The sequence below is a fragment of the bacterium genome, from assembly GCA_037143175.1.
GTDB lineage: Bacteria > Verrucomicrobiota > Kiritimatiellia > CAIKKV01 > CAITUY01 > JAABPW01.
Genome location: JBAWZF010000002.1, coordinates 1 through 57671, shown reverse-complemented (window position 1 = coordinate 57671; position 57671 = coordinate 1). Strand labels below are relative to the sequence as shown.

Here is a 57671-nt window from a genome sequence, read left to right as displayed (position 1 = left end):
CCGCCTCGTCTGATTACCGACACCTGACTTTCCGGAAACTCATTAATGACACGACCTTTGTCACCACCATGCGGGAGATTCTCAGCAAGCTTCAAGAAGCCTATGCGTATCCCGTGGATATCGAATTCACAACGAACTTTATGCTCAACGGGGACTACCGGATCAATTTGGTTCAGTGCCGGCCGTTTCAGGTTCGTATGACGGGCGAGTCTGCCAGAATGAAGGCGCCCTCCTCCGTGCGAAAGCAGGATCTGCTCATGGAAAGCGCTGGGCCGGTTATTGGTCACAGCTCATCCATTTTCGTGGATCGACTGATATATGTGGTACCTGCGGTCTACGGAAAAATGAGTGAAAGCGCGAGATATACTGTGGCGCGCACGATCGGGAAGTTGAACCGACTGAAACTTGCCGGCGCCGCGCCGGTGGTGATGATGGCCGGGCCGGGCCGCTGGGCCACCTCTACGCCGTCCCTGGGAATTCCGGTTTCCTTTGCGGAGATCAATTCCGCCTCCGTTATTTGCGAGATTGCCGTCATGCACGAGGGACTGGTGCCTGATGTTTCTCTCGGGACCCACTTCTTTAATGATCTGGTGGAGTTAAACATGCTTTATTTCGCGGTCTCCCCCGACAAAAAAGGGCATGCGTTGAATCAGGAGATTCTATTGACGCTTCCCAACCGGCTTTCGACGCTTCTTCCAGAAGCCGCCGCATTGGAGTCAGCTCTGCGAGTCGTGGATGGCACGGATCTTCCCGGGGGCTTTCGATTGAATCTTCATGCCGACACCGTCAAACAGAAGGTGATCTGCTATCTTGGGAAATGATTGTGGAGCCAACTAAACCAACCTATTCGTTAAGCGAAGAAATTGCCAGTAGTGTCACCCATGGGATCGGGCTTTTGCTGGCCGTGGCGGCCTTGGTGGTGATGGTGGTTTTTGCCGCATTGCGGGGGACGGCCTGGCATGTGGTGTCGTGTTCCTTGTACGGGACAACGATGGTTCTTATGTTTGCGGCTTCGACGCTCTATCATAGTTTTCCCTGGCCGCGGGCCAAGGCTGTCCTGAAAGTCATTGACCACTCCGCTATTTATTTGCTGATTGCCGGAACCTATACCCCTTTCCTTCTTATCTCCCTGAGAGGGCCCTGGGGGTGGTCTTTGTTTGGGGTCGTTTGGGGATTGGCGCTGGTGGGGGTGGTGTTTAAGATCTTTTTCGCCGGTCGCTTCAAGTTGCTTTCGACCCTCGTGTATGTCGGCATGGGTTGGATGGTCGTGGTGGCAATCAGGCCCCTCTATCAGAATCTGCCGATGGGGGGCCTGGTGTGGTTGGTTGCCGGCGGATTATTCTACACGGCCGGTACGGCTTTTTATCTGGGCCGTCGTATTCCGTTCAACCACGCCATCTGGCATGCCTTCGTCTTTGCCGGAAGCCTCTGCCACTTCTTCAGCGTTATGTGGTATGTGATTCCGTAACAGACCATTCATCGACGCGGCTCAGGCAAGCTTCGCCCTCCAATGTGCTCCGCTCGCATTTTTCTGCTGGAGGGCGAAGCTTGCTGAGCCGTGTCGTTGTGGGGCGCAAAAGTCGTTCTTAAATCGTGATCCGGCTATTAGGCGCGGATTGGATATTGCTTTCTCTATTGACATTAATAATCAATGGAATAGTTTCTCTATCGTATTAATTGACATAGTGGCTGTAGGGAGACGGGCATGACTCAAACGATATCGACATTATTAGCGCAGGCGGGGAACAGGTATGACTCCAGAACGGGGGCCATCTCGGTGCCGATTTATCAGACGGCTTCCTTTGGGCATCCTGCTCTCGGCCAATCGACGGGCTTTGACTACTCGCGAACCTCAAATCCGACCCGTTTAGTTCTTGAAGAGACCCTGGCGAAAGCAGATGGGGGCCATAAAGGGTTTGCTTTTGCCTCAGGGATGGCCGCGATTGATACGGTCTTGCACCTGTTCAAACAAGGGGATCGTATCGTTGTCACCGAGGATCTTTATGGCGGCACATTCCGTCTATTCGAGAAGGTGTTCCGCCCCTATGGGATCGAGGCGATTTATGTGGATACTTCAAACCTGGCGGCTGTGCAGGGCGCCTTGAACTATGCAGGCGTAAAAGCCGTATTTGTCGAGAGTCCAACCAATCCCCTGCTTAAAATCGCGGACCTTCGAGCCATCGCGAAGGCGGCGCGGGCTTTGGGTGCATTGACCATCGTGGACAACACCTTTCTCACGCCGGTATTCCAGCGCCCACTAGAGCAGGGGGCGGATATGGTTGTCTATAGTGCCACCAAGTATCTGGCCGGGCATAACGATGTGGTGGCAGGGATTGTGGTTTCAGGGAATCCCGAGATCTCAGAGCGCCTGGGATTCTTTCAGAACGCGATTGGGGGCGTGTTGGGACCGCAGGATTGCTGGCTGACCCTGCGCGGGCTGAAGACACTGCCCCTGCGGGTGCGCCAACAGCAGGATAACGCCTGCGCCATCGCCGAATGGTTGGCGGCGCATCCCCGTGTGCGGCATGTGTATTACCCGGGCCTGCCCAATCATCCAGGACGCGATATTCTGGATCGTGAACACAGCGGGTATGGTGGCATGATTTCCTTTGAGGTGACCGAGGCGGCCTGTATTCCGCCCATTTTGGCCGGTGTAAAAGTGTTCACTTTTGCGGAGAGTCTGGGCGGTGTGGAATCTCTGATCACTTACCCTGCCGTGCAAACCCATGCGGATATGGATACTTCAGTTCGTGAAAGATTGGGAATTAATGACCGGCTTCTGCGGTTGTCAATTGGTATTGAGGATGCGGGCGAATTGATTGATGATCTGAAAGTGCTGCTATGAACTATGCGACTCGTTTGATTCATTCTGGCAAGGATCGCGACCCTTATACCGGGGCCTCCAGTATCCCTATTTATCAGGCCTCTACTTTTCATCAGGCGGACCCCGAGCACCTAGGGCATTATGACTATGCCCGCAGTGGGAATCCGACACGGGAAGCGCTTGAGCAGGCCATTGCCTCCCTGGAGGGCGGAGCGCGCGGGCTGGCCTTTGCTTCCGGTATGGCGGCGACTTCATCGGTGCTGATGCTGTTTTCCCCCGGTGATCATCTGGTGGTTGGTCAGGATATTTATGGGGGCACCTTTCGTGCTTTGACCACCCTGTTCCGGCAATGGAAACTTGAGGTGACGTTTGTTGACAGCACCGATCCCGCCAGTGTCAGGAAGGCGATAACCCCGGCCACCCGTGCGTTGTTTGTTGAAACGCCAGCCAACCCTTTATTGTCCATTACCGATCTACGCGCCATGGTTGAAATTGCGCGTGAGCATAAGCTGCTGGCGATTACGGATAACACGTTCATGACGCCTTATTTTCAACGGCCGATTGAGCTCGGGTTTGACGTCGTGGTGCACAGTGCAACTAAGTTTCTGGGGGGACACAGTGACCTGATTGCCGGGTTGGCGGTAACTCGTGAGGCCGAGTTGGGACATCGGTTGAAGGTGATCCAGAATACGTTTGGTGCCATTCTGGGGCCGCAGGATTCCTGGCTGGTCATGCGTGGCATCAAGACTTTGGGGGTGCGGATGGATGCTCAACAACGCACTGCCGGGATGATGGCGGAATGGTTGCTCAAGCGTCCGGAGGTCAAGCGGGTGTACTACCCTGGCTTGCCGCAGCATACCGGACATGGCGTGCACAAAGCTCAAGCCTCAGGTGCGGGTGCGGTTCTTTCATTTGAGCTCCATGACGTGGCAACGACCCTGAATCTTCTTAAACGGGTGAAGTTGCCCTTGATGGCTGTGAGTCTTGGCGGAGTGGAGAGCATTTTGTCCTATCCGGCAACCATGTCTCATGCCGCCATGCCAAAGCCGGAACGTCTGGCACGGGGAATTTCGGATAGTCTAGTCCGACTATCCGCCGGTCTGGAAGCACCAGAAGATTTAATGGCAGACATCGATGCGGCGTTAGTCACCTAGTGGGGCAAATATAGAGTCTGTTCTTTATCATAATCGTAATCATAATCGTAATCGTAATCCCTCTTCAGTAACGACGGGAATAGATTACGATTACGATTAGGATTACGATTATGAAGAGTTAATGTGGGGCGGATGTCCCCATCCGCCTGTCTATGGACCCATCTGGCAACAAGGCGGATGAGACATCCGCCCCACAACGAGAGCAAATAGCCCAGAAATGTGCCCGGATAAGTGGTTGACAAAAAAAAGACAATACATTACCTTGTCTATAGATTGAGTAGAGTAAGCGGGTTTGAGATTTTATTTCAGTGACAATAAATAGCAGTGTTAAGGAGAATTATGAGCAAAATATATAGCGATAATGCACAGTCAATTGGGAACACGCCTCTGGTCAAACTCAACCGAGTTACCCAGGGTGCAAAAGCTACAGTATTGGCCAAAATTGAGGGGCGCAATCCGGCCTATTCGGTGAAGTGCCGTATTGGTGCGGCCATGATCTGGGATGCAGAGAAACGGGGCGTGCTGAAGCCCGGTGTTGAGATCATTGAGCCGACCAGTGGGAACACGGGAATTGCCTTGGCGTATGTCGCCGCTGCCCGGGGCTACAAATTAACCCTGACCATGCCAGAGACCATGAGCGTTGAGCGGCGGCGTGTGCTCGCGGCCTTTGGGGCCACGCTGGTGTTGACGCCCGGTAGCGAGGGGATGAAGGGGGCCATCAAGCGCGCTGAGGAAATCGCAGCGTCTGATCCCGCCAAGTACTTCCTGCCGCAGCAGTTCAAAAACCCGGCGAATCCCGCCATCCATGAGGCTACCACGGGTCCGGAAATCTGGAATGACACCAATGGTGAAATTGATGTGCTGGTATCAGGCGTCGGCACGGGTGGCACGATTAGTGGCGTCTCGCGCTACATTAAAAATGTCAGGGGCAAAAAGATCATCTCTGTGGCTGTAGAGCCGAAAGAAAGCCCGGTCATCACCCAGAAACTGGCGGGTCAGGAATTGAAGCCCGGGCCTCATAAAATTCAGGGAATCGGTGCCGGCTTCATTCCCGATACACTGGATCTCTCCGTGGTGGATCGTGTGGAGCAGGTGGATAGCGCTGAGGCCGTTGCATTTGCGCGTCGTCTGGCCAAAGAGGAGGGGATGCTGGTGGGTATCTCCTGCGGCGCCGCCGCTGCAGTGGCGGTACGGTTAGCCCAGCTTGATGAGTTTGCTGGAAAGACAATCGTGGTCATCCTGCCGGATGCCGGCGAACGCTATCTGTCGACAGTGCTCTTTGAGGGCATTGGATGATCAGGGCAGACGCATCTATATGCTCTCTAATTATGCCGATTTTGGCTCAAATCATTGAGAAACGGCATGGTTTTGGAGTGCGGCGGCTTGACGCCGCTATTCATAGGCGCGGCTTGACGCGCCGTACGGGCGGCCTGTCAAGCCAGGCCTTGAAAAAGCGGCGTCAAGCCGCCGCACTCCAAATTGGCGTTGCCAAATTGAGTCAAAAATGGACAGAAATCCTGAATTTAGATGCGTTTGCCCTGGGTTGATAGAGCCGGTGCGGGGAAGAGTGTTATCGGTTATGTGTTAATGGGTGTTGGGGATTTTCTGATAACCAATAACTCAATAACCGATAACATTGACTGAAAAGAAAGAGCCTGTGTAAGTTTATGGACCGATCCTCTGATCGACAACGCCTCACCCAGACGCTGGAGCATGCCTTGGACAACGTCCCGTTCTATGAACGGTGGCTTCAATTCGACCTCGGCCCTGACCATCCTGTCGAAGTGCGCTATGCTGCTATGCCGCATCTGACCAAGCGGGACATTCGTGCCCACATGCCCAGGGGGTTTGTCCCGCGCGATCGGGATTTCAAGGCAGGCGTAGCCGCCGGTGAGGTTGAGCTGGTGTCAACCAGTGGCACCACGGAAGACCGCTCCTCCATTGTCTGGTACCAACGGTGGTGGGATGAATCAGAGCAAGCGGCGGCGAAACTTCACACCGGACTCGACCAGGTCATCAATGGCCATCAGCGTGAGGCGGTCCTTACCACACCGCTATGTGCCGGAACGGTTTGCCATATTGGTGATCTTTCCATGGAGGAACGTACACTGGGTCGTTTACTCTTTCTGAACCAGCAGGCGGACCCCGCTCGCTGGACGTCCCGTGATATGGATCGAATGATTCATGAACTTGAGGAATTTAAACCCCAGCTGCTGGAGGCGGACCCCGCCTATCTGGCAATCCTGTGCCGGTATGCGACGGAGAGCGGGCGCTCGTTGTTCATGCCTGCCTATATTTCGCTCACCTATGAATTTCCGTCCCGTCTGCATTATCGCCAGATCCGGCGGGCTTTCCCAAATACCCCGGTGTTAAGTTCCTATGGTTCGACTGAAGCCAGCCATGTACTTACCGAATGCGAGCATGGGCGTTTCCATCAAAACACAGAGACCTGCCATCTTGATGTCGATTTTCTGCAGTCCGAAGTCGGTGATTCTCGTGTTGGGCGACTGTTGGTTACCACACTCGGCAACCCCTGGGTCAGTCTGCTTCGTTTTGACATTGGCGACCTGGTTCAACTTGAAACGGGGGACTGTCCCTGCGGACGCGTTTCAGGGCTTACGGTGGCACACGTGCTTGGGCGGGTGCGCGACCTGACTTTCACTGAAACCGGCCGGGCTGTGACGGTGGATGAATTGGATCGCATCGTGGGGCAAACGGACACTTTAGTCACTTATCAATTAGAACAGACCGCCCCCAAAGACTACATGTTTCGATATGTCGCAGCAGCCGGTCAAGCAGCGCCAGTGTCGGAGCTTCGTGCCGGGTTGACAAAGCTTTACGGCACAGGAGCAAGAATTACGATGCGCCCTGAATCCGCGATTTCTACCGAGCCATCAGGCAAATTTCGTCTTGCCCGAACCACATTTCCATGGAACCCTGATGACATGTTTTAACTCTTAATCATAATCATAATCTTAATCGTAATCTTAATCCTTCTTTCTTCTGGGCCTCCGAGAAGACCAGAGGAGATTATGATTACGATTAAGATTATGATTTTCTCAATCGGCTTTGTGGTGTATCGAATAGGCTATGAAGCGTGAATTTATAGATCCTTTGGCTTGGACTCGTGCGGATTTCCCCCTGCTAAATAGGCAGGTGGATGGACTGCCGATTACTCATTTGGATAGTGGCTCGACAGCCCCGAAACCGCAATGTGTGATTGATGCCGTCACGCGTTTTTATACCGACTATACCGCCAATGTGCACCGGGGGGTGCATGGCTTGTCGGAAGAGGCGACGGAGCATTTTGAACGCGCACGTCATGAGGTTGCCTCATTCCTGAACGCCTCACCGTCCGAAATCATTTTTACCCGCAACACGACAGAAGCCATCAATCTGGTGGCACATGGACTCAAACTTCAGCCCGATGATGAGATTGTCTTCCCGGCGTCCGAGCACCACTCCAATTATATCCCATGGCGTGTCAATGCCCGGGAGAATCCGGTGGGCCTCGATGCCTGCGGAGTGCCCCTCTATGACGAACTCGAATCACACATGGGCCCTAAAACGCGGTTGGTATCGCTCGCCCAGGTGTCCAATACGCTTGGCGTAGTGGCGCCAGTGGCGCAGTGGATCGCTGCCGCACACGCATGGAATGTACCTGCCCTTGTGGACGCTTCGCAGAGCGCCAGTCATCTCCCTATTGACGTCAAGGCACTGGACTGCGATTTTCTTGTCACTTCAGGCCATAAATTGCTGGGCCCGTCCGGAGTTGGTATTCTGTATGGGAAGCGTGAGCTGCTCGAATCCTTTGCCCTCTACCAGACGGGAGGCGGCATGGTAAAGCTTCTTGCTGATGACCGCTTTATACCCAATGAGCTCCCATCCCGGTTTGAGGCAGGAACCCCGAATATTGAGGGGGTGATAGGGCTTGGTGCCGCGGTAGCGTACCTTCGGGCCATCGGGATGGATGCGGTCTATGAACACTCACGCGCTCTTGGGCAGCATCTCGTTGATGAGCTCAGCGCGTTCACCGGCGTGGAGGTGCTTGCCCGCGACATCCCGCTTTCAAAACGCATAGGGCTCGCGTCCTTCAGTCTTGGGAAAGGAGCTCTCAGTGCCGATACTGTCGCACGGCAACTTTATGATCGGCACCAGATTCTGGTAAGTGGTGGCTACCACTGCGCCCACATCCTTCATCATCGGCTAAATGTGGAGGGAACCATCCGCGCCTCGACTCACGTATTCAATACCCACGCCGACATTGACCGCTTGCTCGAAGGACTCAAGGACATTCTGGAAACGTGATACTCAATCCAGCATCTTGATGTGGGGCGGATGTCCCCATCCGCCTGTTTGCGGACCCGGCTGGTGACAAGGCGGATGGGGACATCCGCCCCACAACAAGAGGCAAAACACCGATCATTTCTTGTTATTCGCGTGTTTCGTAGTCAAAATGCTCTTTAGCCTAGAAATTACAGCCGATGGCGAGGCCGCCCTGGAGTGAAGTCAGGGTGAAATCCTCATCGATTTCAGCATAATATCCGACGAGATCGCCGCCGTATCCCTTGTCTTTTGAGGTGCCGGTGGCCACGATGGAAAGGGCCTCCATGCGGGCGAGGGCAAACAGGTGCTGGGTCAGATCATAACGGAGTTCCGCGGCCCCTTTCGCCCCTGCCCCGAACATATCGGCTGTGGACCGTTTTTGACGGAGAATATGGTCATCTTCATCCTGCACAACTGCCGGACCGATCCCAAATTCAACGCGACCGGTAAGCCGCTTGAATTTAACCTTGGCGCAGGCGTTGAGATACGCCATCACAATGTCGGAGGTGTAAGTGGCGACTACCCCGCTCTGGGTGTCATGCGGCATTTGCGGACGGGAGGGATATCTCTGGTCCACGTTGCTCATTGTCCAGTCCAGATGCTGAACCAGCAGGCTGGGACCAAATCCAATGAACATATCGAAACGATTCGATGAGGTGGTTACGTGGAACCAATAGCGAGCGCCCATATCGGCGGCCATGGCCGAGAGTGTGGCATCGGATTCAGAATAGATATCCAGCGACCCTGAATCATCGAAAATGCCCCAGTCAGAGTCCTCCATTTTGGATGAAGGATCCGTCAGATTTCCCATGATGGTGCCGAAGAACTCAATGTTACCCTTATAAAACAGATTTCCGCCTAGAGAGCCGTAGGCGACATTCAGGGGGAATTTCAATTCACTGATTTTTTCGGGCAGTTGTATGGACCCCTCATCCGGCGTCCAAGCCTGGCCGCCGATGGAATACGTAGCATCCCCGAGCCAGTAGCCTGCACCCGCCTGTACGCTTCCCGACCAGGGATTAGAACGGGGTGAGGTTTTGGCCGCACCCGGCAATTGCGCCATGACTGAACCAGAAATAAGGCAGACGGACAGCAGTGCGATTTGATTGATATATTTCATTATGTTTCACCTGACTTGGCGTAGTTTAAGAATCAATAATCAAGATTACAGACATGGATATACAGGATACGCAGGATAAGGTGAATACAAAATTGTGACGGGAAAGTGCGGCGCAACATACACCCCCCTCACCCTAGCCCTCTCCCTCAAGGGGCGAGGGAATGGAATAGCTGCCTTTTTAATGTCTGGTTTAAGAGGGGTGCATGAATCTGCTCCCTCGCCCCTTGAGGGAGAGGGTTGGGGTGAGGGGTTGCTATTAGTGAGGATTATGGAGGGTGCTTGTGGCTTGAATTCTTCTTTGATTTAGACTAAACATTAAGCCGAAGTAGCATTTAATCATACGACACTGATTTGATTGGCAACATGTCGCTTTCAAAACGAGAATACAAAACAGGAACCGAAGCGGTAAGTTTTGACCCGCTGGCCCTCGGTGTGGCGCTTCGTGAGGAGTGTCCTGAGGTGGATTTTGCCCTGCTCATGGGATCGAGTCGGGACGGCCGGATCCCGCCAGGAGGGGATCTCGATCTGGCCCTGAGCCTGCAGAAGCGTCTGACTTTTGAACTGCATGAGCGTGTTGCAAAAGTGGTCGGTCGGTTTGCACCGGGGGTAGATATTGATGTCGGGCATTTTGACAAAACTGAACCTGTTTATCGCTTTGAAGCCCTGAAGGGGCGTTTACTTTTCGCGCGCGATCAGGAGCGGTATCTTAGCTCCTTTTCTTTTGCCTGCCGGGAATACGAAAGCCAAATGCGTGATTATGAGCGGCAAGCCTCATATCGTCTTCAGCGAAAATCGGTGGCCGCATGAGCTTGAGATGGAATGGCGTCATTCAGCTCGATCCATTGTCCGCATGCGTAACCTGATTGTGCATGGTTATGACGTTGTTGATCCTGAGATTCTTTTTGACGCTGCTACGGGGCGTTTGGGTGACTTCCGTCGTTTCCGGGATGAAATTGACCTCGCTAATGCAAAGCAAGAGCCTGCCGAATCGATCCCGCCTAGCGGTGCGTGAGCATTGGGGGGTGTAATCCTGGATCGAAGTCCATTGGACGTGACCAGTTGGATGCGTTTCCCCCTTTTTTGTTGATCAAACGGCCTGAATCATGTATCGTTCAAAACATACTGAATGATCCATTTGCGCCCTCCAGTGCATAATGGATGGGGGCAGAGCGTGCCTAGAGCAAGGAGATTGGAGCTCCGAGCGCCGGGGAAAAGCGCCGAGAAAGTAGTGCCGAGCGCCGAGTGCCGGGAAGAAGCGCCGAGAAAGTAGCGCCGAGTGCAGAGTTCAAGTAAAGAGCGTAGAGATTGGTGAGCTGAGTAGTGACAGATGAATGAGATGGCGTTCAGATTTGAGGGACTTGATGTTTGGAAGCGTTCGGTAGAATTGGCCGGGAAGATCTATCAGATCACCAAATTATTGCCTCGTACTGAGCAATTTGGACTCATCGATCAAATGAGACGAGCTGCAGTATCCATTTCAGCTAATATTGCTGAAGGCTCTGCACGGGATACCGAAAAAGATTTCGCTCATTTTCTTAATATCTCCAGAGGTTCATTGTTTGAGCTTGTATCCCATCTCGAAGTTGCGTTGCGCCTTGAATATCTGAAGGCTGAGGATGTTTCAAAAGTTAAATCGGAAGCAACCGAAATCGCTAAGATGCTTAGCGGACTCCGAAAGCATATCCTTTCGCGGGAGCGAGCTCCGAGCTCCGAGCGCTGAGTGCCGAGAAATAGCGCCAAGCAAGTAGCGCAGAGTTCCGAGTAAAGAGCGCCGAGAAATAAGTTCCAAAAAGATGAAAACGTTCTTCCATCTATATCCCCTGTCTCGGCGCTCGGTGCTCCTAGCTCCGCGCTCTTCCCCCGCTCCCTGCTTTCCCTCTTTCTATCCTCGGCGCTCGGCGCTCCGCGCTCCGCGCTCTTCCCCTCACCCCTCTCGGCTCTCGGCGCTAAACGCTCCGCGCTCTTCCCCCGCTCCGCGCTCTTCCCCCGCTCCCTGCTATCCCCCTTTCTATCCTCGGCCCTCGGCGCTCCACGCTCCACGCTATTCCCCGCTATGAGTCCCTTAGATCAGCCAATAATTCGCAAGTTCATCGAAGATGCGGGGAATACCACCCAGGCGCTTGGGGTGGGCCGTGTCATTGGGCAAATATTCGGGTACCTCTATTTTAGTGAGGAGCCGCGGGGGTTAGACGACATGAAGGAGGCCCTTGGTATCAGCAAAGGCTCTGCCAGCATGGGCGTACGCCAGCTTGAACAATGGGGAGCAGTTCAGCGCGTTTGGGTCAAAGGTGACCGCAAGGACTACTATACTGCCAACGACTACTTCGGGAAGATCATCCGCAACATCGCCTCCGATCTTATGGGAAAGCGTCTTGCGGCCTTATCGCAGTCTTTAGATGCGGCCGAGCGGGAATTAAAAGGCGATCCCTCACTTAGCAACTCGGCCCTTCGACTGGGCTCAGGGCAGGCAACCCAACAACCCAACAACTCACCCTTCCTTCATGGAAGGGTGGCTCGCTTGCGTGAATTTCAGGAAAAGGTAAACAAGACTTGGAACAACCCCATTGTGAAGTTGATGCTGAAGTAGCAGTTGGTGGCGGCTACTTCGGTCATTTGTTATGGGTTATTAACTGTAAGGTGATTATATATAATTAATTTGCTAAATTATTACTAAATATATAAAATTTAGCGCATGAGCCAAGTCATTAAATTTGAGAATCTGCAAGACCGGATTATTGAGCTTAGAGGACAACGCGTTCTGCTTGATTGCGATGTTGCCGAGCTTTACGGTGTTGCGACCCGAGATGTCAATAAGGCGGTTGCCAACAATCAGGGAAAGTTTCCAGAAGGGTACGTTGTTGAGCTAACACGACATGAAAAAGAGGGACTGGTGGAAAATTTCCACCGGTTTGGTAGGCTCAAACACTCGACTGTCAATCCCAAGGCGTTTCCCGAGAAAGGCCTATATATGCTGGCCACCATTCTCAAGAGCTCGAAAGCGTTTCAGGCGACGCTGGCCATCATTGAGACGTTTACGCAAATTCGCGAACTGTCCAAAAACATCCGGGATCTGCCGATGGTCCAGGACAAGACGGCGCAGAAGGCGCTAATGCAGAAAAGCGGAGAATTGATTGCCGGAATTTTAGATGACGACCTTCGAACAAGCGATACCGAGACCTCTATTGAGTTGAATTTTGCTGTGTTAAAATTCAAGCACACGATCAAGAAGAAGAAAGACCCGTAAGTCTCCGCCACAGGCGGATGTGGGACCATATAGGGGCCTAACTCCGGCCGACATGCTGGCGGCTGCGGGACTATATGGGTTACACGTTTTCGGAATTCAATAACGAATAACCAATATCTGGGCTCTGGATTTGCATATGCTTGCAGATTGAGCGTTCGGCGTTATTGACCGAGCGTGAACTGAAAAATACGGTAAATTCGCAGAGATAAGGCATGTGCGTCTACTAATGTCCTTTCCTAACCAATGCGTGACTATACCAAAATTGTAGCCTGGCAGAAAGCGGATGACCTAACTGTTGCGGTTTACGAAGGTACGCGGTCTTTCCCCAAAGATGAGTTGTATGCATTGACCAGCCAACTTCGCCGCGCGGCATACTCTGTACCTGCCAATATTGTGGAAGGTTCGTCTCGTGAGTCCAAGAAAGACTACTTGCATTTCCTTTACATTGCACGTGGGTCACTATCGGAAACCCGCTACTTTATTCATCTCTCTCGCAGGCTGAAATACGCTGATGACGCAGCATGCAAGCTGCTGCTTGATCAGGCCAACGAAACCATGCGTGTCTTAGCTGGTCTGATCAACGCCGTGGAGCAAGAAGCAGGCAGCGTTACGCGGGTAATTGCGAAGGTGACGAGTGCGGTCGTGATCAGTCTGGGATGGGTGATCCGGCCATAGACCATGAGGATTTGTGCCCTAACAGCCTGTTGAAAAACACTTGCTGGTATTCTTTTTTCAATGTGGGAGGGGCGCGACAGGCTCATATGAGCGCCTAAAATGAACTATCGCCGCACGGAGTGCGCCTCCCACATTGAAGACATCTGTTTTTCGACAGGCTCCTAAGTCACTAAGTCATTCATTTCTTCCGATAGGAATAATCCCCAAAATCGACATGAATCGCATCTTGCATTCTCCTAAAGGTCTAAGGTCTAAGGTCTATGGTCTATGGTCTCATTTCCGCACCCCCAAGGTGCGAAAATGACCTTCCCCCTCACCCTCATTTTCATCTGGCTTGTTTTCTGGCGTCCGCAGGAGTGGCTGCTTCCTTGGATGTATGGCGTGCCGGTGCTGAGCGGGGTGGTGTATGCGGCTTTGCTAGGGCTGATTATGGAGGCTAGCCAGAAAAGCATCACCATGCCGAAAACCCCTGCAGTGAAGCTGGCCGTGGGGCTCTGGTTTGCAGCCATAATGTCTCATGTGGCGCACACCTATTTCCAAGGGGCTATAAACACCATTGTACCAACATTTAAAATATCTCTTCTTTTGGTGTTACTGCTGGTGGTGATCAATCAAATAAATCGTGCGCGGCTGGTCGTGTTGATCTTTGTGATGGCGGCAGTTGTGATGTCGGTTCACGCTATTCTTCAATACAACACGGGGGTTGGTTTCGCGGGATCGGGGCCGATAGTTTGGTGGAATTCAGATAAGCATAAATTAATCATACAAACCCTGTTCTTCGGCATCTTCTCGGATCCGAATGATATGGGGCAATTTCTCGGGTTGGCGATCCCTTTCGTATTTGCCTTTCCCAGGCGCATGAATCCCATTACGTTCCTGATGGCGGCGGGAGTGGTGTGGTTTGTTGCCGAGGCACTCCTGACAACGCATTCGCGCGGGACCTTAGTGGGAGTGTTTGCGATGTTGGCCTGCATGTTGCTTTTACGCTTCCCTGTAAAGTGGATGCCCTATCTAGCGGCGATAGGTTTGGTGGCAGGGTTAGGGTTTTGTGCAGTATTTGGTTCTTCCCTATTAGATATGTCGGCACGGGATCGGATTGTTTTTTGGGGTTATGCTAACAGGTATTTTAAGAGCAGTCCGATTAACATGCTCTTTGGAGGGGGGTATGGTATGTTTGCTGAAATTACCGGTACAGACCGGGCGGCGCATAATGCCTTTGTATGCTGTTATGCGGAACTCGGGTTGATTGGGTATTGGTTCTGGTTCAATCTTTTGTCACTTGGGGTGATTGGGTGTTGGCGGACGCGGGCTGTGTTTAAGCGACCCAGGAATGGGGCGCAATCTTATTTGAAGCGTCTATCAGGACTGAGTATTGTAGCCATGGCTGGATTTGCCGCGTCTTCATATTTTCTGAGCCGTGCCTATGTTTATCCCTTTTTCTTCCTGTTTGGTTTAATGAATGCCATTCCGGTAATTGCTCAGCGATATCTTCCGGAGGATTATCCTCCACTTATAAATTTCCGGAAGGATGTGATGGTGACGGGTACTCTGGCAACACTGGGGAGCATTGCCTATATCTATGCATCCGTATTGGTGCTAAATAGGGCCTATGGCGGGTAGGGGTTGCGGGGGAGACCGTAGACTCCAGACTTTAGGCCATAAACTTTGAAGATGAAGAATAGAATCCGTTTGATTCCAAATGTAGTAACCGCTGTCCTCAGCGGTGATGACAATACAAAAGCGCCGGTGAGGACACCGGCTACTACAATAAAGACAAGTAATTGACTATGAGCACTTCTCACACTTCGGGTTTCACATCTAACGACTCTCCAAAGATCACCGTTTATCGCCCTAATATGCGGCATGAGCTTGGGTTCTTTCAAACTTGGGCGGTCATGTCCCGCAATGTCTGGGGGGCGCGCGAGCTGATCTGGCAGTTATTTAAGCGCGACTTTCTGGCGGGCTACAAGAAGTCTTTTGTCGGCTTTTCCTGGGTTTTTGTTTCTCCGATTTTGGGGATTGTATCTTGGATATTCCTCCAGAAGACTGGGTTGTTGAAGCCGGGTGATGTTGGTATTCCCTATCCGGCGTATGTGCTGATCGGTACCTCAATGTGGGCGCTTTTTATTGGCTTTTTCGGATCTGCATCATCCACGCTATCGGCGGGTGGTGGGTTATTGATGCAGGTGAATTACCCCCATGAAGCCCTTTTATTCAAACAACTTGCCACCCAATTGGCCAATTATCTGATCGGTTTCGTGATGAATATCTGTGTTTTGCTGGCCTTTCATGTTGTCCCCAGTTGGGGGATACTGTTACTTCCCCTGGTAGCGCTGCCGTTGTTCTTTTTGGCGACAGCGGTGGGGCTTATGGTGTCGATGATCTCGGTAGTGGCATATGACCTCAGTCGAATGGTAGATATTGGCATGAGTATTTTGATGTACACCACGCCGATCATCTATTCTGCCAGCAATAGCAGTGAGGGGCTTCAACTCATCAATCGATGGAATCCATTGACCTACTTGGTGTGTTCCTGCCGGGATATGATCATTTATGGTCATTTATATCACCCCAAAGGCTACTTTATAGCGGCGACGATCTCTCTGGTGCTATTCATGATTTCATGGCGCCTGTTCTATGTGAGTGAGGACAAGCTGATAGAGAGAATGGTGTGAGGGTGTGAAGAGAGCCCCTCGACTGAAGGGATTCTTAGACATAATATACACAATGCAGCAAAATGGTTATTGACCAGGAGCGAAGCTAACAAGGTGGCAGCCGACGTCCCCGGCGGCTGCGGGACCCTGCAAGGGCTTTAAAAGGGACCATGCGTTCGCCGAGGACGTCGAACGCCACCAGTTTGAAAGACAAATGAGAGGCGAGGGAGTTGCGAAATAGCACGAAGCACATGTAGTAACCTGTACCTTGGTTTTTCATTCAATCTAGGGTATATTAGCGACGTTAGAGTATTTGAATGAGATGCGCCGTGCGGCGGCGGTCAAGTGGTATGAAATGCGCAGGATATCTCAAGGGAAAGCCGCTGAGTTGTGTGGGGTATCACGTTCCGAGTTCATCGGGATCCTGAGCGACTACCGGGTTTCCGTTTTGCAGGATGATTCTGCATCACTTGCCGTCGAGGTCAGTACGTAATAGATAACGCCTAAATAACAGAGTATAAGTAAAAAAATGCGAGGTAAAAGATGAAAGAATGGATCACAGTCGATTTCGCGATATGCGGAGGGAAGCCTGTTATTACCGGAACCCGCATTCTGGTTAAGAATATTCTTGGGATGGTAGCGGGCGGATACACGCTGAGCCGGATAATTGAAGCCTATCCGGAACTCACAATTGAAATGGTTGAGGCGGCGCTGGAGTATGCGGCCTCTGTTATCGATGAAGAACAAGTCCTGGCCCATGCGTAAACTGGTAATGAATGTTCTGATAGACCAGAATGTGCCAGTTGCCGCTGCCGATTGGTTACGGGGACAACATCCGGACTGGAATATTAGGCATGTAAATGAACTTGGGTTTGAGGGGAAAAGTGATACGTTTCTATATCAATGGGCGCAGCACAAACAAGCCATTGTTATCACGTATGATGAGGATTTTGCAGATGCAAGGTGTTATCCGCTCGGGTGCCATCATGGTGTGATTCGTCTCCGAGTGTGGCCGACAACGATTGAACACACAATTGAGGCGTTGAAGCGGCTGCTTGAACAGTTACCTTCGCCCGAGTGGTGCCGCAGTCTCATCATCATAGATAATCGTAAAATCCGCGTGAGAAAGCTCACTCACCTTCCTTAACTCTTCACTCGTAACCCATCACTCTTCACTCTCTGTGAACTCCTCGCTCATCACTGATCACACTTCACTTCCTCCGGACGTCGTCCTCAGCGTGCGCAACGTCTCCAAAAAATTCTGTCGCAACCTCAAGCGCTCCATGGCGTATGGGATGAGCGACCTCAGGAAACGCTTTATGCGTATGCGGCCATATAACGCATATCAAACCGATGATGGTTGATGAATATATCAAAGATATTGTTGCCGTCCGAACCCGGTATGAGCAAAATCTGAACCTAAAAAATCGACAATATCGTGTCTGCTGGTAACATTTATTGTAAGTTGAAAGATCTAATGTCCGATTGGTCAAAAAATACAGTCATTCAAAAAAGATAACTCTATGGATAAGTTTCCCGCAATTTCAGCCCATTCCCGCAGTTTGTCAGTTGTCGTGCCGGTTTATAATGAAAGTGAATGTTTCCAGCCGCTTTTAACCAGGCTTCTTTCCCTGCGCGACCGCCTGCGGGATGTGGAATTGGAGTACATCTTTGTCGATGATGGATCCAATGACGGAACCACGGTTCTGCTAGCCACTGCAGCGAATGAATATAGTTGTGTCAAGATGATTCTCCTCAGTCGGAACTTTGGACATCAAGCTGCTCTTACCGCTGGTGTTGACCGCGCCGACGGCGATTGGGTGTGCATCATTGATGGCGATTTGCAGGATCCGCCCGAGCTTATCCCTGAAATGCTTGCTAAGGCGAGTGAAGGTTACGACATTGTTTATGCCCAACGCCGTTCGCGTGACGGCGAAACTCGATTTAAAAAAGCGACAGCATCCCTGTTCTATCGACTCATCACCGTTCTCTGTAAAATTGAAATCCCTCCCGACACCGGTGATTTTCGCCTTGTGTCGAGGCGTGCAATTCTGGCCTTTCGCCAGATGCGAGAGACGCATCGGTTTATTCGTGGTATGGTCCCATGGTTGGGATTTCGAAGTGCACCATTTCTCTATGATCGCCAAGCCCGCTATGCGGGCAGCACCAAGTGGCCCATTCGCAAGATGCTTCATTTCGCCATGGATGCACTGTTTTCGTTCTCGAATTTCCCGTTGCGTCTAGCCGTTTTTCTTGGTTGTGGAATGACGGTGTTTAGTTTTATTGGTCTCCTCGTGATATTGTATTTCCGCTTCATGACAACGTTTTATGTGCCGGGCATTTCGGCTGTCATATTCCTCATCCTGTTAACCAGCGGAATGCATTTTGTAGTTCTGGGTATCTTCGGGGAATACATTGGCAGAATTTTCGAGCAATCCAAACAGCGGCCTTTATATATAATTGCAGCGACAGCCAATTTGCCAAATCCTTAAAGCCAATATCATATGTTTTCAAAATTATCTAAGTTGACATTGGCTCGCGCTGCGCTGTTGCATGATGTGCCCATCTACATCCAGTTTTATATCACTGCTCGATGTAATCTTACGTGCAAACAATGCAATATTATTTACGCTAACTCGGACGTTCGCGAATGCACGCTGGATGAGATCCAGCGCATCGCAGATAACTTCGTCAAATTGCGCGTTGCCATGGTCTTGCTCACAGGAGGCGAACCTTTTGCCCGCCAGGATCTGCCCGCCATCATTCGCGCGTTCGAGTCGCGCGGCATCCATGTTCGCATGCAAACCAATGGCCTTGCGAGCGAGGAGCGCATCCAGGAGGTTGTTGCAGCTGGTGGTCTCGACGTTTCCATCTCCCTCGACTCGCTTTGGCCGCCCAGACAGGATGATATAAATGGGGGCTTTGTCAAATCCTGGCATGATGCGCTACGAGCCATGGCCAATTTTAGCCGGTACCTTCCGCGCGAGGGGTCATTTGGGTCTATAGGGTGTGTTTTGCAGCGCGATAACCTCGGCGATATAGAGGATGTGATACGGTTTGGGAGTGAGGTTAGTTGGTATACGTCTCTTGTCCCGATTCATGTTACAACGCTCGACCTTCCAATGAACTTCCGGACATTTGATCAGAGCCTTCGCTGGAAGCCTGAGGAGTTACCCGTTGTGAATTCCTGTATTGAGCGGATTCGTCGCATGCGCCGTGAAGGATACCTGCTTTATGACAGCGATCAGTATCTGGATGACATAAAGCGATTCATAGCAGGCGATTCCACAACTTGGCGAAGTAAGAACGATGGTGTCTGTGATAGTCCCAATCTTTACTTTTCCGTTCTGCCCAATGGGAATTTTTCTCCGTGTTGCGATCACCGGATTGGGGGATCAATCCCAGTATATGCACCTGAGTTTCCGGCCATCTATCGAAGTCGTAAGTTTCGCGATGAGGTTCTTGCCGTAACCCGGACTTGCCCGGGGTGTATGTATGGAAGTTACCCCGAGATGAGCATTGCAATGCGTTTTTTTGCGGCCAAACTAGAGCGGATGAAACTTTTTCTCACATCACCTCCAACAAAGCGTTGGCCCATTACTTATGATCAGTTGGTCTCAATCGCAGAGCGGATTCGTAGTGAATCACGCGAGCGTCTTCAGTTGCCCATTCCTTCAGATTCTCAATCTTGAGTCTCCAGAGTCGAATCTCATGCCAAAAAAAATACTTTTTGAGAGTGCGATTCACCAACTCGCCGCCGCGGGGCGTCGCCGCCTTGAAACTTTAGGAGCATATCAAGCCGATATCACCACACTTCGAAAATTTCTGCAATCTTTGCGCTTTGAGGTTGAAGGAGCAAGAACATTAAAGGCCAATTGGTCGTTTCCTGCTTCTGGCTCAGCCACAGTGGATTTCACAGATGCTAAATTGTATCAACGGGGTGATGCTTGCCTCGCGGCACAACAAAAATGCGAAGGCGGTCATAACTTCAGTGGGGATGCAGTTGAGCGGCACAACCGCAAATGTTTCGATCGCTGTTTCGACGAACTGGTTGCGGCAGCCGCCATCACTTTGCATAAATGAAAACTTCAAACCAAAATCTCCATGATGAAGCCCAATTCCATGATGAGTGGGCCGACAGTGTGGACATCACCAAGATTGATGTGCGGCAGATGTGCGAAGCCTGTACGGCGCCTGAGCTAAGGTATATCCGTGCGACTTTGGGTGACCTGCACGGCAAGCGATTGCTCGATGTCGGTTGCGGCCTGGGCGAAGCGGGTGTCTATTTCGCTACGCTTGGGGCGCAAGTCACCTTGACTGATCTCTCTGCCGGGATGCTCCGCGCCGCAGAGCGGTTGGCTGTACACCATGGTGTGAGCGTCCGAATTCACCAAGGTGCGGCCGAGACGCTAAAGCCTCAGAATGATGAGTTATTTGATATTATCTATGTCGGGAACGCTTTTCACCACATTGATATTACCAAAACCCTTGACCAGCTCTTGCCGTTGTTGCGCCCTGACGGCGTTTTGGTTAGTTGGGATCCCATGCTATATAATCCGCTCATTCAGCTCTATCGCCGCTTGGCCAAAAAGGTGCGTACCGAGGAGGAACACCCGCTCAAAGCAGCGGATGTAAGACTTATCACCTGTCGTTTCGAACAGGCTGACACGAAATTCTTTTGGCTTTTTACTCAAGCGGTGTTTATCGCGATGTTTGCTCTACAATGGCGGCACCCCGGAAAAGAGCGATATTGGAAGAAAGTCATTGAAGAGGCGAACCGTTGGGCACCGATTTATCAGCCTCTTGAATTTTTAGACCGAATTGTACTCTGCGTTTTTCCTTTTCTGGGTTGGTTGTGTTGGAATGTCGTAATTGTTGCGCGCCGACCGCGCTATATTACCAGATTGAGAAAGTGAGCCTATGGCGGCATTAAATAAACATCAAATCAAACCATTTTATTGCGAAGCTCACGCAGCAAGGGATTCAGCGGATGAGCGAAACCGATATTATGGAGACAAACCAATCAATTTAATGTTTTTATTGGAAAACAGATATTCTTGGATGAATCGGTTTCTAAGTGCTTCTTCAAGTGGCTTGGAAGTGGGAAGCGGGTCAGGGCTTAGCAGAGAATATGTAAAATCCGGGCCTTTTCTGCTAAGCGACTTTACAAATGCAGAGTATTTGGATGTAAAGAAAGTGGATGCCTTAAATACTCCGTTTAGAGCTAAGGATTTTGACTTTGTTGTTGCTAGTCATGTTATACACCATGTCCCTAATCCGATGATGTTTTTCAGTGAAATGGCGCGCATCCTAAAGCCTGGCGGCCTTTTGTTGATAAACGAAGTGAAATGTTCAATTTTAATGAGGGCGATCTTACGCCTGATGAACCACGAATCCTACGACTATGGAGTATCTGTATATGACCGGACAGCGATGATGAAATTGAATGCAGACGATCGCTGGGAAGCGAATTGCGCCGTTCCAGATTTGTTATTCGATGATTTACGTGAATTCGACAAAAATGTCTCGAGTTTCAAGGCGATTCATCATGAATACTCTGAGTGCATAATCTTATTGAACTCTGGAGGAGTAGATCGTGCGACCTTACATATCCCACTGTTTAGATTCTTTAAAAGAATGGTTCTCGCCTTAGATCGTGGCTTAATTTCCTTGTCTCCAGACATATTTGCTATGTCTCGCCGAGTTGTTCTGCAGAAGCGTGCTGAAGACTAACCGAGTTTGGAAGCATTTTCGTCTGTTCAAGCGGGCTTCATCGAAAGCTCTTCCGTAACTCTAAATAGGTATATTTAAGGATCGAGCGGCGGGGGATATTAACATTCGTTTTGCGGAAGGTTGGCCGATCCATTATCAGGCTAAGTCTGTAATGGCGACATAGATATGATCAGTGTTGTTATTCATTTAGTCGCCCAAAGCATTGTGCTAGGCGCAGAGACAATGGGGGTCTTGGGACTGCTTGCCGTTCTTGGAGCCGGCCCAGTTTGGCTGGTATTCCCGTCCTTCGCGAAGTTACGTTGGCCGATTTTTGCTCCGCTAGCCGGGTTGGCAATCGTTACAATCATTGGCGTGCCTTTGGCATTGATTGGAGGGGCGGTGGCATATGTCGCCCCGGTAATATTTGCGGGAGGGATCCTCGGTTCGCTAATCGTTACGCTACGCATGTCTAAGAACCAGCGAGGGAGACGTATCCTGTTGACATGGGTAAGGCGCCGTTTTTTGGCAGGCGCAGGGGTGCTGATAGTAGTCGCTGTCGCATCGACGGCGCTGATAACTCAGGGAGGCCGAGGTAGTGTGCGCGATGTCTGGGGTTCGGGCGACTTCGGGGCGTATTGGATAGTCTCGGATTATATGCAGCAGCACGGTGCAAATCTTGATGCCTATCAGAATCAAACAGCTTTTCATGCAGTAGACATTCAGGCTCACCTTAGTAAGCATGCAAGACTTGGCTGTATGGTCTTTCTGGCATATATGGGGTCGATATTGTCGCCATTAGCCATTCATCAAGTCATCGTGCCTTCAATCGTGGCGTTAATACTGTTAATGCTTGGCTTGGCCCAATGTTGGCTGGATTCTGAGATTCCTCACCCACAGTACGTTCTGGTGATATTGCTTCTCCACCCGTTTCTTTATTTTCTTCTCTACTTCACTTATGTAAGTCAAGCATCTGGCGTGGTGCTTGGCATGGCTGGCTTATTGATCGGTGGACGTAAAAAGGCAGGGAAGATTGAAGCGATACTCTCTGGATGTCTAATAGGAACCGCCATTCTTCACTATCCATCTATGCTGCTGGTAGCAGGGGTTTTCTGGGTCATGCAATTTGCCGTGCGATTTCGCCTCGGCCAAGAGTGGTGGGCTTATCTTGGTCCGCTCACCATTCTGGTAGTGGGCGGTATATATCTGCCCAACACGCTTAACGAGTTGATTTGGGTCGCGCGCACCGCAATCCCTCCGGGGTGGGATTGGCGTGGCCTCATTGGATCGTTCGAATTTGTGGGTCTCCGCTCTGTCCTCGGCTATGAAATGCCGGAAGCACGGAACATGGTCGTGAGGGTCGCGGATTATGCCCTTATCATCGCTCTGGGTGTATTTCTCTATGCAGGTTTTAAATATAGCCGCATGCGGATAGTAGCTTTGACGATTGCAGTCACGACCGCTCTTTTATCAATGGTTGCCGTCTTGAAATACCTGCAGCATGTTCCACATGCAAGTCATGCTATAGTGAAAAACCTTTCACTATTCCCGATTTTCTTTTGTTTGATTGCTGCCGTTCCGGTGGCGCATAAGTGTGCGCATTTGTCAGTGATGAGACGTTTAATTGTTAGTGGCTTTCTTTTATCGGTCATCGTTTTGGGACAAGGTCTTGCTCTTATGCGCAGTGAGAGACAAGAGGCTTGGTGTAATGCGGACCTGATTCAGTTGACGCGTCGTCTTCTCGCCAGATCGCCTGAAGTTAAAGTTAAACTTGCGATCTCTAATCCCCATAATCGGAAATACTTCAGAGAGAAGGGAATAACCGCTGGATCGCTCTTGGAGCGTTTGCCGACTATGGAATGGGAAATAGCGGCTCCGATCGTTCGTGATGAGCGTCGATTGGCGCAAAAGGATTCAATGATGCAGTCGAACTGTTTCGCAATACTCTCAGCTCGTGAGATGTTGCCCCCTGTTGATGCCAGCTTGATTGCCGATCATGAAGGTGAATACTATGCCCTGCCGACGACACTTTTGGTTCGACAGGATTTAAGGAATGAGCGACTGTAAGGAACATGAAACATATCGAGCCGAGGTCATATCATGACTCTGTGTGAATACTTACCAAAGCACTTTAGCTCGCATCAGCGGGGATCTCAGCTCTACGTCAAATTAGTTTGTTTTCTCCAAATCATAACCAAGATGCGATTGATTCAAGTCGTAAGGTATTAATGAAACGAATGAAACTGATCCCCTTCCCAAATAATGCAACCAATCAACAAATGACCCCAATCCCAAATAACCCGTCACTCTCCCTCCCTGATGACGTTGTTCTCAGCGTCCGCGGCGTTTCCAAGAAATTCTGTCGCAACCTCAAGCGCTCCATGATCTATGGAATCAAGGATCTGACAAGGAATATGCTGGGCGTGAGATCCTCAACAGCGCAGCAACCTGACAACTTAGCAACTGGTGAAGGTCTCCGCCGCGATGAATTCTGGGCTGTTCAAGACATCCACTTCGAGTTAAAACGCGGGGAATGTCTTGGTCTGATTGGGCGCAATGGTTCGGGTAAGTCCACTTTATTACGTCTGTTGGCTGGCATATATCCTCCTGATGCGGGAGAAATTGCGGTGAGAGGAAGAGTGGGCGCCCTGATTGCATTGGGTGCAGGATTTCACCCTCACATGACAGGTCGGGAAAACATTTATCTCAATGGTGCGATTCTTGGTCTTAGGCGCAAAGAAATTGATGACCAGTTTGATGAAATAGTTGATTTTGCGGATATTGGCGACTTCATTGACGCACCTGTATCCACTTATTCGTCAGGCATGTCAGTTCGACTTGGCTTTGCCGTGGCAACGGCCAGTATTCCCGATCTTATTTTGATAGATGAGATTCTCGCGGTGGGTGACATGAATTTTCACGCCAAATGTTACCATCGAATCGGAAAAATCCTGAAACATGCAGCGGTGGTGTTTGTTAGCCACGATATGGTGCAGGTGTCACGAATTTGTGATACCGTAATGCTTCTCGAAAAAGGACGAATTCTTCATTGCGGTGCGACTCAGAGCGGAGTTGACTTGTATTCATCCCTGGCGATAGGGTCAAAAGGTGTCCCAAAGATAACAATTTTGGATCCTAGGATTATAAACTTCACTCCGAGTTTAGACAAATCGGTTCTACAATATGGCGACATGCTTGACGTCACATTAACTTTCGATTCCAGGGAGAATCTAGAGACTGGATTATGCCTATTTACGCTGGGGGCTGCAGAAATATTTTACTCCCAGACTAATTTTACAGACATGTTGAAGCGAATACCACGAGGTCAGTCCACTTTGATATTTCGTTTGGGCCCGATTCACCTTCGGAAAGACGACTATGATTTGAGCGTAACGATTACAGATTCCACCAAAAAGAATACTCTAATCCATGCTATGAACTGTGTGAAGACACGTATGGTTGGCGATCGAGGCTGGGGTGGTGCCTATCAAATTCCAGTTTCACCGGTTTCTCCTTGCTAAAGTCATAATCCTAATCAATGCGTAACAAAAATTCCAAAACATGATTAATTCTTAAACCCTGAATTTTGCACCTGAATACGTGATTTGAGATTGAAAAACCATCTGGGAACCCCGATATGATTGACTGAAGTTCAAATCGGTTAACCCTAAACGGAGGTCACCCAGATGGTTATGCGGAAAGATGCGGCAAAAAGGAGTCGTGGACAAGTCAAAAAAGGGCAGGACGCGGACGCGCGAAAGACGGTGATTACGTCGGACACACCCTACGCCGAATGTTCCGAGCGGCTGACGGCGTTCGGCGGCTTGCTGGCGCTGGTGAAGTTTCTGGACTTGCTCGACTTTAAGAAGACGTTGGAAGGGCATTACGTTCGCCCGAAGCGGGAAGCTGAATTGGGTGATTATCGGATGGTTCTGGGGATGCTGACGATGTTGTTTATTGGATTTCAACGGCTGGGACATCTCGCCTATGTGCGCAGGGACGCAATGATCTGCGGCGTCTTTCACGTTAAGGCGTTGCCCGTGGTCAGCACGTTCTGGCGCTATCTGACCTCGCTGGGGATCATGCAGTCGGCCTCGTTGCTGAGGTTGGGGGCCGCCTTGCGAGCGAAGGTGTGGGCGCTGTGTGAATACGAGCCGCGCCGGGCGACGGTGAACATCGACACGACTGTGGCCACGGTGTACGGGGAGATCGAAGGGGCGCGCAAAGGGCACAACACCAAGCATCGTGGCAAGAAAGGGTTGCGACCGGTTCTGTGTTTTATCGAGGAGACGCGGGAATATTCGTGCGGGACTCAGCGGCGCGGCGAGACGATCAGCAACGAGGAAGCGGCCCGTCAAATTCGGCAGTTTCGCAAGCAGTTGCCCGAGTGCGTGAAGGAGATTCGGGTGCGGGGAGATGGTGAATTCATTGGGTGGGAGAGCATAAAAGCCTGTCTGGACGAGGGTTTTGTCTTCACCTTCGGGAACAAACGCTGCACTCCGCCGTTTCTCGAAGACGGCTGGTATCGACATGGGGAATACGAATACAACGAGTGCGACTACCAACCGATGGGCTGGGAGCAGCCATTCCGATTCGTCGTCATGCGTATCCGCGAAGATCAAAGAGGCGATCGGCAATTGAAGCTGCTGGAGTCGGAGAACTTTCTCTATCGGGTGTTTGTGACCAACGCGAAAGGCCGCTCCCATCAAGGCATTGATGATTATGACCAGCGTGCTGACGTGGAGAATCTGATCGGGGAAGCACAACGCGAGGGCGTTCTGGCGATTCCATCGAAGCGGTTCCAGGCTCACCATGCGTTTTTCCAGATCGTCATGTTGGCCTACAATCTGTGGCGGTGGATGAAGCTTCTGGCCGGGCATGCGCAGCGTGAGGCGAAGGGGGTAGCCTCGAAGGATGATCGGAGGCAAATCACCATGCCTGACCACATCATTCGAATCGCGCGGCTGAAAATGCTTTTTGTAGCGGCGAAAATCCTCTCCCATGGGAACCGGGATGAGATGCGTTACTCGATGCATGAGCAACGCGCGGCCGGGTTGATGGATTTTCTCAGTTATCTGGATCGCCGTCGCAGGGAGGCGGCATAAACCGATGAAATCAAACTGGTTGCTGTGTAAAAAAGATTTTGCACCAGAGGAAGACCACTCAAAAGACTGTAATCGGGAGGGCACAAAAATGTGGAATGTCTCAAAAAAAAAGTCAAGTGATGCAAAATTCAGGAAATAACTATGAATATATGGCTTAGAAAAATAGTTGGTTGCATCAAGCAGACATCACACGTTAATATCCCCACGCCAGTGTGGCAGAGCGAAACGTCCAAGTGTCGTGAACGATTAGCTCCATATTGTTTGGGTTATGGAATTGATTTAGGATTCGGCGGTGACCCTATCACTGCCCATGCAATTCGGGTTGACAAACCATTGCCATATACAAATGTTGGATTTGAATCAGTGCAACTTGGTGGCGATGCAAAGAAATTATTATGGTTCAATGATGAGGTCCTCGATTTTGTGTATTCATCGCACCTTCTTGAGGACTATGATGATACGGAAAATGTGCTTCGTGAATGGCTGCGTGTTATAAAGCCTGGTGGCAAGTTGATTCTTTATTGTCCGGATGAACAGGTCTTTCGAAAACATTGCGCACTAACGGGTCAATCGCTTAACCCATGTCATGTCCATGTAGAATTCTCTTTCAACTTCGTTAAAACAATACTTAAACAAATTGGTGGTGTTGAAATCGTTTATGCATGCAGCCTCGTTGATATATACTCATGGGAACTTGTTTGCGAAAAGAAAACCGAGGGAAAACAAGTTATATAACTCGACCAGTAGGGACGGCGTGACATTGATATGCTGGTAAATAAGAATTAGGCTGTTCAGCGTTTGAAGCACTTGCCGGATAGAGAGGATCATCATGAAGATTGACGACAAAATAATTGCGACTTTCTTGGGGCTTACGGTTGAATCCAAAAATTGGATGATGAGTCCCGTGGAGCGGTTAACAATCGTTGGGTTGTTGTCGATCTTACGGCCTCAAACAGCGTTGGAGTTGGGTTACAAGGCTGGCGGCTGTACTGAATATCTGGCCCAATATTCAGAAAAAGTTTGGACTGTTGATATGGATGCCACTGTACTTGAAAGCCCTGGACGATTTGCCAATACCATACCGTTGCATATGAAAACTAGCGAAGCACTGTGCAAACTAAGAAATGAAGGGAGACACTTCCAGTTCGCGCTAGTCGATGCTGATCACTCTGTCGAAGGTGCCTGTCGCGATTTGCAGGAGACAATTCTGCTCGCAGATGTGATCGTATTGCATGATGCCAGTAATCCTGAATGTCGCCGTGGGTATCAGAGAGCCTTGATGAACTGTAATGCCTATTCGAATTTGGATCTTGTGGACGGCCATCTTCAGTCTGACGGATTATGGGGAGGGCTTGGTATTGTTGTACCCAAATTATCCGCAACCAGTATCTCGTTTTTAACGTCTGTGAAAGTGGCCAACAGTGCACTTCTTCGAGATGCATTAGACAAGGCGGGAAATAATCCAACGTCAATATTGACGCGGTGTAAGAGCCGTTTGGGTTTACGAACGGGGGGATGTGTTTAGCAGGTACGACGAGTTCATATTATGCAAATCTTTCAAAAAGTTAGGGAAAACCATGAGAAATCTCGGCCAAAGGTGAAATGCAAAAATTGGCATCGTGACTCTTTTATGTTGGTCGAATAAGACTGATATTATGGCAGTTGAAAATGAAGCTGGACAGTAGTGATTTCGTCGATAATGGCAATATATCTGAAGGTGACGATGTGGATATTCTGGGAAATAGCCTGAATAAATTGGTGGGATGGTTAGAACTTGTCCAGTTGCGTGGGCAATGGAAATTACTTGGAAAGACAGTCATTTGGACGAATGGATGTTTCGACTTGTTGCATATTGGCCATGTTAGATCCTTGCAGAGAGCTAAAGCAGTAGGACATATATTGGTGGTGGGGGTTAACAGTGATAAGTCTGTACGGACTCTTAAAGGGGATACCCGTCCCATTGTGCCACTAGTGGATAGAATGCAAATGTTGGCGGCGTTAGAATGTGTGGATTATGTTGTGAGTTTTGATGAACTGACTCCTGAACGCTGTCTTTTGGAATTACAGCCAGATATTCATTGTAAGGGTGCCGATTATGCTCCACCCGGAGGGAAACCCATTCCTGAGGCTTCTCTAGTTTATAGTTATGGGGGTAAAATTATTTATATTCCGATTGAAGGCGGAATCTCAACAACGTCGATTATCAAAAGTATTGGTCAGGGAAAGTAGCATTACCTATCATTTAGAACGGTAATGAAAATGATGAATGGGGCGGCACTCACTGAAAAATGAATTTGCACGTTAAAATGATCGATCTGTTGAAAACCTCTTATCGTTTTTGTGTGCCCACGCTATTTTATCAGTATACTGTGCGACTGTGGTATGCGGTAAAATTGATAATAACGAGATCACGAGAACGCTTGACTTGGATTCGATTAGGAAGGCCTGGGATTTGTTTCCGTGGAGCGGGTGGCATCGGGGATGATCTGCTATGTACTGCTGTCCTGCGGGAATTGAGCCGTCGCCACATGGGTGGTGTTTGCATGGTGACTGCGCATCCTGAAATATTCACGCGAAACCGTGATGTAGCACTAGTGGCAACGCCTGGTGCCAGGATGGTTCGTAAAATTCAAGAGTTTGGGGGCCAATTTATCATACTCAGTTATGAGAGTTACGATGTCGATAACGATCTGAATGAACCGCCCCGGCGCCATATCATTGCGGAGATGTGTGCGAAGGCCGGAATACGGGGTTTTGTGAATTTGCGGCCGTACTTGAACCTTCGGGCAGACGAGGTGAAGGATTATTCTTGGGCAAAAGGGAAGATTGTCATCCAAAGTTCAGGGATGGCATCGCGTTTTCCGATGCCTAACCGGGAGTGGTATCCAGAACAGTTTATGGAGACAGTGGGACTGTTGGCGGGTAAGTATGACGTGATTCAAATTGGTTCACCCCGCGACCCGATATTGCCAGGGGTTATCGACTTACGGGGCAAAACAAGCATGAGAGAATCTGCCGCATTGTTTAGTCAAGCACGACTTTATGTTGGTGCTGTGGGGTTGTTAATGCATCTGGCGCGGGCTGTGGAGTGTCCGGCAGTAATTATTTATGGCGGACGAGAAGCTCCATGGCAGACGGGGTACTCATGTAATTTCAATATCTGCGAACAATTACCTTGTTCCCCCTGCTGGCGCCGGCATACATGCGATCATCAGCACGAATGTATGACTAGAATTACTTCAAACCGAGTGGTGGAGGCGATTTATACCATGCTGGCAACTCCCCGTTCTCCTTTAGTTGTGGATGAATTCTTTATTGGGTAAATCTGAAATATGCTTTCTCGTGCCTATATCACCGTTGCCACCAGAAGCCATTGGGCGTGGGTCAAGGTGTTGGCAGAGAGCCTTCGCCGGGCCGAACCGGATGTCCCGTTGCATGTGTGTGTGGCGGACGCGACACCCGACTCTCTGCCGCAGGAGGACGGGCTATCATGTTGTTGCCCTGCTGATTTGCAGATCCCAGATATGGCCCGGTTTTGTTTTCAGTATTCCCCTTTTGAACTGTGTTGCGCACTTAAACCGTTTGTCATTCGTCACGTCCTTCAATCCTATAAGCGTGTGATTTACTTGGATTCTGACATCTGGGTAGAAAGGCCATTGAAAGAAGCATGGGATGAACTCACGGTGGGTAACATATTGCTCAGTCCGCACCGTCTTGCCCCGTTGGCGCGAAATTGGACGGTGACTCTGAATGAGAAAGCGTTGTTAATAGCGGGGCCATTTAACGCTGGCTTCATTGGGATCCGCAACAGTGAGGTGGGGTGCAATTTCCTGAACTGGTGGGCTGAAAAGGTGGAACATGACTGTATAGTCGATACGTTGGCGCACAGTTTTGTTGATCAGAATTGGCTTGCCATGGTTCCGTGTTTCTTTGATGGTAGCGTTGTATTGCGTCATCCTGGATACAACGTCGCTGTCTGGAACGTAGGGGGGCGAATGCTGGTGCGAGACCCTTTAGGCACATTGTATATTGACGATGTACCGTTGGTGTTCTTTCATTTTACGGGGTTCGATCCCAAAACCCCGGAACGACTCAGTGTTCATGAAAAATATCAGTTCGAAAACAATGTCACATTGGACAATCTGCAGCGGATGTATGCGGATCGGCTCCGGTTAGCAGGATGGGACGGGGGGGGAAAGGGATACGGATGGGGAGTTCTTACGGATTACACGCCAGTACGATTGGTCTGGCGTGAACTAATTCGAACTCGGCATGAGGCTTTCATGAAAGCGGACAATCCATTTGATTCCAGATGGAAATCCCTATTTATTGATACGGAACATAACTTTGAATCGGGGAGAGTGGATATGCGTTGGCGACATTTACGGGAGCTAGTTGGCAAATTGACTTTGCATAATAATCGGTTGGAGGCTGAAGCAGGTAAATGGAAGGCTGCATACGCACGACTGGCATCTGCCTTTCCTGTTCATCAATTATTAACAATGCGGAATATGTGGCGGAAGATTAGGTGAGTTACGCTGTGCCTTTGGTATGAATTGATAATATAACCATGCGTTAGATGAGAGCCATAAATTGATTGGGTTTATGCGGAAACGAAACAAAAGAAATAGCAATTATTAATTCTTTTACTTCCTCAGAGAATTCTCAAGGATAGTTCAAATGAAGATAGCTGTATGGCATAACCTTCCAAGCGGGGGCGGCTTCAGGGCCCTGTTTGATCAAGTTCGTGGTCTTGTTAGAGGCGGGCATCAGGTCGAAATCTGGTGCCCGGAAAGTGCGGAGCGGATCCTGTTGCCTATAGATCAAGTGGCAAAGGTTCATAGGCTCCCCTTATCGGCTGCGGGGCACAGTGTTCTGCGAAATGACGCCTTCAGACTTGCGTGGCAACGATATAAAACTGTGCAGCATGCACTGCGAGCACTTGAAAATCATGTACGGCAATGTGCGGAGGAAATACAGCAAGGTGAATTTGATGTAATTTTAGCTCATCCCTCAAGATTGTTTTACATGCATCCACTCGCTCGTTTTACGCAGATCCCATCTGTTCTCTACTTGCAGGAAATCTATCGTTGTATCCATGAAGCCCGTCCTGCCTTACCATGGGAAGCCTTGCCCGATCCTGTGAGGCGTTATGGTTCACCCTCTTACTGGCGTTGGTTTGCGATTAACTTGCTGGACACACAAACCGATCGTATGGTTATGCGAGAAGAGCGGAAGGCTGCTATGGAATGGGATGCAATCCTGTGCAATTCCTTCTTCTCCCGCGAGACGATTGTGCGTGCCTACGGTATTGACGCCAGAGTCTGCTATCTAGGAATCGACACCTCTTCATTTTCGCCAACGACTGGTGTCCGGTCAAATTACCTTCTTGGTTTGGGTGGGCTTGATATAAATAAATGTGTACATTTGGCAATTGAGGCGCTTGGACAATTGCCGATGAAAGGAAGGCCCGCTCTAAAATGGGTCTGTAATTATACAAATTCCCAGTATCAGCAACAATGTGAAGCGCTGGCTCGTCATTTAGGGGTGGATTTTGTATGCGAAACCCGGCTGCCGGAGGAGTTTTTGCGAATACGATTGCAGCAGGCTCTGGCTTTAGTATATCCGTCATGTCTTGAGCCATTTGGCTATGCGCCACTTGAAGCTAATGCTTGCGGCACTCCCGTTATTGCCATTGCCGAGGGCGGAATCCGGGAGACGGTGCAGGATGGTGTTAATGGTCTTCTCATTGAAAATCGCCAGCCTGTTAATTGGGCTGCCGCCATAAGTCGCCTGATAACAGAGCCTGGCCTGCAGGAAAAACTTGCCCGACAATCAATAGCGTGGGTTGGTCAGAAGTGGACGGTTGATGCCGCCGCTGCGAGGCTTGAGCGTGAACTCGAATCTGTTGTTTCCAAAGGGAAGAGAAATAACTCCGCAGAATCTGTGATGAAAGTGCCAGCATTATGAACACTCATGTTAGAGCGATTGCTTTCTATCTCCCTCAGTTTCATCCCATCCCTGAGAATGATCGGTGGTGGGGAAGAGGGTTTACGGAATGGTCTAATGTGGTCAAGGCGAAGCCGTTGTTTGAGGGGCATTATCAGCCTCATCTCCCGGCAGATCTTGGATTTTATGATCTGAGGGTTCCTGAGGTGCGTGAACAGCAGGCGGAGTTGGCTCGGGATGCTGGTATTGAAGGATTTTGCTATTGGCACTATTGGTTTGGCAGCGGTAAACGGGCGCTTGAACGTGTATTCAACGAGGTGGTGCAATCGGGGCAGCCGGACTTTCCCTTTTGCTTGGCTTGGGCCAATGAAAGTTGGACAGGAAGATGGCATGGATTAGACGACCAAGTGATCTTTGAGCAGACTTATCCCGGTCTCGATGATTGGCGAAACCATTTCATGGCCCTTTTGCCCGCCTTTTGGGATCGGCGCTATGTCGAAGTGGATGGCCGGAAATTGTTTATTCTCTACCGCCCCGCATGGATACCTGATCTTGCCGGGTTCGTAAACTATTGGAACGGACTCGCCCATGAACATGGGTTCAAGGGTTTCTACTTTGTCTCTGGCGACTTGAATTCCTCCGGTCGTCCATTCGAAGAACTCGATGGAGTTTTCCTCCGGAGCATTGGGAATGCCATGCATGAGTGCAGGACACCCATCCCCAGTTTGCGATGGAATTATCGTGCGAGACGATTGATCGCAAGAATTGTGTTGCGCCGCAAAATACCCCCGGTGAAAATGCCGTTGTGTTGTCCCTATGAAGCGTTTGTAAAAAAATACGGCGCATGGGAACTCGGGGATAAGATGTTCCCTTGTGCCGTTCCGAATTGGGATAATACGCCACGCTGTGGAGTTCGGGGCGAGGTGTTGATAGGGGCGACGCCTGAGTTGTTCGCATCCCTAGTCAGGACGCAGGTTCAAAAACTTGCCTCGCGGCCACTAGAGCACCGATTACTGTTCATTAAGTCCTGGAATGAGTGGGCTGAAGGAAACTATGTTGAACCAGACGCGCAGTTTGGAAAAGGCTGTCTGGAGGCGTTGAAACGCGAACTTAAGCAAAACGATTAACCTTCTTTGTAACGGAATAGATTCAGGGATATATTGAATAGCCTCATTCTTCGGCATATCCTGAACATCCCACTCCGTCGATATTCGATTCCTCATGACTGACACCTTAGCCATCTATACCCCAAAGATAGGGGAACGCTCCGAGACGTTTATCAAACGCCACATCGACAGTGTATATCCGGGACGGACTGTGGTGATTGCCGGTAGCCGGGTTGGTGCCCAGTGGTCCGTCCAGTGCCCTGCCCTGATCTTGGACGAATTGTCTGAGCCGAGGTTCGCTAACGTTTTGTTTCGAGCCTGTCTTGAGAAGGCGGGATGGAAACATGAGAATCCTGAAATCCGGGCGATACGGGAATTTCTCTGCCAACACCAGGTGACGGGCGCCATGGGGGAGTATCTCAATACCGCCCTTCCATGGTTGGAAGTATGCCGGGATCTAGGCATTCGCTTCTATGGTCATGCCCATGGGTATGATGTGTCGCAACTTCTGCGAAGCGACTCTTGGCGCGAGGCCTATCGCAAGTATCAAATGGCCGACGGTATCATCGTCGTCAATCACGTTCAGAGATCCCGTCTCATAGACTTAGGCCTTGATGAAAAACGTATTCATGTCGTCCCCTGCGGTGTGGAGGTGCCGGACATTCCCCCAACTCATCGAGGCGTGGATGGGTTTATATATTGTCTTTCGGTGGGAAGAATGGTCCCGAAAAAGGCGCCAGTGCTGTGCCTCGATGCATTCCGGCGTGCTGCTGAAGTGATTCCTGCGCTGCATCTTAATTATGTTGGCACTGGTGAACAACTGGCCTCCGCCAGGCAGTTTGTCCAAGCGTTCAAACTCGAAGACAGGGTTGATCTTATGGGCGGCCAACCTCATGAGGTGATCCGTGACCTTATGATGAAATCAGATATCTATATTCAGCACGGCATGACCGATCAGGTTACAGGGGATGAAGAGGGACTGCCGGTGGCCATTATGGAGGCCATGGCTCACGGGCTTCCGATTATTTCGACACGCCACGCTGGCATACCGGATGCCGTCGTTGACCAAGGCACAGGTTTGCTAGTGGAGGAGGGCGACAGTGTAGGGATGGCGAAGTGTTTGGTTGAACTCGCGAACGATGCTGAATTGCGCCGGAGCATGGGACGCGAAGGGTGGTGCCGGGCAAAGGAATTGTTTACTTGGGAGCGTGAGCGGGACAGCCTTCAAGAGATCATGGGATTAACCCCTTTGGAATTATGATCAATGCCATTAAACTAATTTTCGGTTTTATATGCCTGAGGTTTGTGCCGCATATAACAAGGGATTCCAAAACAGTACTCTTGATATTTCAATCACCTCAAAATGGTGGAACGCATACCTATTTCAAGTACATAACAGAATATTTAGCTCAACGTGGGCTTTCGATTCATCTGCTTGTGTGCGAGAACGAAATTGATGAGTCAGTATTGAAAATTGTTGATAAATATAGTATTAAAATGACCATTTTCACTAGGGGGGAAATTTATCAAATATTTCAGCGTAAAGGGCAATCATTGAAGTCTTGGATTTACTTCATTTTGCACGCCCTTAAGCAAATCATATTTCTTCTGAATATCTACAGGACAATCAACCCGAAATTCACGTATATATCAGTTGGCTATCCTTTTATATGGTTTGTGGGTTTATATATTCCAGGCAAAATCTATTATATTCAACACGTTATGCCTTTGCATCCTCTTGATTCTGGCAATCGATTGATTTTAAAGTGTGGATTGTTGTTTAAGTTTAAGAGCCTAAAGTTCATTGCGGTTTCTGATTTTTGCAGAAACAAAATGGCGGAAAATTGGGGAATCCTGGTGAGAAATACGGAAGTGATTTATAATTATTTTGATGGGACTGATACGGCAAGAATCTCAAGTGATAAGATCAGAATACTCTCACTGGCTCGTGCTGATGAGGCGAGAAATCCAGTATTATTCGCGGAATTAGGTAATATAATTACCGATTTAAGGGACAACGTCATATTTGTTTGGGCGGGCTCAGGTGATGCCCTTGGTGAAGCGAAGGCAAGAGTAAAAAATCACAATAAAGTGCAGTTTATAGGTCATCGGAATGATGTTCCTGAGCTTTATGCTAATTCAGATATATATTTTAACCCAGCAAATAGAGAGGCGCATGGAATCTCTGTTGTTGGAGCAATGTGTTACGGCTTGCCTGTGGTCGCCACCAACAATGGAGGGACTGTTGAATCTGTTTTGGATGGAGAAACAGGTTTTCTTGTGGATGTTGCAAATAAAGATCAAATGATCGACAGATTATTGCAACTTATTGACAACAAGATGTTAAGAATTGAAATGGGAAGAAAAGCCAAATTGCGGTTTGAGCAACTATTTACTGCAAAGATTTGGTCTCGTAAAATGGACAATTTGCTTAAAGAAAATTTCTCCGTATTTGAAGTGGCTGATCGGAGACCGTCATCCTCGACTTAGGCGGCGCGACGTCGAAACGCGGGGTATGGAATGATGACGGTCTTTCCGAGATATGCGGGGATCCAGAGGCTGTCAAGGATGGGGCTGCAGGGCTTTTGAGTGACAAAGGAGATAGTTGTGAGGATGGCGGCATTATCCGTCTTGCTTATGACGTCGAGATGCAACTAAGGATGGAAAATGCTGGGCACGAGCATGTTCATAGGAAGTTCTCAGGGGAGATCGTGAGGATTCGCTTTCTTGAAGTGATTGGGATTATACAATAAAGGGCAGGAAGAAGGATGACACCAATAGTTTCCATTGTAATGCCGGTGCTAAACGGAGTTGCCTTTATTGATAAGGCGATCAGGAGCATCACGACGCAAACCTTGAAGGAATGGGAGCTAGTCGTCGTGGATGATGGTTCTAGCGATGGTAGTCAAGATGTGGTTAGGCGGTGGGTGGACGAGAGGATTCACCTGCTCCAGAATGAGCGAAACCGGGGCGCTTCCTATTGCATGAATCGTGGGCTAGACAATGCCAGAGGAAAATACGTTGGAAGGATGGACTGCGACGATATTTCGTTGCCGGGGCGGTTAGCTGTCCAAGCGGATTATCTGGAGCGACATTCGGTGGGGTTACTCGGGACCGGGTTCTATCAGATAGAGGAAGAGAGCGATGTGGTTTCGTTGCATCAATCATCCCTCACTGATGCCGAGTTGCACTGGCGTTTTCTGTTTCAAAACCCTGTGTGCAGTTCTTCTGTCATGCTCAAAAAAGAGGTGTTGGATAAATATGGGCTCAGGCACGATGAAACTTTGCGGAGTTCTCTTGACTTTGATTTCTGGACGCGGGTGGCAAACGTATGTGAAACGAGGGTCCTGTCCGACCCGTTGGTGGTCTATCGTCGTCATGCTTCAGGAATTAGCGGGCAGCTGAGAGGCGATCAGAAAAAAAATGCCGAAATGATTTCCTGTCGGCAACTTTCACTGTTTTTGAAGACGCCGTGTAGTTTCGAGGTGCAGGAAAGATTGCGTGAGCGCTTGGAGAGGTTATTTTTGAGAACTTGCGGGGTGCTTGATCGAATGGCCATGAAGGATTACGCCTTACTATTCGAAGTGGCGAGGACGTTGATTAAGAAGCATCCAGTGGGTGCGGATTGCGTGAGGAAAGAAAGAGCTGCGGATATTCGTTACCTGATTCCCATTATGCCAAAAAAGAAGGAATGGCGGACTATTGTTCAATGCGGGTTGTCACATGATATTGTGCGTTCGCTAATGAGGTGGTATTGAGTTGCCTTGGACAAAAATGCGCGAGACGACCTCGTATCCTGTTTGTGGCCATGGCTGACAGTGTGCATACGGCACATTGGGTGAACCAGTTGGCCGGGACACATTGGGATGTCCATTTGTTTCCTTGCGATGGACCGGGCGACATTCATCCGGATTTTAGCGACATCACCTTGCATGATGTAGGGCTATGGCGTCCCAACGGATTGCAGCCATCGGTCCGGGTGGCCGGACTTTGGCCGCTTCCCATAGGGGCCTTTAAAATATCCCGGATTCAAAAATGGCTGGGGCTGGAACAATCCGATCGGGCAATACGCCTGGCGCGAATTATTAGAAAGTTAAAGCCGGATATTATTCATTCGCTCGAAATGCAGCATGCCGGTTACTTGACGATGCAAGCTCGTAAAATGGTTCCAGATGGTTTTCCGACGTGGATCTATTCTTCCTGGGGCAATGACATTTATTATTTTGGCCAATTTGGCGAACAGATCTCGAAAATAAAAGAAGTCTTGGCGGCTTGTGATTTTCATTTGGCCGACTGTCAGCGAGATATTATTTTAGCCAGGAAGTTTGGTTATCATGGCGAGCCGGGTGAGGTCTTTCCTGGCCCTGGGGGTTACCCTCTGGCCGAGGTGCAGAAACTGGCGTCGACTCTGTTGCCTGCGCAACGTCGACTCATTATGGTCAAGGGGCGTGAAAATTGGGCAGGGCGGGCTTTGGATGCATTGGAAGCCATTCATCGTTGTGCTGATGTGCTTGCGGGCTATGAAATCTGTGTGTATGGCGCGACTTCCGGGGTGGCAGAAGTGGCAGGGCATGTCCGGAGGTTAACCGGTCTGAATCTTCGTGTTCTCGACGGACCTCGACCCCATGATGAAATCTTGACCCTTATGGGGCGGGCACGCATTGCGTTGGCACTTTCGGTGACTGATGGGACGCCTAACTGTATGCTGGAGGCCATGATGCTGGGTGCTTTCCCGATTCAATCTGACTCCGGTGCCATCGGGGAATGGATTGATGATGGAAGAAATGGCCTGATGGTTCCCTGCGATAATGTTCCTGCCGTAGAGTTCGCCTTGCGGCGTGCCTTAAGGGAAGATGTCTTGGTAAACCGCGCGGCAGAAATCAATAGCCAGATTGCAAAAGACCGCCTTGATGAGGCAAAGATCCGCCCGCACGTGTTGGCAACCTACGAAAGACTGCTTAACCGGCAACAAGGAGAAGGACGAAAAAAATGAGACTGCTTGTAATGGGTGGTGCGGGAATGCTGGGGCACAAGTTGTGCCAGGTAGCCGGAAAATCAATGGAGGTGCATGCCACATTTTGCCATCAACCCTCTGGGAATATGTCTATGTTCCTCCCGGCTGAAAGAATGCATGGCTCCGTTTTCGCGGAACGTTTCGAGACCGTTGAAGCCGCCCTTGATCAGGTCAAGCCCGACGCGGTGGTGAACTGCATCGGAGTGGTGAAACAACGTGAAGCTGGTAAAGATCCGATCACCAGCATAACGGTGAATGCTTTATTTCCGCATTTATTGGCGAGAGCGTGTCAGAAACGAGACATTCGCATCATTACCATTAGTTCGGATTGTGTGTTTTCAGGAAGGAAAGGCGGCTACAAGGAGGAAGAGCCGTCGGATGGAGAAGACCTTTATGGCCGGACCAAGGCGCTGGGCGAGGTGATGGGGAGTCATTGTCTGACCTTGCGGACATCCATGATTGGGCGGGAGCTTTCGGGGCAACAGGGGTTGGTGGAGTGGTTGTTATCGCAAGCTGGCCAGTGTGTAAAAGGGTATCGGCACGCTGTTTTCAGCGGATTAACGACTTTGGAGTTGTCACGTGTTATTGTGAAAATCATGGAGCATGAGCCGCTTCTCTCGGGACTCTATCACGTGAGTTCGGCTCCGATCACAAAATATGATTTGCTGCATTTGATTAATGAGCGGTATGCCTTGAACATCAGCATTGAGCCTGATGACCAGTCCGCTTGCGATCGCAGCCTGAATGGTTCCCACTTCCGGGAAACAACAGGTTATGTGGTGCCGCCCTGGCCGGATTTGATCCGCGAGATGTACGAGGATCCGACACCATATGAAGAGATTCGGGCGAAGAAATAACCCCAATCCTGGGAGGTTTCGATTTCCATTAGTCGGAGGCGGAAACCGCTTGGAGGGCGAACCTTGGTGAGCCGTGTCAATATAGTGTGCTTTTAATACAGAAGATCGACGTGTCTTCATGAATATTCTGGCCCTATATGCGCCTGATACGCGCACGGCTCACCAAGGTTCGCCCTCCAGAATACAGAACAACAGACACGGATTTACGGGTAATAGTAATGTAAACACAATGACCAGGATTTACCTTAAACCACGAAAGAATAAAGGAGAGTAGCCATGTTGACAGGACAAAAAATTGTTGTGACGGGTGGGACCGGGTCCCTTGGGAAAGTGCTGATCCGGCGCCTGCTATCAGGTGAAATGGGTGTGCCGAAGTGCATTCGCGTGTTTTCCCGTGACGAAGCCAAGCAGCACGCCATGAGGCTTCATTATCAGCATCGGCGTGTGGCAACGGATGAGGTGATCTACCGGAATATGCAGGAAGTGCTTCAGTTCCAAATTGGCGACGTGAGGGACTTCCATGCTGTAAGTTCGGTGATGAGGGATGCAGATGTGGTTTTTAATGCCGCGGCACTTAAGCAAGTGCCGTCATGTGAATATTTCCCTTATGAGGCTGTTCAGACCAATATCATGGGGCCTGAAAACATTATACGAGCGATCCGTGAAAGAAACAGTGTTGTTAAAACAGTTGTGGGGATTTCGACTGACAAGGCCTGCAAGCCCGTCAACGTGATGGGCATGACCAAGGCCATACAGGAACGGGTGTTTATCACCGCCAACATGAGTTGTCCTGATACCCGCTTTATTTGCGTCAGATATGGAAATGTCCTGGCCTCACGGGGATCAGTCATTCCGCTATTCCATCAGCAAATTCGCGATGGTGGGCCTGTGACGATCACAACTGAGAGCATGACGCGCTTCCTGCTAAGTCTGAATGATGCTGTTGATACGGTGTTTGCTGCTCTTAAAGGTGCCGGAAGAGGAGAAACGTATATTCCCCGGGTGCCGGCGGCGCGGATGGTGGATGTTGCGGCGGCACTCATAGGTGACCGGAAGATTGAAGTCAAGGTGACAGGCATCCGTCCGGGCGAAAAAGTAGATGAAATTCTTGTCTCAGAGGAGGAGGCTCACAGGACTGTGGAAAGGGGCAAATACTACTCCATATTACCCATACTGCCTGAGCTTAGAAGCGGAGAGAAAGTGGAGGCCGCACTTCAATCAGAGTATAGTTCCGGAGACGATCTACTGGATCGAGAGGCTGTGTTAGCACTTATAGTGAAGCATAAATTGACAGTGGATGACCGCCTCGCGTATGAGGAAGATTTGTTGCGGTAATACAGGGATTGCCCGCGAATAACACGAATGAAACACGAATTGGTAATCCAAATCACCCATCCCATTCGTGTAAATTCGCGTAATTCGCGGGAAAATCTATGCCTGAATTTTTCTAGTTATAAGTAATACGGGGATTGCCCGTGAATGACGCGAATTTACGCGAATGGGTTTAACGTAAGGGAGATTGCACGGATGGATGACAAGAGAGTTGTTTGGAATCCGGATGGGGTGGTTTTTGCGGAAGAAAGCTATCAAATAATGGGCGCTTGTTTCGCGGTCTACAACTCGCTCGGGTCTGGCTTTCTGGAGCCAGTGTATCAGGAATGTCTTGAACTTGAACTGGCTGCTCTGAAGATCCCCTTTGTGGCGCAGAAGGAGCTAAACCTTACCTATCGGGGGATGAGATTGCAGAAAACCTACAAAGCTGATTTGGTCTGCTTCGACAAGATTATCGTGGAATTGAAAGCGGTTTCTGCCTTAATCGATGAGCATCGTGCTCAACTCATTAACTATCTTCACGTAACCGGGTTTGGATTAGGGCTATTGATTAACTTTGGGCATCACCCGAAACTGGAATATCAACGCCTCGTTAAGGGGGATTGCCCGCGAATGGCGCGAATAAACGCGAATGAGTGTTTTAGTGGGGAGATAAAGAGGGGATTGCCCGCGAATGACGCGAATAAACGCTAATTTGGTAATACAGATCTCCCTTCCCATTCGAGTAAATTCGTGTTATTCGCGGGCAAAATCTTCATTTCTTTTCCTCAACATCAACCGATTCGTGTAAATTCGCGTAATTCGCGGGAGATCCTATGAAAATCATGACCATCCTTGGAACAAGGCCGGAAATCATCCGGCTAAGCATCATAATCGAAAAATTAGACGCCCATTGTGAGCACATTCTTGTGCATACCGGGCAAAATTTCACGCCGGCGCTGAAAGATGTGTTTTTTGACGAACTGAAAGTCCGTGCGCCTGACCATTATTTAAACGCCCGAGGATCATTCGGCGAACAACTTGCAGTCATGATGCCCGCCGTGGAGCGGCTCATGGCGGAGGAAAAGCCGGATCGTCTGTTGATTCTAGGGGACACTAACAGCGGCTTGGCCGCCGTTGTCGCTAAACGCGCCGGTATATCCGTTTACCATATGGAGGCAGGTAATCGTTGTTTCGATGACAAGGTGCCTGAGGAAACTAACCGCCGCATCATTGACCATTCAAGCGACATACTCATGTCGTACACCGAGCGAAGCCGCCAGAATCTTCTGCGCGAAGGCTTCGAGGGGCGCCGGATCTATGTGACGGGAAATCCTATTAACGAGGTGATCCGTCGCCATGAAAAGTCTGTTGAATCAGCCGGCATTTTACAGCAACTACAACTCAGCCCGAAGCAGTATATGCTGGTTACGGTTCATCGTGCGGAAAACGTTGACCGCGAGGATCGCCTGGCCAAGCTGCTCGAAGCTTTATCACTGCTCGAGCTGGAGTACAGGATCCCCGTGATTATCAGCACGCACCCCAGAACGCGCCAGCGTATGGCACAATTCGGTATAAAGACTGGCTCGAAGGGTCTCCATTTTCTCGAGCCTTTTGGGTTTTTCGATTTTATTAAGCTCGAACGTAACGCCCGCTGTGTGTTGAGCGATAGCGGCACCGTGCAAGAAGAATGCTGTATTTTGGGCGTACCCAATGTCACTCTGCGGGATGTAACCGAGCGACCTGAGACCATTGAATGTGGAAGTAATATGTTGGGTGGCGTGGAGCCTGAGCGAGTCATGCGTTGTGTCCGTGCCGTTATAGACAAGCCCGCCCTATGGTCTGTCCCCGCGGAATATCAGCGCACGGATGTGAGTGATACTGTTGTGCGTATACTTATTGCATAAGAATTGGGTGTCATGCCTGTGGTGCAAATAACATGAAACTTGAAAAACTCTTATGAGTTGTGGGTCTAAATTCTCTGTGCTGGTGCCGGTATATAATCATGACCGATATATTGGTGCGGCGCTTGATTCCTTGCTTGCGCAAGACGATGCGGACTGGGAAGCCATTGTGGTTAATGACGGCTCCATCGACCTGACCCCCGGCATCATCGAAGAGTATGCAAAGCGCGATTCACGCATTCGAGTATTTCATAAGGCTAATGGGGGGGTGTCAACTGCACTCAATTATGGGTTGGCTCGGGCGCAGGGCGAATGGATTTGCTGGTTAAGTTCAGACGATTTATTTACGGCGTCCAAGCTAAGAATCCATCGGAGGGCCATCACCGCGCATCCCGAATGCCGTTTCTTTTTCACGCATTTTCAGGAGATGGCTGATGACACCGGTCAGATCACCACCCCCCCCCTCTGGAACAACATTCCTGAAAAACCATGGCAAGTCATCGAGTCCCTCAAGGGTGCGTATATCCACGGGAACAGCATTTGCGTAAAGGCTGATGCCTGGAAAAAGGCGGGGGGATTTGATGAAACTTTACGCCAGGGGCAGGATTACGACATGTGGTTGCGGTTGCTGCTGAGTAACCCCGCAGAATTCATTCCGGATAGAACTTGCATCACGCGCGTACATCCGGGCCAGACTACGAACCAGTTTCCTGAAGCCTGTTTTTTTGATTCGTGCAAAGCCGTAATCACTACCCTCAACAAGCATCGTTTTGAGGAGTTGTTTCCTCTCCTCGATTTGCGGAAGAAACAGGATGCCATCGGTGCAACTGAAAAGTGCCTCGATGTTGCGGCGGATGTCAGGAGTCCGTTTCTTTATGGGTTGGGGCCGCATCCGGCCTTGCTGCTTCGCTTGGTCGAGTGGGTAAATAATCGGGTTGATAGGCGATTGGCAGTGTCTCTGAAAAGATTCGTCAATCGGCGGGCTGACGCTATTGCCAACGGGATAAAGGAGCGGGGTCATGGGGTGTTTTGGAAAGTTGCTGGTAGCCCGCTGTGTTGGTCTCCTTCGCCATTCAATTACCGGTGTGTGGATCCTGTTGAACTCGCGATTACAACCTGCTGGCGCTACGAGGCAGGTGGCAATGAGAAGGCGGCTCCTTTACGCCGCTATATCACGGGCATTACAGGGCGATCATTTGCAGGGGCTCAGGCAGATGCAGGGGTTACTGCTAAAGAAGGGAATGTAATCATAGTGGCCCAGATGGGCGAGAGGTTGGATGCCTCACCCCCCTATGGGACATTGAATGCCACGCTTGCGGTTGCAAACGCCATTACCAGTACAGGCCGAGATTTGTTTCTGTTGATTGGATCTGATGAACCCATGGGACTGATCGGAGGGGTGTCCTTCATTGGGCTGCATGAGGAAAGGTATGTAGGACAAGTTATGGCGAGGTTGGGACCCATTGATACCCTGATTGGAATCTCACGTGCGGATATTTTTCGGAAAGTGTTCGCGCGACGACGCCTGGTTTATCATCATGGGCCACATCCCATACAAGAAGCGGGTGGGAGGTATGTCTCCGCGTCGGCAATCAATAAGGCCGAAGTCCATGTTGTGTGCCCCTCTTTGTACACAGAGAGTATTTTGGTTGCTGGCGGGATATCTCCTGGATTAGTTCACGTAATACTGAATGGGTACGATCAGCGAGTATTCAGGCTCGACTCTGTGGGGAGTCGCTTGCCCCACAGTTTGATATTCGCCGGGATGATCGTACCCTATAAGGGTGTGGATATAGCCTTGAAGGCCTTCAAAATATTGAAACTCCAGTTTCCCGATGCGACGTTTTCGATATATGGAAAAATAGGGGACTGGTTCGATCACAGGGATCATGTGATGGAAGAAGGATGGCTGGGGGGTGACATCCTCCCCAATTGGAGTGTCATTGAAAGAGCGCTGCCGGGCATATCCTATAAAGGGGAAGCATCTTCCGAGGATTTGGCTCAAGCTTTCCGGGCACACTCTTTACTGGTGATGCCATCGCGCGTGGCTGAGACGTTCGGACTTGTTTCGCTTGAGGCGCAAGCCTGCGGCTGCATTCCTGTATTGCCAAGGAAAGGGGGTTTTGTCGAAACGGCAATGGATGGAGTCACGGGCTATTTCTACACGGAGGAAGATGCGGCGGGTTTGGCGAGTTTCATTGGTGAACTATGGAGCCAGCACTTGCCTTTGGAAAGCCAGCGAATTGAAGCAGCAAAAAGAGTATCTTCTTGTTTTGCTTGGGAAACGGCGGGGCTGCAGTTTCTAAAGGTGATGAACAGTGTTCCGGTGCGTCATGAGAAACTTCATGAAATGTTCTACAGAGCATGGCTTGCCCATGAGATCAAAAGTATAGTTATTGAGACATTGTTGAAGATGTACTGGAGTGTAATGCGTTGGACGAAGCCGTTCCGCCACTCCGTTGGCCTTCGCCGGCGCACGTTGAGACATGATGGGGTGCGAGAATCTTCACACCTTAAGCGCAACAGCCCGTCCAAGGAGTTCTGGTGATGGAAGGTATTGGGCTAGATAAATGATTAGAAGCAAAGAAATAATTTCGGTATCGACTCTAGTGGCCGGTTGTCTTCTCTTCGTGGCACTTTGGATGGTCTATCCAAAAGAGATCGATCGGTGCGACGCGCATGAGTACGCGAGACGCGCACACATGGCGGTTCAAGGCGACTGTTTCGGGGGGAGAACAGCGCACCCATTTGACTAGAGAATGGGAGTGTATCTTCCAGTGTCAGTTATTTATCGCCTTTTTGGAGTGTCCGCTACAACCACCACTGTTTGGCCTTTGCTATCAGCGCTCTTGATTATCGTTATGGTCTGGGTTGCGCTTCTGATGCAACCATTAAGCGCCAAGGTGTATGGGATCGTGCTATCTGTCACCTGCATCGCTCTATTCCGGCAGTCGTGTGATTTGTACCCCGACATCATTGCTGCTGCGTTCATAGCACTCTCTTCGCTGGCGCTCTATTTCCGGAGGTGGGCATCGGCGGAGCGGGGGAGATGGGTTGTCCCTATAGGGGCCGTTGCCGCTTTACTGGTCGCTTTTGCCGCAAAGGAGACGGCGTATTGGGTATTGCCGGTGTGGGCGATGACTCTTGTGTGGGATCTCAAGCAGGGACATCATATTATACTACGGCGGTTTTACCTGCCAGCCATTTGTTCGATCATATTGCTTGGGGCGCTTTATCTATTATTAATGCAGTTGGAGTTCGGGGACTGTCTAGCCAGGTTTAAGGGTGTTCAGGAACTGAGCGGAAAACACCTATGGTCTTGGCATGACCGCAATATATTTTTTCGAATCACGGTGGCCCCTGTGATTTTTTTATTAAGAGAATACGGAATAATCCTAATCATGGTGTTTCTCGACTTTGTGGTCTATCCTGGGAAAATGAGGTTCTGGAAACTTTACACGGTTACATTACTGTTATTATTCTGGTTTGGAACATCCAGTTTTACTCAGTACGAGCCGTTACCACTCGAAGAAAGGATGAGTCTTCCTCTATTGCCAGGGTTCGTAATACTTGCGAGTCACTTTGGGTCACGCCTATTTGCTCTTGGTGAGGAGCGTGCAGCATTTCGGCCTTGGCCAGTTTTTTTTCTTATTGCGTTTCTCGTTGCGTACCCATGTGCTAGGTTTCATGTTGGTGCGCAGAAGTGGCAGTTCAGGGAGATCTCCGGAGCCATGACCATAGTCAAAGAGAAAATGCAAACAAACGCTGGTTTCAGATACTTATTATTGACATCAGATAAGCGCAGTCCAGAGATCTTGCCTTTCTTTTTCAGTTACAACTATCCTTCCAACCTCGTGGTATGTTCATTTGAGAAGGGACGAATCCTGGTGGAAACAGGGGACTACGACTATCTATTTCTGTATGTTGACGGGCCGCTTTCCAGCATGTGGAAAGTCGCTTATGGTATCGCAAACTACGATGAGGCATTCAGGGCACTAGGATTGGAAATGATCTACGAATGCAATGAAGTGCGTTTGTTTACTGGACAAATTGATGGTCTCTTGAGGAAGAGCCTGATGGGAATTCCGATCGCCAAGCGGGATGTCAAATAACGGATGGGCGCAGCTGGAAGACCAGAGACGGCGAATTACACGTAATGAAAACAGCTATTGCATTTTTCGTTTACAGGCGACCCGATTACACACGACGGGTCTGGGAAGAAATCTGCAAAGCCAAACCGCCTGTATTGTTGATTGTGGCCGACGGGCCTCGTGATGAGCAAGACCGGGTAAAGTGTGATGCGACGCGGGCTATCGTGGATCTGGTGGATTGGCCTTGCGATGTCCGACGAAACTATTCTCTAGTCAACATGGGGTGTCGTGACCGGATGGCCTCCGGCCTGGATTGGGTCTTTGAGGAGGTTGAGGAGGCTATTATCCTTGAAGATGATTGCCTGCCGGATCAAAGTTTCTTCACCTTTTGTGATGTCATGCTTGATCGCTACAGATTAGACACAAGGGTAATGCACATTGGTGGGAATAACGTTGGAGATAAAAAGAATCTCAATTCATCTGGCTATTATTTTTCCATGTTGGTGGATGTTTGGGGGTGGGCAACTTGGCGACGTGCATGGCATTATTACGATCTGAAAGTAAGTGCTTGGCCACAGGCCAGGGAGGCGGGACTCTTGGAATCTGTATGTGGAAGTCGTGGAGAACGTGCATTTTGGGGGGAGGCGTTTGATCGGCAATATCGTGGTGCCAGTAAAACTTGGGATTCTTCCTGGGTGTTTACTATATGGGTACAGCATGGAGTCGCTATTGTGCCAGGTGTTAACCTTGTGTCAAACATTGGGGTGGGCGCGGATTCCACCCATCGGCAAGACGATAAATGGTATATGAATATGCCGACGGAGTCCCTCGTTAGGATTGAGCACCTCGAAATCATGATGATCAATACGGCGGCTGATCGCTGGACTTACGGGCAGATGTATAAGCCCACTTTGTGGACGCGGATTCAAGAAACAGTTCTTAATCCCTGGGCCTATGGAGCCTTTATTCGGAAAATGCCTGTTGTGGGTGTCTGGTGGGCGAGATGGCGGACCTGGCGGAAGAGTGCGTTGTGAGAGTAGTCAGCGTGGAGAAGGGGGGGGGTACAATGAGAGGCATATGGCGTGCAAAACGACTGTTTAACCGCATGATGCCCCGAGGCGCAATTTTGTTGTATCACCGTGTTGCCGATGAACCCTTGGATCCACAACTGCTTTGTGTAAGCCCAGTGCATTTTGATGAACACCTTCAGGTGTTGCGAAAAATTTTCCGGCCGATGAGTCTGGCATCACTGGCGTCACAGTATAGGTTTGGTCTGATGCCGGATCGCGCGGTGGCAGTGACGTTCGATGATGGATATGCCGACAACCTGATCGGAGCCAAGCCGATCCTTGAACGAAATGACATTCCTGCCACAGTTTTTGTGGCGAGCGGTCTTGTTGGGCAATCGGCTGAGTTTTGGTGGGATGAACTGGATCGACTGCTGCTGACCGAAAGCTCCTTGCCGGGTGAATTAAACATCAGTATCAATGGCGCTGTTTGGCAATGGTCCCTAGGAGACATTGCCTGCTATGATTCAGGGACTGCTCGGAAATATTCCGGATGGACAGTGTTGAGCCATGAGACGCCAACCATGCGACATGAGATTTACCGTTTCCTTTGCAAGGCATTGAAAGGTATGACCTGTGAACAGCAACAGCACGTTCTGGATACATTACAAAAATGGGCTGGCGTGGGATCGGTAGGACGTTCTGCCCGTCGTGTTATGACGCCGAATGAAGTGATGAGATTGGGCCAGGGCGGGATCGTTGAAGTGGGCGCTCATACAGCGAACCACCCTATGTTGTCGGCCCTTCCTGTGGATGCCCAGAAGTCGGAAATTATTCAGGGTAAGCAGATGCTGGAGGCGTGGTTGGGGCGGGATGTAAATCTTTTCGCCTATCCCTATGGGGATAAACCCGCCTACACCCGTGAAACGGTGAGGATTGTTCATGAGGCTGGTTTTAACTGTTCCTGCTCGAACTACGACGGTCATTTATACCCGTGGACCAATCGCTACCAGTTGCCGCGGTTTGTGGTGAGAAATTGGGGAGGCGAGGAGTTTGAGCGGAGATTACTTGAATATTTTGGATGAAAACGAGGCCACTCAAAATTCTTCAGGTTAGCAAGGTCGATATTTCCGGCGGTGCGGAACGTGTGGCGTGGGATTTGTTCCAGCGGTTCAGAGAACGGCAACAGGAGTCGTGGCTGGCAGTCTCCAGGAAAGTTTCTGACGACAATAAAGTTTTTGAAATACCGGCTTCTGAACAGTTGAATCGGTGGGTGCATTTTTGGAATAGCGTTCAAAATCGAATGGTTGAGCTGAGTCCCAGGATTCACAGGATGGGGCTCTGGCGTGGTAGTCGCCTGATACCCTGGCTGGCGAACCCTCGGAAATCATGGGAACGCTTTCGCGGTATTGAGGACTTTCGGCATGCTGGATTCTGTCACCTGTTAAAGCGGTTGCCTGCAAAACCGGATATCATCCACTGCCACAATCTGCATGGTGGATATTTTGATTTGCGCGTACTTCCGTCTTTGAGTAGGCAAACACCGGTCATGCTGACTTTACATGATGCGTGGTTGCTGAGCGGGCATTGTGCGCACTCTTTTGCGTGTGAGAGGTGGAAGATGGGATGCGGTCACTGTCCCGATCTCACTATTTATCCCGAGATTGCGAGGGATGCCACCGCTCATAATTGGCGGCGTAAGCAGAAACTCTATCAGGGGTGTCGGCTTTATGTGGCAACACCGTCAAAATGGCTGATGGATAAAGTTAAGCAATCCATGTTGATGCCTGGGATCGCAGAATATCGAGTCATTCCAAACGGGGTTGATCTTGCAATCTTCAATCCCCAAGATAGAGGTTGTGCACGTGAGTTGCTTGGTATTCCTCCTCATTCTCGCGTGCTCCTCTTTGCGGCAAACAGCATCCGGAATAATCCTTGGAAAGATTATCAGATGATGCGGGAGGTTTTGGGACAGGTTGATATAAGTATGAAAGGACAGGAGCTTCTTTTGATTGCACTGGGAGAGGATGCTCCGTCTGAAAAAATTGGTCGGGCTACAATTCGCTTTGTGCCTTACCAGCGGGACACGAGACTTGTTTCCCGTTACTATCAGGCGGCAGACGTTTATGTTCATGCCGCAAAAGCGGATACATTCCCCTTAACCGTTATCGAGGCGCTTGCCTGCGGAACTCCTGTTGTTGCCACCGCTGTTGGGGGTATTCCAGAACAGATTGACGAGGGTGAAACGGGGTATTTAGCGGTGCCAGGGGATTCCCGTATGATGGCTGCACGAATAGTGGAGATCCTTCACAGTGATGCGCTGCGAGCGAAACTGGGACGAAAAGCTGTAGAACGTGCACGACAGAGTTTTGATTTAAATCGGCAGGCCAATGACTACCTGACATGGTATCATAAAATTCTCAGTCAAAAATACTGAAACTGGTTTTATGGGGAGGAATTCGGGCGTGAAACAGTATCGTTTATCTATATGCATTCTGGTGGTCTCCCTTATTGCGGTGATACTAATAGGCGTGATTCTGGTGAATCGAGGGATAAGTGGATTTAATCTCAATATTTACAACTATTTCGCATCTTTTTATTACCATGGTCAAAATCCATATAACGTACCTGATGTGGTAACCAAGGACATCAATGAAACATTTAGGGCTACAGTTTATTTGGATTATACAGGATTTCAACAGGCGATATACAATCTTTGTTTTGCTGTTCAATGGAGTATTTGGTGGAAGCTCAACGGGTTTTTACTCTATTCATTGGGACTCATTACGGCCACAATGTTATCTTTGTATACACTTCAACGTCGGGCTTTGATATCGACAAACGAGTATGTTTGGGTTTCGGTTCTGATTTTTGCTCCTTACACTTGGTATGTCCTTTTCATTCGTTCATTCGAAGACAAGATAATTTTCATGCTACTGCCGCCGTTCATTCTTTTGGCAAGAGCAATGTCTTGCAGATTTGTTGCATGGTCCCTGGGTGTATTAACAGGTCTGGTAGGTGTTCCTGGTATAATACTACCGGTGCTAGTCATTGATGCCTTGCAGTCGGGAGGAGAGAAGAGTTCCAATAATTTTCGCCGAGCGATCGTTGTGATTTCATTTTTCGGTTTCGGATTGATGCTTGCCATGATTCCTTATTTTCCTGATGCGTTAATTGGTTGGACGAGGAGGGCTGCCCTTGAAAATGGAGTTCCCCGTTGGTTTTCTGTGTGGCAGTTAATTGGAGGTGCGTATTCCCCCGGACTGAATAAGTTGATCATTGGTGGTCTATCTCTCTGGGTCTATGTTTTGAGTTGGCGCAGGAAGTTGAGTTTTGCGGCGGCAGTGGTAGTGCTGTTGTCCTTCCCGTTCTTTTTTTCTATTTCCATGGAAAGTCATCGACTCGTGCCGGTGCTCGTTATGTTGCCCCTTGCTTTTGAAACGGCGCGGGTTCGGGGCTGGTATTCTGCCGGGTGCTTTTGTTTTTTGCTTCTGTTTCTCATTGTGGACGTCAGGGATGACATGCTCTACAAATACCCGGCAACGCATGTGAAGTTAAAAACCGCGTTTTTGTGTGCTCCTGCAATAATGGGGTATGGACTGTTGTTCATGGAATACGTGGTTGGTGGCCGCAGGGATGTGAAGAGTTCAAGCGGTTGATAGATGCTTGATTGAAGGTATGCCAAATGTCAAATATGAGACACATTATACAAAGAATCACGCGGAAATTAAGATTAAAGAGGTATTCGATAGGTCTGCTTTCTGTCAAACCCGTTAGCGACGTGTTTGGTTTCGATAGGGGTACGCCTATTGATAGATTATATATTGAAAACTTTTTGGCTAAAAATAGAAAATGTATTCAAGGAAAAGTTCTTGAAGTAGCTGAGGCAACTTATACAGCGAAATTTGGAGACGACGTAAGCGTCAGTCAAATATTGAATTTTGATGAACCGAACAGTGATACAACGCTTAAAGGCGATTTGACTGACCCCCAGGGGCTGCCTTCATCCGTTTATGATTGCTTTATTTGCACGCAAACACTCAATTTTATTTATGACGTAAAATCTGCGATTATAGGATGCCGTAAACTTCTTGCGGATGGGGGTGTGTTTTTAGGAACGGTTGCAGGTTTGTCGCAAATATCAAGGTATGACATGGATCGATGGGGTGACTATTGGCGTTTTACCGATTTGTCCATCCGAAAGATGTTTGAAGAAGTATTCGGAGAAGGGCATGTGGAAGTGCAGATATATGGTAATGCCTTGGCTGCAAGTGCATTTATACAAGGATTAGCGGTTGAAGATATCCCTAAGGCCTCGAAACTTATGCAAGTGGACAAAAATTATCAAATCATCATTGGGATAAGAGCTGTCAAATGATGAAAATGCATGTCCTAGCCGTTAACCAATTAAAATGAACCGAATACCCAATGAAACCGCCTTCCAGGTATGATTTCTATGGCCTCTAGTTCTATACCCCTCGTCTCCATTTGTCTACCCAATCTGAATACCCGCCCTTTTTTGGAGGCACGGATGGCCTCGATTTTCGACCAGACCCTGCGGGACTGGGAACTGGTTGTATGTGATAGTTATTCGAGTGATGGGGCATGGGAATATTTTCAACAATTTCGTAATGATCCACGCGTGCAGCTGTCCCAGATTCCGCGGGAAGGTGTGTATGCAGGATGGAATGAGTGTTTGAAGCGCGCGCAAGGGCAGTATGTGTATGTTGCGACAAGCGATGATACTGCAAATCCGGATCTGTTGGAACGAATGGTCGGGGTGTTGGAAAAGCATCCCGATGTGGATCTGGTGGTTTGTAAGTTTGTGTTCATTGATCAAGCCGGGCTGGAAATGTCGCCCCCGCCATTTCCGCAAGTGGGCGCCTTTTATGATCCATGGCGGGATAAGGTGCATCGCCGCAATGGTTTGCTCGAGTTTCTGGTGCATGTGGGGTTGGACTGCCCTTCATGGACCTCAATTACCTCGGTGGTGATCCGGCGGCGTCTGATTGATAAAATTGGTTTTTTTCGGGCGGATTGCGGGACGTGCGCGGACCGATTGTGGGCGATGAAGGCTTGTTTGGTGACTGATACGCTTTCCATCCCTGACTGTTTGGCCACCTGGCGCCAGCACTCCATGCAGGCGTCGCGGCTTCGCCCATCCATCATGGATGTGAGGCGCAATTGGATGCTTTCTGCGGAAACATTGGCGGCCTGCGAGGACCGGTTACCAAATGAGTGGAAGAGGGATGTCCGGTGGCGTGAGAGAATCCTGAGGAATGTTAGGGGACAGTATTATAAACGCATCGGGTTAGATCGCTCAACGTTCCTAACCAAACCGTGGGCGTTCCTGCAGGGGTTGGCTTATGCGAGTCTCCACGAGCCAGGATATTTGAGGCGGAGGATTGCGACGGGACTGACCTGGAATCAGGATGATTTTGGCAATGAAGAGCATTATGTGAGGCAACTCATCCAAGATTGGCACGTTCCCTGGCCACCGGAGCCTTTAGTGGCGTGTTGAAAAACACTTGCGGGCATTCTTTCTTCAATGTGGGAGGGGCAGTCCCTGCCGCGACAGGCCCATATGAGCGCCTATAATGAACTATCGCCGCACGGAGTGCGCCTCCCACATTTGAGACATTTTTTTTCGACAGGCTGCTAGCAGAGAGTTGTTGAGTTGTCATTTTGATAAGTTGTTGTGTAATAATGCTCCGAGCTTTCATAATCTCCAATGAAACGAATGCAACCAATTCCCCAATTCCCCAAAATCGCCTTCATTATGCCTTCACTGGTGGACATGCTGCCCAGCGGGGTGACGACATTTGTGCGTCAAATGGCTGATGGGTTCTGTGAGTATGGGGATAGTTTCAGGGTAGTAGAGATTCCTCATGGGAATTATGAGCCAGAAGTGAGCGGAGCACAATGTAGGGCCGGTGTCCTCACCGGCATGGTCGGGAAGAGCGCGGCTGAGGACAGCCGCTACTACAAGAATCGAGAAGATAGTGAGAGCGGAGCACATGTAGGGCCGGTGACCCCACCGGCAACGGACGAAAGAGCGCCGCTGGGGACAGCGGCTACTACAGTTCATATAAAGCCTGTATCTCTATCTCTTTTTTGGGGTTACTTAAAACTCCTTTGGATAGACATCCGGCGGGTATGGGCGGTTCGCGGGCAATGCCGGCATCGTTTTATCCTTACCAATCAATTTGGATGCGAGACGCTTCCCGTTGCTCTCCGGTTGGTTTTTCCTCTTGCCCGAATTGTGGCAATCAGCCATACGCATCCTGGGAATGGGGCTGAGGCGAATCACTGGGTACGGCGTTGGGTCGAGCGGGCCTGCTATTGGAGCCTTAACGACATTCTCTACAATTCCGGATCTTCCCGGCGTGAATGGGCTGGCAAGTTGGGTCTTCCCTCGTCCAAGGGACGTGTTATACATCTTGGCACCGAACCTCCTGATTTGTCCATTCCTGATGATTATCCTTCCCGGCAGGAAGGGATTGTTGATTTCCTGTGTGTGGCCCGATTTGTGAGCTGGAAAGGGCAGGGGAGTCTTATTCGGGTATGGCGGGAGGTTATCAAGCGGGGTGAAAGATGCGCCCGACTGGTATTGATCGGTGATGGGCAATGTCTTGATGCGGTCCGACGGGATGCAGAGGAGGCTGGCCTCGGGTCCTGTGTGGTGTTCATGGGCGGGCGGCCCAATGCGGATCGATATTTCAATGCTGCTAATGTGGCAGTCCTATTGTCGTCAGAGCCTGAGGCCTTTGGGCTGACACTGCTTGAGGCCATGAGTCGTGAAAAACCGGTTTTGGCGAGCCGTATGGGGGGGATTCCTGAGATTGTTGTACATGAAGAGACGGGACTGCTGGTTAGTCCGAATGATTATGAAAAGGTGGCTGATGGCGTCTGTTATTTGACGTCCTCAGTAGTTGAACGACAGCGATTGGGTAAGAATGGGCGGCAACGATGGGAAGACTGCTTTACGGTTGAGCGGATGATTCGCAGATATGAGTCCTATTTCATGGATTTGGATATGAAGGGTAAACGATGAAAATAGGTTTCTTTACATCAATTGAAGGTTGGGGAGGGTCGGAGACATATCTGCTATCCCTGATGATAGGGATTCGGGATGCAGGACATGTGCCGGTGTTGTTTGGGGTTAAAGGTACTCGTCTATGGCGGGAAGCACACGACGCATGCATTGAGGGTATTTCCTGGAGAAACTGCAGTCCGTTGGCGGATTTATCGACAGGAGAACCTCCTTGTTTTGCGGATAGTGACAACAGGAAAACTGATAGGCTTTGCAAAATAATACGACGGCTAGTCCCTGATTGGGCCAAATTGTTAGCAGGTAATGTCGGGGAGGTGATGTATTTGAGGCGATTGTTTCGACAGTTTCCCGTTGATGTAATGCATATCAACTTGAATGGTTATGAAGTTGCCGGATTGGCGTGTCGCTTGAATGGTATTCCTTCTGTCGGCTGGCATTGCATAATGCCGTGTCGTGATCCAACACCCTTGAGACGCTGGCTGAATCGATGGACATGCTGGAGTTATACCATAATGGGGGGGATGTCTCAGGCATGCATTGATGCCTGGCGTGGGTTGAGTGGTTTGCCGTCTCGTCGATGTAGGATGGTGTGGAATGGAATCGACCTGTTAAAATACCAGACCGACAATCGTTCTGTGCGTTGTATTACTGAGCCGTTTTGTGTCTTGGCGGTTGGTAGATTGCACCCAATGAAGGGTTTCGATGTTCTAATCCAAGCGTTCGGCTTGTTGAATGACCAGCGGGTCAGATTGATCATTGCCGGGGATGGTTCAGATGAGAAAATGCTGAAGTCTCTTGCGTTTGAACAGGAATGTTCGTCATCGATTAGTTTTGTCGGGCACCGGGAGGATATGGAAACTCTGTACAAACAGGCTCATTGTTTGGTGTTGCCGTCTGTAAGTCATGAGAGTTTTGGCTTTGTATTGGCTGAGGCGATGGCGTTTGGATTGCCGCTTATAACGTCAGATTTTGGTCCCTTACCCGAGATCAATATTGATGGTGAAACTGGATTAGTGGTTCCGTCTGGAGATTCCCGGGCTTTAGCGTTGGCGATTCAACATCTTGTAGATCATCCTGAAGACTGCGCGCGGTTCGGTATTAACGGAATAAAACGTGCAAACGAGTGTTTCTCGAGAGAACGTATGATCGCAGCGATGGTGGATATTTATCAAGACCTGGCATAGAACTTCGTTGCTCATCTTCTCTTTTATAAGTTTCTTTATTTCCCATTAAGAGTGAAGTTTTATGCCCAGCATCACTGCGCCAGCCATCAAAATGCCAGCTAGGCCCAGCAGCCAAGGGCGGTATATCAGACCCAATGGGCCACAATAGAGCCAACTCAGGCACTCGCCCCAAATTAGTTGGCGATTCCGGGGAGTGGCGAAGGCCTCGCGCCAGGGAATGTCGGGAGTGGTGAGGATGGTGAGAGGTGAGATGTGAGACGTAAGATGTAAGGAGTGAGATGCGTGACGGGAGATGGAGAACGGGGGATCAGAATTTTTAACAGAAGGACACAAAGCACACAAAGAAGATGTTTCTTCCCCGCCTCCGGCGGAAACCAATTCTCTTCCCTTTGCGGTCTTCGCGGGCTTCTGTTCAAAACTCTTCTCTTTTCCCGTCTGGCAGAATGCCGGAAGGACGCCGGAGAGCAGCCAGCGGACGCGCGGGGCGTGGTAGTTGGAGGTGATGACCGTGATGGTGAGATGTTCCTCCTTCGCCAAGGCTACGGCGGACAAGGAGACGCGAGTCCCCGTGACTTTCGACTTTGGACTTTCGACTCTGGACTCTTCTTGTGGCTGCGGCTCACGCGAGGTTCGCCCTCCAAGTGCTTCGCACCTGTCTGCTGTTTGTAACTCGCGCGCGAGATACAAACAACTGGCCCAAGTGGTGCGGCAGTCGTCGGTGAGGACCTTGGGATGGGTGGGGAGGGTGGAGGCGATGGACCTGACGCGATCAGCGAGGTTGCTGTACTCTCCTCGATACTCCACCCCGGTGAGATAGATGATGGCTGGTGGTGGGCGGGATGTAAGGAGTTCACAGGCTAAGGCCGTTCGCTCCGGTGTGTGAGGTCCACCTGCGAAAACGATCATGATTGTGGTTGTTAAGTTGGTGAGCATGGGGAGCCGCCGCCTGCGGCGGCAGTTATCTGTTATTAGTTATTGTGGTGAGGATAGCATAGCGGGCGGAGTGGGGGGAAGGGGGTAAAGCAGGGAGTAGCGTGGAGCGCCGAGTGCCGAGTAGGATGAAGAGAGGAAGACTTCACCACCCGCCTGCAACGCTGTAGCACTGCGGGCAGGCTGATCTTCACTGATTCACGCTAATCCGGGAAAGATTTTGAACAGAAGCCCACAAAGCTCGCGAAGAAAACAATAAATGTTTTGCGATTTGTGCCGGCGCAAAGCCCTGCCCGCAATGCTTCGCCCGCCTGCATCGCTACGCGAAGCGTTGCGGGCAGGCATAGCGTTGCAGGCGGGTCGCGCCAACAAAAATCGCAAAACGGTTTTTCCCAGGAAATTGAAGACAATGTAGATGTGCGGAGCACAGGTGCTGTCTCTCAGGTGGCAGCC

Annotated in this window: 55 protein-coding genes (1 of these 55 running past the window's edge); 52 read left to right on the top strand and 3 right to left on the bottom strand. The window is 49.9% G+C overall.

Annotated elements, in window-relative coordinates; all coding sequences use genetic code 11:
* The 8 genes from WCI03_01295 to WCI03_01260 form a co-directional block, all read left to right on the top strand.
* Positions 1 to 821 carry the 3' portion of a PEP/pyruvate-binding domain-containing protein gene (locus WCI03_01295; GenBank protein ID MEI8138483.1) on the top strand. 1804 nt of this gene lie to the left of the window's left edge, so only the last 821 of its 2625 coding nucleotides appear in the window; its start codon lies off the left edge, out of view; its stop codon occupies positions 819 to 821.
* Between the two features lie 2 nt (positions 822 to 823).
* Positions 824 to 1468: a hemolysin III family protein gene (locus tag WCI03_01290; GenBank protein ID MEI8138482.1), complete on the top strand. Its 645-nt coding sequence runs from the start codon at positions 824 to 826 to the stop codon at positions 1466 to 1468.
* 237 nt (positions 1469 to 1705) lie between these two features.
* The gene (locus tag WCI03_01285) at positions 1706 to 2845 is read left to right on the top strand and encodes a PLP-dependent aspartate aminotransferase family protein (GenBank protein ID MEI8138481.1); all 1140 of its coding nucleotides are present in this window, start codon (positions 1706 to 1708) and stop codon (positions 2843 to 2845) included.
* Complete coding sequence (locus WCI03_01280; GenBank protein ID MEI8138480.1) at positions 2842 to 3978, top strand: aminotransferase class I/II-fold pyridoxal phosphate-dependent enzyme; 1137 nt, start codon at positions 2842 to 2844, stop codon at positions 3976 to 3978. Before WCI03_01285 ends, WCI03_01280 begins: the two co-directional genes overlap by 4 nt.
* Positions 3979 to 4317: 339 nt before the next feature.
* A complete protein-coding gene (cysK, locus tag WCI03_01275) occupies positions 4318 to 5274 on the top strand; it encodes a cysteine synthase A (protein ID MEI8138479.1) in 957 nt (318 codons plus the stop codon).
* 32 nt (positions 5275 to 5306) lie between these two features.
* Positions 5307 to 5525 (top strand): hypothetical protein, encoded by a 219-nt coding sequence (locus tag WCI03_01270; protein ID MEI8138478.1) that lies wholly within the window; start codon positions 5307 to 5309, stop codon positions 5523 to 5525.
* 120 nt (positions 5526 to 5645) lie between these two features.
* Complete coding sequence (locus WCI03_01265; protein ID MEI8138477.1) at positions 5646 to 6932, top strand: hypothetical protein; 1287 nt, start codon at positions 5646 to 5648, stop codon at positions 6930 to 6932.
* Positions 6933 to 7068: 136 nt separating this feature from the next.
* Positions 7069 to 8286, top strand: coding sequence for a cysteine desulfurase (locus WCI03_01260; protein ID MEI8138476.1), 1218 nt, complete (start codon positions 7069 to 7071; stop codon positions 8284 to 8286).
* A gap of 160 nt (positions 8287 to 8446) precedes the next feature.
* On the opposite strand, the gene WCI03_01255 is transcribed toward WCI03_01260, so the two are convergent.
* Positions 8447 to 9424 (bottom strand): hypothetical protein, encoded by a 978-nt coding sequence (locus WCI03_01255; GenBank protein MEI8138475.1) that lies wholly within the window; start codon positions 9422 to 9424, stop codon positions 8447 to 8449.
* Between the two features lie 363 nt (positions 9425 to 9787).
* Here WCI03_01255 and WCI03_01250 point away from each other — a divergent pair, with 363 nt between their 5' ends.
* The 44 genes from WCI03_01250 to WCI03_01035 all read left to right on the top strand — a co-directional run bounded on the left by WCI03_01250 (position 9788) and on the right by WCI03_01035 (position 56288).
* Positions 9788 to 10231 carry a hypothetical protein gene (locus WCI03_01250; protein MEI8138474.1) on the top strand — a complete coding sequence of 148 codons (444 nt, stop codon included), beginning with the start codon at positions 9788 to 9790 and terminating at the stop codon, positions 10229 to 10231.
* Positions 10182 to 10436 carry a HepT-like ribonuclease domain-containing protein gene (locus WCI03_01245; protein MEI8138473.1) on the top strand — a complete coding sequence of 85 codons (255 nt, stop codon included), beginning with the start codon at positions 10182 to 10184 and terminating at the stop codon, positions 10434 to 10436. Before WCI03_01250 ends, WCI03_01245 begins: the two co-directional genes overlap by 50 nt.
* A 315-nt stretch (positions 10437 to 10751) precedes the next feature.
* Positions 10752 to 11144 carry a four helix bundle protein gene (locus tag WCI03_01240; GenBank protein MEI8138472.1) on the top strand — a complete coding sequence of 131 codons (393 nt, stop codon included), beginning with the start codon at positions 10752 to 10754 and terminating at the stop codon, positions 11142 to 11144.
* Positions 11145 to 11477: 333 nt separating this feature from the next.
* Positions 11478 to 12011 carry a hypothetical protein gene (locus WCI03_01235; GenBank protein MEI8138471.1) on the top strand — a complete coding sequence of 178 codons (534 nt, stop codon included), beginning with the start codon at positions 11478 to 11480 and terminating at the stop codon, positions 12009 to 12011.
* 105 nt (positions 12012 to 12116) lie between these two features.
* Complete coding sequence (locus WCI03_01230) at positions 12117 to 12668, top strand: ORF6N domain-containing protein (GenBank protein MEI8138470.1); 552 nt, start codon at positions 12117 to 12119, stop codon at positions 12666 to 12668.
* Positions 12669 to 12911: 243 nt separating this feature from the next.
* Positions 12912 to 13343: a four helix bundle protein gene (locus tag WCI03_01225; protein ID MEI8138469.1), complete on the top strand. Its 432-nt coding sequence runs from the start codon at positions 12912 to 12914 to the stop codon at positions 13341 to 13343.
* A 300-nt stretch (positions 13344 to 13643) separates the two neighbouring features.
* On the top strand, positions 13644 to 14963 hold the full coding sequence (locus tag WCI03_01220) for a hypothetical protein (GenBank protein ID MEI8138468.1): 1320 nt from the start codon (positions 13644 to 13646) through the stop codon (positions 14961 to 14963).
* Between the two features lie 167 nt (positions 14964 to 15130).
* The gene (locus WCI03_01215) at positions 15131 to 16018 is read left to right on the top strand and encodes an ABC transporter permease (protein MEI8138467.1); all 888 of its coding nucleotides are present in this window, start codon (positions 15131 to 15133) and stop codon (positions 16016 to 16018) included.
* A gap of 301 nt (positions 16019 to 16319) precedes the next feature.
* Positions 16320 to 16490, top strand: coding sequence for a UPF0175 family protein (locus WCI03_01210; protein MEI8138466.1), 171 nt, complete (start codon positions 16320 to 16322; stop codon positions 16488 to 16490).
* A gap of 50 nt (positions 16491 to 16540) precedes the next feature.
* Positions 16541 to 16762, top strand: a complete 222-nt coding sequence (locus WCI03_01205; protein MEI8138465.1) for a DUF433 domain-containing protein — start codon at positions 16541 to 16543, stop codon at positions 16760 to 16762.
* Positions 16763 to 16769: 7 nt separating this feature from the next.
* Positions 16770 to 17144: a DUF5615 family PIN-like protein gene (locus tag WCI03_01200; GenBank protein MEI8138464.1), complete on the top strand. Its 375-nt coding sequence runs from the start codon at positions 16770 to 16772 to the stop codon at positions 17142 to 17144.
* 376 nt (positions 17145 to 17520) lie between these two features.
* Positions 17521 to 18489 carry a glycosyltransferase family 2 protein gene (locus WCI03_01195; protein ID MEI8138463.1) on the top strand — a complete coding sequence of 323 codons (969 nt, stop codon included), beginning with the start codon at positions 17521 to 17523 and terminating at the stop codon, positions 18487 to 18489.
* A 12-nt stretch (positions 18490 to 18501) separates the two neighbouring features.
* Positions 18502 to 19689, top strand: a complete 1188-nt coding sequence (locus WCI03_01190; protein MEI8138462.1) for a radical SAM protein — start codon at positions 18502 to 18504, stop codon at positions 19687 to 19689.
* A 19-nt stretch (positions 19690 to 19708) separates the two neighbouring features.
* On the top strand, positions 19709 to 20080 hold the full coding sequence (locus tag WCI03_01185) for a hypothetical protein (GenBank protein MEI8138461.1): 372 nt from the start codon (positions 19709 to 19711) through the stop codon (positions 20078 to 20080).
* Positions 20077 to 20913: a class I SAM-dependent methyltransferase gene (locus tag WCI03_01180; protein MEI8138460.1), complete on the top strand. Its 837-nt coding sequence runs from the start codon at positions 20077 to 20079 to the stop codon at positions 20911 to 20913. The genes WCI03_01185 and WCI03_01180 overlap by 4 nt, the downstream gene beginning before the upstream one ends.
* Before the next feature lie 4 nt (positions 20914 to 20917).
* Complete coding sequence (locus WCI03_01175) at positions 20918 to 21730, top strand: methyltransferase domain-containing protein (GenBank protein MEI8138459.1); 813 nt, start codon at positions 20918 to 20920, stop codon at positions 21728 to 21730.
* Positions 21731 to 21895: 165 nt separating this feature from the next.
* Positions 21896 to 23773 carry a hypothetical protein gene (locus WCI03_01170; GenBank protein ID MEI8138458.1) on the top strand — a complete coding sequence of 626 codons (1878 nt, stop codon included), beginning with the start codon at positions 21896 to 21898 and terminating at the stop codon, positions 23771 to 23773.
* A gap of 161 nt (positions 23774 to 23934) precedes the next feature.
* Entirely contained in the window at positions 23935 to 25227 is a 1293-nt protein-coding gene (locus WCI03_01165; GenBank protein ID MEI8138457.1) for an ABC transporter ATP-binding protein, read from the top strand.
* 165 nt (positions 25228 to 25392) lie between these two features.
* Complete coding sequence (locus WCI03_01160; protein ID MEI8138456.1) at positions 25393 to 26811, top strand: IS1380 family transposase; 1419 nt, start codon at positions 25393 to 25395, stop codon at positions 26809 to 26811.
* Positions 26812 to 26952: 141 nt separating this feature from the next.
* The gene (locus WCI03_01155; protein MEI8138455.1) at positions 26953 to 27546 is read left to right on the top strand and encodes a class I SAM-dependent methyltransferase; all 594 of its coding nucleotides are present in this window, start codon (positions 26953 to 26955) and stop codon (positions 27544 to 27546) included.
* Positions 27547 to 27640: 94 nt separating this feature from the next.
* Positions 27641 to 28336 carry a hypothetical protein gene (locus tag WCI03_01150; GenBank protein MEI8138454.1) on the top strand — a complete coding sequence of 232 codons (696 nt, stop codon included), beginning with the start codon at positions 27641 to 27643 and terminating at the stop codon, positions 28334 to 28336.
* Between the two features lie 143 nt (positions 28337 to 28479).
* Positions 28480 to 29040 carry an adenylyltransferase/cytidyltransferase family protein gene (locus WCI03_01145; protein MEI8138453.1) on the top strand — a complete coding sequence of 187 codons (561 nt, stop codon included), beginning with the start codon at positions 28480 to 28482 and terminating at the stop codon, positions 29038 to 29040.
* 191 nt (positions 29041 to 29231) lie between these two features.
* On the top strand, positions 29232 to 30134 hold the full coding sequence (locus tag WCI03_01140) for a glycosyltransferase family 9 protein (protein ID MEI8138452.1): 903 nt from the start codon (positions 29232 to 29234) through the stop codon (positions 30132 to 30134).
* A gap of 9 nt (positions 30135 to 30143) precedes the next feature.
* Complete coding sequence (locus tag WCI03_01135) at positions 30144 to 31343, top strand: hypothetical protein (GenBank protein ID MEI8138451.1); 1200 nt, start codon at positions 30144 to 30146, stop codon at positions 31341 to 31343.
* A gap of 148 nt (positions 31344 to 31491) precedes the next feature.
* Positions 31492 to 32781 (top strand): glycosyltransferase family 4 protein, encoded by a 1290-nt coding sequence (locus WCI03_01130; protein MEI8138450.1) that lies wholly within the window; start codon positions 31492 to 31494, stop codon positions 32779 to 32781.
* Complete coding sequence (locus WCI03_01125) at positions 32778 to 33887, top strand: glycoside hydrolase family 99-like domain-containing protein (GenBank protein MEI8138449.1); 1110 nt, start codon at positions 32778 to 32780, stop codon at positions 33885 to 33887. The genes WCI03_01130 and WCI03_01125 overlap by 4 nt, the downstream gene beginning before the upstream one ends.
* 94 nt (positions 33888 to 33981) lie before the next feature.
* Positions 33982 to 35127, top strand: a complete 1146-nt coding sequence (locus WCI03_01120) for a glycosyltransferase family 4 protein (protein ID MEI8138448.1) — start codon at positions 33982 to 33984, stop codon at positions 35125 to 35127.
* Positions 35124 to 36356, top strand: coding sequence for a glycosyltransferase family 4 protein (locus WCI03_01115; GenBank protein ID MEI8138447.1), 1233 nt, complete (start codon positions 35124 to 35126; stop codon positions 36354 to 36356). The genes WCI03_01120 and WCI03_01115 overlap by 4 nt, the downstream gene beginning before the upstream one ends.
* Before the next feature lie 278 nt (positions 36357 to 36634).
* Complete coding sequence (locus tag WCI03_01110) at positions 36635 to 37624, top strand: glycosyltransferase (GenBank protein MEI8138446.1); 990 nt, start codon at positions 36635 to 36637, stop codon at positions 37622 to 37624.
* Positions 37615 to 38859 carry a glycosyltransferase family 4 protein gene (locus WCI03_01105; protein MEI8138445.1) on the top strand — a complete coding sequence of 415 codons (1245 nt, stop codon included), beginning with the start codon at positions 37615 to 37617 and terminating at the stop codon, positions 38857 to 38859. The genes WCI03_01110 and WCI03_01105 overlap by 10 nt, the downstream gene beginning before the upstream one ends.
* Complete coding sequence (locus tag WCI03_01100; GenBank protein ID MEI8138444.1) at positions 38856 to 39737, top strand: SDR family oxidoreductase; 882 nt, start codon at positions 38856 to 38858, stop codon at positions 39735 to 39737. The genes WCI03_01105 and WCI03_01100 overlap by 4 nt, the downstream gene beginning before the upstream one ends.
* A gap of 276 nt (positions 39738 to 40013) precedes the next feature.
* Positions 40014 to 41072 carry a polysaccharide biosynthesis protein gene (locus WCI03_01095; GenBank protein MEI8138443.1) on the top strand — a complete coding sequence of 353 codons (1059 nt, stop codon included), beginning with the start codon at positions 40014 to 40016 and terminating at the stop codon, positions 41070 to 41072.
* A 144-nt stretch (positions 41073 to 41216) separates the two neighbouring features.
* Positions 41217 to 41762: a GxxExxY protein gene (locus tag WCI03_01090; protein ID MEI8138442.1), complete on the top strand. Its 546-nt coding sequence runs from the start codon at positions 41217 to 41219 to the stop codon at positions 41760 to 41762.
* A 122-nt stretch (positions 41763 to 41884) separates the two neighbouring features.
* Positions 41885 to 42955 carry a UDP-N-acetylglucosamine 2-epimerase (non-hydrolyzing) gene (wecB, locus tag WCI03_01085; GenBank protein ID MEI8138441.1) on the top strand — a complete coding sequence of 357 codons (1071 nt, stop codon included), beginning with the start codon at positions 41885 to 41887 and terminating at the stop codon, positions 42953 to 42955.
* A 52-nt stretch (positions 42956 to 43007) separates the two neighbouring features.
* Positions 43008 to 45500 carry a glycosyltransferase gene (locus tag WCI03_01080; GenBank protein MEI8138440.1) on the top strand — a complete coding sequence of 831 codons (2493 nt, stop codon included), beginning with the start codon at positions 43008 to 43010 and terminating at the stop codon, positions 45498 to 45500.
* Between the two features lie 412 nt (positions 45501 to 45912).
* Positions 45913 to 47064 (top strand): hypothetical protein, encoded by a 1152-nt coding sequence (locus WCI03_01075; protein MEI8138439.1) that lies wholly within the window; start codon positions 45913 to 45915, stop codon positions 47062 to 47064.
* Between the two features lie 44 nt (positions 47065 to 47108).
* On the top strand, positions 47109 to 48077 hold the full coding sequence (locus tag WCI03_01070) for a glycosyltransferase family 2 protein (protein MEI8138438.1): 969 nt from the start codon (positions 47109 to 47111) through the stop codon (positions 48075 to 48077).
* 32 nt (positions 48078 to 48109) lie between these two features.
* Positions 48110 to 49135, top strand: a complete 1026-nt coding sequence (locus tag WCI03_01065) for a polysaccharide deacetylase family protein (GenBank protein ID MEI8138437.1) — start codon at positions 48110 to 48112, stop codon at positions 49133 to 49135.
* Entirely contained in the window at positions 49132 to 50487 is a 1356-nt protein-coding gene (locus tag WCI03_01060; protein MEI8138436.1) for a glycosyltransferase, read from the top strand. Before WCI03_01065 ends, WCI03_01060 begins: the two co-directional genes overlap by 4 nt.
* Before the next feature lie 28 nt (positions 50488 to 50515).
* Positions 50516 to 51709, top strand: coding sequence for a hypothetical protein (locus tag WCI03_01055; protein MEI8138435.1), 1194 nt, complete (start codon positions 50516 to 50518; stop codon positions 51707 to 51709).
* Between the two features lie 35 nt (positions 51710 to 51744).
* On the top strand, positions 51745 to 52428 hold the full coding sequence (locus WCI03_01050) for a methyltransferase (protein MEI8138434.1): 684 nt from the start codon (positions 51745 to 51747) through the stop codon (positions 52426 to 52428).
* 78 nt (positions 52429 to 52506) lie between these two features.
* A complete protein-coding gene (locus tag WCI03_01045) occupies positions 52507 to 53571 on the top strand; it encodes a glycosyltransferase (GenBank protein MEI8138433.1) in 1065 nt (354 codons plus the stop codon).
* 210 nt (positions 53572 to 53781) lie between these two features.
* Positions 53782 to 55104 (top strand): glycosyltransferase family 4 protein, encoded by a 1323-nt coding sequence (locus WCI03_01040; protein MEI8138432.1) that lies wholly within the window; start codon positions 53782 to 53784, stop codon positions 55102 to 55104.
* Positions 55101 to 56288: a glycosyltransferase family 4 protein gene (locus tag WCI03_01035; GenBank protein MEI8138431.1), complete on the top strand. Its 1188-nt coding sequence runs from the start codon at positions 55101 to 55103 to the stop codon at positions 56286 to 56288. The genes WCI03_01040 and WCI03_01035 overlap by 4 nt, the downstream gene beginning before the upstream one ends.
* Positions 56289 to 56333: 45 nt before the next feature.
* On the opposite strand, the gene WCI03_01030 is transcribed toward WCI03_01035, so the two are convergent.
* Together WCI03_01030 and WCI03_01025 are read right to left on the bottom strand one after the other, a co-directional pair.
* Entirely contained in the window at positions 56334 to 57221 is an 888-nt protein-coding gene (locus WCI03_01030; protein MEI8138430.1) for a hypothetical protein, read from the bottom strand.
* 195 nt (positions 57222 to 57416) lie between these two features.
* Positions 57417 to 57671: hypothetical protein (locus WCI03_01025; protein MEI8138429.1), on the bottom strand; the 255-nt coding region annotated here is incomplete at its 5' end.

Excerpts from the sequence above, each read along its gene's own strand:
- WCI03_01120 (MEI8138448.1), top strand. The coding sequence starts at position 33,982 with ATGACTGACACCTTAGCCATCTATACCCCAAAGATAGGGGAACGCTCC.
- WCI03_01060 (MEI8138436.1), top strand. The coding sequence starts at position 49,132 with ATGAAAACGAGGCCACTCAAAATTCTTCAGGTTAGCAAGGTCGATATT.
- WCI03_01150 (MEI8138454.1), top strand. The coding sequence starts at position 27,641 with ATGAAGATTGACGACAAAATAATTGCGACTTTCTTGGGGCTTACGGTT.
- WCI03_01225 (MEI8138469.1), top strand. The coding sequence starts at position 12,912 with ATGCGTGACTATACCAAAATTGTAGCCTGGCAGAAAGCGGATGACCTA.
- WCI03_01280 (MEI8138480.1), top strand. The coding sequence starts at position 2,842 with ATGAACTATGCGACTCGTTTGATTCATTCTGGCAAGGATCGCGACCCT.
- WCI03_01255 (MEI8138475.1), bottom strand. The coding sequence starts at position 9,424 with ATGAAATATATCAATCAAATCGCACTGCTGTCCGTCTGCCTTATTTCT.
- WCI03_01245 (MEI8138473.1), top strand. The coding sequence starts at position 10,182 with ATGAGCGGCAAGCCTCATATCGTCTTCAGCGAAAATCGGTGGCCGCAT.
- WCI03_01170 (MEI8138458.1), top strand. The coding sequence starts at position 21,896 with ATGATCAGTGTTGTTATTCATTTAGTCGCCCAAAGCATTGTGCTAGGC.
- WCI03_01250 (MEI8138474.1), top strand. The coding sequence starts at position 9,788 with ATGTCGCTTTCAAAACGAGAATACAAAACAGGAACCGAAGCGGTAAGT.
- WCI03_01230 (MEI8138470.1), top strand. The coding sequence starts at position 12,117 with ATGAGCCAAGTCATTAAATTTGAGAATCTGCAAGACCGGATTATTGAG.
- WCI03_01180 (MEI8138460.1), top strand. The coding sequence starts at position 20,077 with ATGAAAACTTCAAACCAAAATCTCCATGATGAAGCCCAATTCCATGAT.
- WCI03_01095 (MEI8138443.1), top strand. The coding sequence starts at position 40,014 with ATGTTGACAGGACAAAAAATTGTTGTGACGGGTGGGACCGGGTCCCTT.
- WCI03_01270 (MEI8138478.1), top strand. The coding sequence starts at position 5,307 with ATGCCGATTTTGGCTCAAATCATTGAGAAACGGCATGGTTTTGGAGTG.
- WCI03_01195 (MEI8138463.1), top strand. The coding sequence starts at position 17,521 with ATGGATAAGTTTCCCGCAATTTCAGCCCATTCCCGCAGTTTGTCAGTT.
- WCI03_01070 (MEI8138438.1), top strand. The coding sequence starts at position 47,109 with ATGAAAACAGCTATTGCATTTTTCGTTTACAGGCGACCCGATTACACA.
- WCI03_01285 (MEI8138481.1), top strand. The coding sequence starts at position 1,706 with ATGACTCAAACGATATCGACATTATTAGCGCAGGCGGGGAACAGGTAT.
- WCI03_01115 (MEI8138447.1), top strand. The coding sequence starts at position 35,124 with ATGATCAATGCCATTAAACTAATTTTCGGTTTTATATGCCTGAGGTTT.
- WCI03_01035 (MEI8138431.1), top strand. The coding sequence starts at position 55,101 with ATGAAAATAGGTTTCTTTACATCAATTGAAGGTTGGGGAGGGTCGGAG.
- WCI03_01175 (MEI8138459.1), top strand. The coding sequence starts at position 20,918 with ATGGCGGCATTAAATAAACATCAAATCAAACCATTTTATTGCGAAGCT.
- WCI03_01040 (MEI8138432.1), top strand. The coding sequence starts at position 53,782 with ATGAAACGAATGCAACCAATTCCCCAATTCCCCAAAATCGCCTTCATT.
- WCI03_01240 (MEI8138472.1), top strand. The coding sequence starts at position 10,752 with ATGAATGAGATGGCGTTCAGATTTGAGGGACTTGATGTTTGGAAGCGT.
- WCI03_01215 (MEI8138467.1), top strand. The coding sequence starts at position 15,131 with ATGAGCACTTCTCACACTTCGGGTTTCACATCTAACGACTCTCCAAAG.
- WCI03_01045 (MEI8138433.1), top strand. The coding sequence starts at position 52,507 with ATGGCCTCTAGTTCTATACCCCTCGTCTCCATTTGTCTACCCAATCTG.
- wecB (MEI8138441.1), top strand. The coding sequence starts at position 41,885 with ATGAAAATCATGACCATCCTTGGAACAAGGCCGGAAATCATCCGGCTA.
- WCI03_01260 (MEI8138476.1), top strand. The coding sequence starts at position 7,069 with ATGAAGCGTGAATTTATAGATCCTTTGGCTTGGACTCGTGCGGATTTC.
- WCI03_01160 (MEI8138456.1), top strand. The coding sequence starts at position 25,393 with ATGGTTATGCGGAAAGATGCGGCAAAAAGGAGTCGTGGACAAGTCAAA.
- WCI03_01205 (MEI8138465.1), top strand. The coding sequence starts at position 16,541 with ATGAAAGAATGGATCACAGTCGATTTCGCGATATGCGGAGGGAAGCCT.
- WCI03_01135 (MEI8138451.1), top strand. The coding sequence starts at position 30,144 with ATGCTTTCTCGTGCCTATATCACCGTTGCCACCAGAAGCCATTGGGCG.
- WCI03_01210 (MEI8138466.1), top strand. The coding sequence starts at position 16,320 with ATGCGCCGTGCGGCGGCGGTCAAGTGGTATGAAATGCGCAGGATATCT.
- WCI03_01235 (MEI8138471.1), top strand. The coding sequence starts at position 11,478 with ATGAGTCCCTTAGATCAGCCAATAATTCGCAAGTTCATCGAAGATGCG.
- WCI03_01080 (MEI8138440.1), top strand. The coding sequence starts at position 43,008 with ATGAGTTGTGGGTCTAAATTCTCTGTGCTGGTGCCGGTATATAATCAT.
- WCI03_01185 (MEI8138461.1), top strand. The coding sequence starts at position 19,709 with ATGCCAAAAAAAATACTTTTTGAGAGTGCGATTCACCAACTCGCCGCC.
- WCI03_01090 (MEI8138442.1), top strand. The coding sequence starts at position 41,217 with ATGACGCGAATTTACGCGAATGGGTTTAACGTAAGGGAGATTGCACGG.
- WCI03_01050 (MEI8138434.1), top strand. The coding sequence starts at position 51,745 with ATGAGACACATTATACAAAGAATCACGCGGAAATTAAGATTAAAGAGG.
- WCI03_01145 (MEI8138453.1), top strand. The coding sequence starts at position 28,480 with ATGAAGCTGGACAGTAGTGATTTCGTCGATAATGGCAATATATCTGAA.
- WCI03_01130 (MEI8138450.1), top strand. The coding sequence starts at position 31,492 with ATGAAGATAGCTGTATGGCATAACCTTCCAAGCGGGGGCGGCTTCAGG.
- WCI03_01200 (MEI8138464.1), top strand. The coding sequence starts at position 16,770 with ATGAATGTTCTGATAGACCAGAATGTGCCAGTTGCCGCTGCCGATTGG.
- cysK (MEI8138479.1), top strand. The coding sequence starts at position 4,318 with ATGAGCAAAATATATAGCGATAATGCACAGTCAATTGGGAACACGCCT.
- WCI03_01220 (MEI8138468.1), top strand. The coding sequence starts at position 13,644 with ATGACCTTCCCCCTCACCCTCATTTTCATCTGGCTTGTTTTCTGGCGT.
- WCI03_01065 (MEI8138437.1), top strand. The coding sequence starts at position 48,110 with ATGAGAGGCATATGGCGTGCAAAACGACTGTTTAACCGCATGATGCCC.
- WCI03_01265 (MEI8138477.1), top strand. The coding sequence starts at position 5,646 with ATGGACCGATCCTCTGATCGACAACGCCTCACCCAGACGCTGGAGCAT.
- WCI03_01100 (MEI8138444.1), top strand. The coding sequence starts at position 38,856 with ATGAGACTGCTTGTAATGGGTGGTGCGGGAATGCTGGGGCACAAGTTG.
- WCI03_01030 (MEI8138430.1), bottom strand. The coding sequence starts at position 57,221 with ATGCTCACCAACTTAACAACCACAATCATGATCGTTTTCGCAGGTGGA.
- WCI03_01125 (MEI8138449.1), top strand. The coding sequence starts at position 32,778 with ATGAACACTCATGTTAGAGCGATTGCTTTCTATCTCCCTCAGTTTCAT.
- WCI03_01190 (MEI8138462.1), top strand. The coding sequence starts at position 18,502 with ATGTTTTCAAAATTATCTAAGTTGACATTGGCTCGCGCTGCGCTGTTG.
- WCI03_01165 (MEI8138457.1), top strand. The coding sequence starts at position 23,935 with ATGAAACGAATGAAACTGATCCCCTTCCCAAATAATGCAACCAATCAA.
- WCI03_01155 (MEI8138455.1), top strand. The coding sequence starts at position 26,953 with ATGAATATATGGCTTAGAAAAATAGTTGGTTGCATCAAGCAGACATCA.
- WCI03_01110 (MEI8138446.1), top strand. The coding sequence starts at position 36,635 with ATGACACCAATAGTTTCCATTGTAATGCCGGTGCTAAACGGAGTTGCC.